The 56,028-nt window shown below is 71.2% G+C and carries 57 protein-coding genes (2 of these 57 only partly in view); 36 read left to right on the forward strand and 21 right to left on the reverse strand.

Annotation, left to right across the window (positions count from 1 at the left end; genetic code table 11):
• The 3 genes in view from ABZT47_RS10530 to ABZT47_RS10540 are tightly spaced (at most 6 nt apart) and all read right to left on the reverse strand, a layout consistent with a single transcriptional unit that may run on beyond the window.
• Positions 1-626 carry the 5' portion of an SDR family oxidoreductase gene (locus tag ABZT47_RS10530; protein WP_354838531.1) on the reverse strand. Its footprint begins 94 nt before the window's first position, so only the first 626 of its 720 coding nucleotides appear in the window; the start codon lies at positions 624-626; its stop codon lies beyond the left edge, outside the window.
• 6 nt (positions 627-632) lie between these two features.
• Positions 633-2,087, reverse strand: a complete 1,455-nt coding sequence (locus tag ABZT47_RS10535; RefSeq protein WP_354838534.1) for a GMC oxidoreductase — start codon at positions 2,085-2,087, stop codon at positions 633-635.
• Entirely contained in the window at positions 2,074-3,114 is a 1,041-nt protein-coding gene (locus tag ABZT47_RS10540; RefSeq protein ID WP_354838537.1) for an ankyrin repeat domain-containing protein, read from the reverse strand. Before ABZT47_RS10540 ends, ABZT47_RS10535 begins: the two co-directional genes overlap by 14 nt.
• A 274-nt stretch (positions 3,115-3,388) precedes the next feature.
• On the opposite strand from ABZT47_RS10540, the gene ABZT47_RS10545 reads away from it, so the two are divergent.
• The 13 genes from ABZT47_RS10545 to ABZT47_RS10605 all read left to right on the forward strand — a co-directional run bounded on the left by ABZT47_RS10545 (position 3,389) and on the right by ABZT47_RS10605 (position 17,521).
• The gene (locus ABZT47_RS10545) at positions 3,389-4,099 is read left to right on the forward strand and encodes an EthD domain-containing protein (RefSeq protein ID WP_354838540.1); all 711 of its coding nucleotides are present in this window, start codon (positions 3,389-3,391) and stop codon (positions 4,097-4,099) included.
• Positions 4,096-4,920, forward strand: a complete 825-nt coding sequence (locus ABZT47_RS10550; protein WP_354838543.1) for a type 1 glutamine amidotransferase domain-containing protein — start codon at positions 4,096-4,098, stop codon at positions 4,918-4,920. Before ABZT47_RS10545 ends, ABZT47_RS10550 begins: the two co-directional genes overlap by 4 nt.
• 5 nt (positions 4,921-4,925) lie before the next feature.
• Positions 4,926-6,563, forward strand: coding sequence for a thiamine pyrophosphate-binding protein (locus ABZT47_RS10555; RefSeq protein ID WP_354838545.1), 1,638 nt, complete (start codon positions 4,926-4,928; stop codon positions 6,561-6,563).
• A 2-nt stretch (positions 6,564-6,565) separates the two neighbouring features.
• Entirely contained in the window at positions 6,566-7,132 is a 567-nt protein-coding gene (locus tag ABZT47_RS10560; RefSeq protein WP_354838547.1) for a DJ-1/PfpI family protein, read from the forward strand.
• Entirely contained in the window at positions 7,129-8,937 is a 1,809-nt protein-coding gene (locus ABZT47_RS10565) for an AGE family epimerase/isomerase (protein WP_354838550.1), read from the forward strand. Before ABZT47_RS10560 ends, ABZT47_RS10565 begins: the two co-directional genes overlap by 4 nt.
• Positions 8,934-9,296, forward strand: a complete 363-nt coding sequence (locus ABZT47_RS10570) for an STAS domain-containing protein (RefSeq protein ID WP_354838553.1) — start codon at positions 8,934-8,936, stop codon at positions 9,294-9,296. The genes ABZT47_RS10565 and ABZT47_RS10570 overlap by 4 nt, the downstream gene beginning before the upstream one ends.
• Positions 9,293-11,419: a glycogen debranching protein GlgX gene (gene glgX, locus ABZT47_RS10575; RefSeq protein ID WP_354838556.1), complete on the forward strand. Its 2,127-nt coding sequence runs from the start codon at positions 9,293-9,295 to the stop codon at positions 11,417-11,419. The genes ABZT47_RS10570 and glgX overlap by 4 nt, the downstream gene beginning before the upstream one ends.
• 10 nt (positions 11,420-11,429) lie before the next feature.
• On the forward strand, positions 11,430-11,741 hold the full coding sequence (locus tag ABZT47_RS10580) for an STAS domain-containing protein (RefSeq protein ID WP_354838559.1): 312 nt from the start codon (positions 11,430-11,432) through the stop codon (positions 11,739-11,741).
• Positions 11,742-11,748: 7 nt separating this feature from the next.
• The gene (locus ABZT47_RS10585; RefSeq protein ID WP_354838563.1) at positions 11,749-12,186 is read left to right on the forward strand and encodes an ATP-binding protein; all 438 of its coding nucleotides are present in this window, start codon (positions 11,749-11,751) and stop codon (positions 12,184-12,186) included.
• On the forward strand, positions 12,161-13,360 hold the full coding sequence (locus tag ABZT47_RS10590) for a PP2C family protein-serine/threonine phosphatase (RefSeq protein WP_354838566.1): 1,200 nt from the start codon (positions 12,161-12,163) through the stop codon (positions 13,358-13,360). The genes ABZT47_RS10585 and ABZT47_RS10590 overlap by 26 nt, the downstream gene beginning before the upstream one ends.
• Positions 13,360-14,118 carry a MinD/ParA family protein gene (locus ABZT47_RS10595; protein ID WP_354838569.1) on the forward strand — a complete coding sequence of 253 codons (759 nt, stop codon included), beginning with the start codon at positions 13,360-13,362 and terminating at the stop codon, positions 14,116-14,118. Before ABZT47_RS10590 ends, ABZT47_RS10595 begins: the two co-directional genes overlap by 1 nt.
• Positions 14,119-14,315: 197 nt before the next feature.
• A complete protein-coding gene (gene glgB / locus ABZT47_RS10600; RefSeq protein WP_354838572.1) occupies positions 14,316-16,184 on the forward strand; it encodes a 1,4-alpha-glucan branching enzyme in 1,869 nt (622 codons plus the stop codon).
• 101 nt (positions 16,185-16,285) lie between these two features.
• Complete coding sequence (locus ABZT47_RS10605; RefSeq protein WP_354838575.1) at positions 16,286-17,521, forward strand: transposase; 1,236 nt, start codon at positions 16,286-16,288, stop codon at positions 17,519-17,521.
• 16 nt (positions 17,522-17,537) lie between these two features.
• On the opposite strand, the gene ABZT47_RS10610 is transcribed toward ABZT47_RS10605, so the two are convergent.
• Positions 17,538-18,128: a TetR family transcriptional regulator C-terminal domain-containing protein gene (locus ABZT47_RS10610; RefSeq protein ID WP_354838578.1), complete on the reverse strand. Its 591-nt coding sequence runs from the start codon at positions 18,126-18,128 to the stop codon at positions 17,538-17,540.
• Positions 18,129-18,265: 137 nt separating this feature from the next.
• Here ABZT47_RS10610 and ABZT47_RS10615 point away from each other — a divergent pair, with 137 nt between their 5' ends.
• From ABZT47_RS10615 to ABZT47_RS10625, 3 genes are all read left to right on the forward strand, one after another.
• Positions 18,266-19,291, forward strand: coding sequence for an alcohol dehydrogenase catalytic domain-containing protein (locus ABZT47_RS10615; protein WP_354838581.1), 1,026 nt, complete (start codon positions 18,266-18,268; stop codon positions 19,289-19,291).
• 140 nt (positions 19,292-19,431) lie between these two features.
• Positions 19,432-19,944, forward strand: a complete 513-nt coding sequence (locus ABZT47_RS10620; RefSeq protein WP_354838585.1) for a DinB family protein — start codon at positions 19,432-19,434, stop codon at positions 19,942-19,944.
• A gap of 71 nt (positions 19,945-20,015) precedes the next feature.
• The gene (locus ABZT47_RS10625) at positions 20,016-20,834 is read left to right on the forward strand and encodes a MerR family transcriptional regulator (protein ID WP_354838588.1); all 819 of its coding nucleotides are present in this window, start codon (positions 20,016-20,018) and stop codon (positions 20,832-20,834) included.
• Between the two features lie 103 nt (positions 20,835-20,937).
• Here ABZT47_RS10625 and ABZT47_RS10630 read toward each other — a convergent pair whose 3' ends face one another.
• Positions 20,938-21,207: a type B 50S ribosomal protein L31 gene (locus ABZT47_RS10630; protein ID WP_354838590.1), complete on the reverse strand. Its 270-nt coding sequence runs from the start codon at positions 21,205-21,207 to the stop codon at positions 20,938-20,940.
• A 203-nt stretch (positions 21,208-21,410) separates the two neighbouring features.
• Between ABZT47_RS10630 and ABZT47_RS10635 the strand changes: the two genes are divergently transcribed.
• From ABZT47_RS10635 to ABZT47_RS10650, 4 genes are all read left to right on the forward strand, one after another.
• The gene (locus ABZT47_RS10635; RefSeq protein ID WP_354838593.1) at positions 21,411-21,593 is read left to right on the forward strand and encodes a hypothetical protein; all 183 of its coding nucleotides are present in this window, start codon (positions 21,411-21,413) and stop codon (positions 21,591-21,593) included.
• Positions 21,594-21,669: 76 nt separating this feature from the next.
• Complete coding sequence (locus ABZT47_RS10640) at positions 21,670-22,068, forward strand: metalloregulator ArsR/SmtB family transcription factor (protein ID WP_354838756.1); 399 nt, start codon at positions 21,670-21,672, stop codon at positions 22,066-22,068.
• Complete coding sequence (locus ABZT47_RS10645) at positions 22,065-22,523, forward strand: SRPBCC domain-containing protein (RefSeq protein WP_354838596.1); 459 nt, start codon at positions 22,065-22,067, stop codon at positions 22,521-22,523. Before ABZT47_RS10640 ends, ABZT47_RS10645 begins: the two co-directional genes overlap by 4 nt.
• The gene (locus ABZT47_RS10650) at positions 22,514-23,296 is read left to right on the forward strand and encodes an alpha/beta hydrolase (protein WP_354838599.1); all 783 of its coding nucleotides are present in this window, start codon (positions 22,514-22,516) and stop codon (positions 23,294-23,296) included. Before ABZT47_RS10645 ends, ABZT47_RS10650 begins: the two co-directional genes overlap by 10 nt.
• Before the next feature lie 45 nt (positions 23,297-23,341).
• On the opposite strand, the gene ABZT47_RS10655 is transcribed toward ABZT47_RS10650, so the two are convergent.
• Positions 23,342-24,019 carry an NAD(P)-binding domain-containing protein gene (locus ABZT47_RS10655; RefSeq protein ID WP_354838602.1) on the reverse strand — a complete coding sequence of 226 codons (678 nt, stop codon included), beginning with the start codon at positions 24,017-24,019 and terminating at the stop codon, positions 23,342-23,344.
• Between the two features lie 197 nt (positions 24,020-24,216).
• Between ABZT47_RS10655 and ABZT47_RS10660 the strand changes: the two genes are divergently transcribed.
• Complete coding sequence (locus ABZT47_RS10660; RefSeq protein WP_354838605.1) at positions 24,217-24,501, forward strand: hypothetical protein; 285 nt, start codon at positions 24,217-24,219, stop codon at positions 24,499-24,501.
• A gap of 183 nt (positions 24,502-24,684) precedes the next feature.
• Here ABZT47_RS10660 and ABZT47_RS10665 read toward each other — a convergent pair whose 3' ends face one another.
• On the reverse strand, positions 24,685-25,911 hold the full coding sequence (locus ABZT47_RS10665; protein WP_354838608.1) for a family 16 glycosylhydrolase: 1,227 nt from the start codon (positions 25,909-25,911) through the stop codon (positions 24,685-24,687).
• Positions 25,912-26,413: 502 nt separating this feature from the next.
• On the opposite strand from ABZT47_RS10665, the gene ABZT47_RS10670 reads away from it, so the two are divergent.
• Together ABZT47_RS10670 and ABZT47_RS10675 are read left to right on the forward strand one after the other, a co-directional pair.
• Positions 26,414-27,010, forward strand: a complete 597-nt coding sequence (locus tag ABZT47_RS10670) for a dihydrofolate reductase family protein (protein ID WP_354838611.1) — start codon at positions 26,414-26,416, stop codon at positions 27,008-27,010.
• 140 nt (positions 27,011-27,150) lie between these two features.
• Positions 27,151-27,903, forward strand: coding sequence for an NAD(P)H-binding protein (locus ABZT47_RS10675; RefSeq protein WP_354838614.1), 753 nt, complete (start codon positions 27,151-27,153; stop codon positions 27,901-27,903).
• A 298-nt stretch (positions 27,904-28,201) separates the two neighbouring features.
• On the opposite strand, the gene ABZT47_RS10680 is transcribed toward ABZT47_RS10675, so the two are convergent.
• Positions 28,202-28,429 (reverse strand): hypothetical protein, encoded by a 228-nt coding sequence (locus ABZT47_RS10680; RefSeq protein ID WP_354838617.1) that lies wholly within the window; start codon positions 28,427-28,429, stop codon positions 28,202-28,204.
• A 293-nt stretch (positions 28,430-28,722) separates the two neighbouring features.
• Between ABZT47_RS10680 and ABZT47_RS10685 the strand changes: the two genes are divergently transcribed.
• The 3 genes from ABZT47_RS10685 to ABZT47_RS10695 are packed head-to-tail and all read left to right on the forward strand — an operon-like array spanning position 28,723 to position 30,507.
• Positions 28,723-29,628: an N-acyl homoserine lactonase family protein gene (locus tag ABZT47_RS10685; protein WP_354838620.1), complete on the forward strand. Its 906-nt coding sequence runs from the start codon at positions 28,723-28,725 to the stop codon at positions 29,626-29,628.
• A complete protein-coding gene (locus ABZT47_RS10690; protein ID WP_354838623.1) occupies positions 29,625-30,083 on the forward strand; it encodes a MarR family transcriptional regulator in 459 nt (152 codons plus the stop codon). Before ABZT47_RS10685 ends, ABZT47_RS10690 begins: the two co-directional genes overlap by 4 nt.
• A 13-nt stretch (positions 30,084-30,096) precedes the next feature.
• Positions 30,097-30,507 carry an SRPBCC family protein gene (locus ABZT47_RS10695; protein ID WP_354838626.1) on the forward strand — a complete coding sequence of 137 codons (411 nt, stop codon included), beginning with the start codon at positions 30,097-30,099 and terminating at the stop codon, positions 30,505-30,507.
• A 157-nt stretch (positions 30,508-30,664) separates the two neighbouring features.
• On the opposite strand, the gene ABZT47_RS10700 is transcribed toward ABZT47_RS10695, so the two are convergent.
• Positions 30,665-33,955, reverse strand: coding sequence for a S8 family serine peptidase (locus ABZT47_RS10700; protein ID WP_354838629.1), 3,291 nt, complete (start codon positions 33,953-33,955; stop codon positions 30,665-30,667).
• Positions 33,956-34,054: 99 nt separating this feature from the next.
• Between ABZT47_RS10700 and ABZT47_RS10705 the strand changes: the two genes are divergently transcribed.
• A complete protein-coding gene (locus ABZT47_RS10705; RefSeq protein ID WP_354838632.1) occupies positions 34,055-35,167 on the forward strand; it encodes a helix-turn-helix domain-containing protein in 1,113 nt (370 codons plus the stop codon).
• A gap of 75 nt (positions 35,168-35,242) precedes the next feature.
• Here ABZT47_RS10705 and ABZT47_RS10710 read toward each other — a convergent pair whose 3' ends face one another.
• Positions 35,243-35,812 (reverse strand): TetR-like C-terminal domain-containing protein, encoded by a 570-nt coding sequence (locus ABZT47_RS10710; protein ID WP_354838635.1) that lies wholly within the window; start codon positions 35,810-35,812, stop codon positions 35,243-35,245.
• A 74-nt stretch (positions 35,813-35,886) separates the two neighbouring features.
• Between ABZT47_RS10710 and ABZT47_RS10715 the strand changes: the two genes are divergently transcribed.
• The gene (locus ABZT47_RS10715) at positions 35,887-36,384 is read left to right on the forward strand and encodes an FBP domain-containing protein (protein WP_354838638.1); all 498 of its coding nucleotides are present in this window, start codon (positions 35,887-35,889) and stop codon (positions 36,382-36,384) included.
• Between the two features lie 37 nt (positions 36,385-36,421).
• Here the strand turns inward: ABZT47_RS10715 and ABZT47_RS10720 are convergent, their stop codons facing one another.
• A complete protein-coding gene (locus ABZT47_RS10720) occupies positions 36,422-36,730 on the reverse strand; it encodes a muconolactone Delta-isomerase family protein (protein WP_354838641.1) in 309 nt (102 codons plus the stop codon).
• Positions 36,731-37,259: 529 nt separating this feature from the next.
• Positions 37,260-37,544: a hypothetical protein gene (locus ABZT47_RS10725; protein ID WP_354838644.1), complete on the reverse strand. Its 285-nt coding sequence runs from the start codon at positions 37,542-37,544 to the stop codon at positions 37,260-37,262.
• Between the two features lie 252 nt (positions 37,545-37,796).
• Between ABZT47_RS10725 and ABZT47_RS10730 the strand changes: the two genes are divergently transcribed.
• Positions 37,797-39,032, forward strand: a complete 1,236-nt coding sequence (locus tag ABZT47_RS10730) for a hypothetical protein (RefSeq protein WP_354838647.1) — start codon at positions 37,797-37,799, stop codon at positions 39,030-39,032.
• A gap of 79 nt (positions 39,033-39,111) precedes the next feature.
• On the opposite strand, the gene ABZT47_RS10735 is transcribed toward ABZT47_RS10730, so the two are convergent.
• Positions 39,112-40,437, reverse strand: coding sequence for an aminotransferase class V-fold PLP-dependent enzyme (locus ABZT47_RS10735; RefSeq protein WP_354838650.1), 1,326 nt, complete (start codon positions 40,435-40,437; stop codon positions 39,112-39,114).
• 328 nt (positions 40,438-40,765) lie between these two features.
• On the opposite strand from ABZT47_RS10735, the gene ABZT47_RS10740 reads away from it, so the two are divergent.
• From ABZT47_RS10740 to ABZT47_RS10750, 3 genes are all read left to right on the forward strand, one after another.
• Entirely contained in the window at positions 40,766-41,122 is a 357-nt protein-coding gene (locus ABZT47_RS10740) for a hypothetical protein (RefSeq protein ID WP_354838653.1), read from the forward strand.
• A 93-nt stretch (positions 41,123-41,215) separates the two neighbouring features.
• Positions 41,216-42,313: a PLP-dependent cysteine synthase family protein gene (locus tag ABZT47_RS10745; RefSeq protein WP_354838656.1), complete on the forward strand. Its 1,098-nt coding sequence runs from the start codon at positions 41,216-41,218 to the stop codon at positions 42,311-42,313.
• The gene (locus ABZT47_RS10750; RefSeq protein ID WP_354838659.1) at positions 42,310-43,566 is read left to right on the forward strand and encodes an MFS transporter; all 1,257 of its coding nucleotides are present in this window, start codon (positions 42,310-42,312) and stop codon (positions 43,564-43,566) included. The genes ABZT47_RS10745 and ABZT47_RS10750 overlap by 4 nt, the downstream gene beginning before the upstream one ends.
• A 17-nt stretch (positions 43,567-43,583) precedes the next feature.
• Here the strand turns inward: ABZT47_RS10750 and ABZT47_RS10755 are convergent, their stop codons facing one another.
• The 4 genes from ABZT47_RS10755 to ABZT47_RS10770 all read right to left on the reverse strand — a co-directional run bounded on the left by ABZT47_RS10755 (position 43,584) and on the right by ABZT47_RS10770 (position 48,692).
• Positions 43,584-45,200, reverse strand: coding sequence for a glycosyltransferase family 39 protein (locus ABZT47_RS10755; protein ID WP_354838662.1), 1,617 nt, complete (start codon positions 45,198-45,200; stop codon positions 43,584-43,586).
• A 333-nt stretch (positions 45,201-45,533) separates the two neighbouring features.
• Positions 45,534-46,913: a nitrilase-related carbon-nitrogen hydrolase gene (locus ABZT47_RS10760; RefSeq protein WP_354838665.1), complete on the reverse strand. Its 1,380-nt coding sequence runs from the start codon at positions 46,911-46,913 to the stop codon at positions 45,534-45,536.
• Positions 46,885-47,571, reverse strand: coding sequence for a response regulator transcription factor (locus ABZT47_RS10765; protein ID WP_354838668.1), 687 nt, complete (start codon positions 47,569-47,571; stop codon positions 46,885-46,887). The genes ABZT47_RS10760 and ABZT47_RS10765 overlap by 29 nt, the downstream gene beginning before the upstream one ends.
• Before the next feature lie 5 nt (positions 47,572-47,576).
• Complete coding sequence (locus tag ABZT47_RS10770) at positions 47,577-48,692, reverse strand: sensor histidine kinase (protein ID WP_354838671.1); 1,116 nt, start codon at positions 48,690-48,692, stop codon at positions 47,577-47,579.
• Positions 48,693-48,812: 120 nt separating this feature from the next.
• On the opposite strand from ABZT47_RS10770, the gene ABZT47_RS10775 reads away from it, so the two are divergent.
• Positions 48,813-49,892: a hypothetical protein gene (locus tag ABZT47_RS10775; RefSeq protein ID WP_354838674.1), complete on the forward strand. Its 1,080-nt coding sequence runs from the start codon at positions 48,813-48,815 to the stop codon at positions 49,890-49,892.
• Between the two features lie 6 nt (positions 49,893-49,898).
• Here ABZT47_RS10775 and ABZT47_RS10780 read toward each other — a convergent pair whose 3' ends face one another.
• A complete protein-coding gene (locus ABZT47_RS10780; protein ID WP_354838677.1) occupies positions 49,899-50,306 on the reverse strand; it encodes a DUF6010 family protein in 408 nt (135 codons plus the stop codon).
• A 293-nt stretch (positions 50,307-50,599) separates the two neighbouring features.
• On the opposite strand from ABZT47_RS10780, the gene ABZT47_RS10785 reads away from it, so the two are divergent.
• The 3 genes from ABZT47_RS10785 to ABZT47_RS10795 all read left to right on the forward strand — a co-directional run bounded on the left by ABZT47_RS10785 (position 50,600) and on the right by ABZT47_RS10795 (position 53,553).
• Entirely contained in the window at positions 50,600-51,538 is a 939-nt protein-coding gene (locus tag ABZT47_RS10785; protein ID WP_354838680.1) for a helix-turn-helix domain-containing protein, read from the forward strand.
• 113 nt (positions 51,539-51,651) lie between these two features.
• Positions 51,652-52,314, forward strand: a complete 663-nt coding sequence (locus tag ABZT47_RS10790) for a hypothetical protein (protein ID WP_354838683.1) — start codon at positions 51,652-51,654, stop codon at positions 52,312-52,314.
• Between the two features lie 438 nt (positions 52,315-52,752).
• Positions 52,753-53,553, forward strand: a complete 801-nt coding sequence (locus ABZT47_RS10795; RefSeq protein WP_354838686.1) for a phosphotransferase — start codon at positions 52,753-52,755, stop codon at positions 53,551-53,553.
• A gap of 298 nt (positions 53,554-53,851) precedes the next feature.
• Here ABZT47_RS10795 and ABZT47_RS10800 read toward each other — a convergent pair whose 3' ends face one another.
• The 3 genes from ABZT47_RS10800 to ABZT47_RS10810 form a co-directional block, all read right to left on the reverse strand.
• Entirely contained in the window at positions 53,852-54,325 is a 474-nt protein-coding gene (locus ABZT47_RS10800; protein WP_354838689.1) for a DUF5990 family protein, read from the reverse strand.
• A gap of 183 nt (positions 54,326-54,508) precedes the next feature.
• Positions 54,509-55,621 (reverse strand): hypothetical protein, encoded by a 1,113-nt coding sequence (locus ABZT47_RS10805; RefSeq protein WP_354838692.1) that lies wholly within the window; start codon positions 55,619-55,621, stop codon positions 54,509-54,511.
• Positions 55,618-56,028, reverse strand: the 3' portion of a protein-coding gene (locus tag ABZT47_RS10810) for a sigma-70 family RNA polymerase sigma factor (RefSeq protein WP_354838695.1). The gene runs 159 nt beyond the window's last position; the window shows 411 of its 570 coding nt (coding positions 160-570); the start codon falls outside the window, past its right edge; the stop codon is at positions 55,618-55,620. The genes ABZT47_RS10805 and ABZT47_RS10810 overlap by 4 nt, the downstream gene beginning before the upstream one ends.

Here is a 56,028-nt window from a genome sequence, read left to right on the forward strand (position 1 = left end):
GCGCGCGACGCCCACGAGCGCGCCCAGTCGGCCATCGGCGTGTCGACCAGCCCCGGGCAGATCGCGCACGCGCCGACGCCCTCGCCGGCCAGCTCCTGGTGCAGGGCGGCGGTGAAGCCGACCACGCCGAACTTGGCCGCGCAGTACAGCGAGAAGCCGGGGTCGGCGCGCTTGCCGGAGATGGAGGCGATGTTCACGATGAGCGGGCGCCCCTCGCGCGCGACCTTGCGCAGGTAGGGCAGCGCCGCCTGGCAGAACAGGATGGTGGCCCGCAGGTCCACCTCCAGCACCTCGGTGATGGTGGTCGTGCTGTAGGACTCGAAGGGCCCGGCGGCGAGCAGGCCCGCGCTGTTCACCAGCACGTCGAGCCGCCCCCAGCGCCCGATGTGCGCGGCGACCGCGGCGTGCGCGGCGGCCGGCTGGGCGACGTCGGCGACCACGGTGTGCACGGCCCCGTCCCCGAGGCCGGCCTCGGCGCCGAGCCGGTCGGCGGCGTGGCGCAGCCTGCCCTCGTCCCTGCCGAGAATGGTCACCGCGTGCCCGCGGGCGACCAGCGCGCCGGCCACGGCCAGGCCGATGCCGCTCGAACCGCCGGTCACCAGCGCCGCGTGCTTGGGGCTGCTCATCGGTGTCTATTCCTCCACGATGTCGGGGATGATGGCGGCGAGCGCCCGTTCGGCGAGCGCTCCGATGGTCAGGGCGGGGTTGGTGCACGCGGCGCTGCCGCCCGGCAGGAGCGCCCCGTCCACGACGTACAGGCCCGGGTAGCCGTTCACCCGGCCGTACTCGTCGGTGGCCAGGCCCAGGGGGACCCCGCCGCAGGGGTGGCCGGTGAGGCCGGCGTCGATGGCCTCGATCTTGCCGGTGCCGAGCCGCTCGAACGCCGCGCGCGCGCCGTCGGCGATGACGGTCGCCTCGGGGTCGTCCTTGGGCCAGGTCAGGCCGACGGTGTCGGTGTGCCCGTCGTAGGAGAAGGTGCCCTTCGCCGGGCCGAGGCCCATGCCGATGAGGCCCATGAAGCCCTCGGGCATCTTGGCCTGGGGGATGGGCATGGCCGCCATGGCGATGGGCGCGACCGGGTTGTCCAGGTCTTCGAGCACCGCGCCCGCCGGGCCGCCCTCGCTCGGCCCGGTGGGCGGCAGGCCGCTCCTGATGATGACCAGGTCGCCGTTGGCGCCCCAGCGCGTCCCGACGGAGTCGGCCAGCTTGGGCAGCGCGCCGGTGTCGCGGGCGCGGACGAGCAGCTTGGTCGTCGCGACCGACCCGGCGGCCAGGAACAGGTGCTTGGTGTGGATGTCCCTGCGGGCGACGACGCGGCCGTTGTCGTCGAGCTCGTCCACCGTGACCAGGTAACCGGAGCCGTTCTCGCGCACGTCGGTGACCTGGTGCAACGGCAGCACCTCGACCTTGCCGGTGGCCTCGGCCCTGGGCAGGTGGGTGCGGTCCAGGCTGCGCTTGGCGCCGCTGTTGGCGCCGTACCAGACCTGGCCGGCGATCTGCGAAGGGGGAATGGCGCCGGCCAGCTCGGCGCGGATGACATCCCAGTCGAGGCCCAGCTCGAACAGGCGCGCGGTCATCCCTGCGGCGGCGGCCTCCTCCAGCAGCACCCGCTGGCCGCGGTAGCGCTCGTGGGCGAGCACGTCGGCGGGCATGGTGGACACCCCGACGGCCTCGCGGACCTTGGGGTACCACACCTCGTCCATCTCGTCGTAGCTCAGCCAGGAGGGGAACACCCGGCCGAACAGGTCGCGCCGGGGCTGGTAGAGGACGGTGTTGTAGACCAGCGAGCCGCCGCCGACGCCCGCGCCCACCAGGACGTCGATGCCCTCGCCCCTGACCCGTTCGAGCACGCCGGTGTAGACGTCGATGGGCAGGCCCTCCTGGGCCGGGGCGACGGTCACCGGGCTGAGCCAGGCGGCCCGGCCGTCGGGGCTGTCGTAGGTGGCGAAGGTGTCGTGCGCGTCGGTGATGGGCCAGCGGCGCCCGCGTTCGAGCACGAGCGTCTGGACGCCCGCCTCCGCCAGGCGCAGCGCGGCGATGGCGCCGCCGAACCCGCTGCCGACGACCAGGGCCTCAGTGTCGCGCATTGCCGCCTCCCGCTATGAGAACGGTGACCTCGTGATCGTCCCCGAGGACCTCGCGCGCGAGGTCGAGCGGGGTCTTGCCGTCGTGGCCGGTCAGGCCGAGCGGCGCGCCGGCCTGGACCAGGATGCGGGCGCAGTCGGCGTAGCCGTGCCACAGCGCGTCGTGCAGGGGGCTGTAGCCGTTGGTCGCGCCCTGGAAGGCCAGGTCGGCCTCCGGGTGGGCGACCAGCAGGCTGGTGATGTCGGCGTGCCCGTTGTAGACGGCCTTGTGCAGCGGGACGGCGCCGAACGTCGGCTCGACGGCGTTGACGTCGGCCCCGGCGGCCAGCAGCTCGGCGACGATCTCGGTGTGCCCGTCGCGGCAGGCCACCAGCAGCGCGGTGTGGTCGTCGTTGAAGCCGTTGACCATCGGCCAGCGGGTGTCGACGGGGAACCCCTTGGCGAGCAGTTCGCGGACCTTGGCCAGGTCGCCGCCGGTGACGGCGTTCATCAGGGCGTGCCCGGCCGCCGCCGCGTCGTCGGCCTCCTGCCGGGCGCGCAGCAGCTTGTCGGACTCGATGAGGCGTTCCTTGCCGAAGGTGTTGACGTTCAGCTCGTACGCGAAGTGCTCCTTCATCGAGAAGCCGTAGTGGGTGGACAGGTTGAGCCCGGCGCCGTGGTCCAGGAGCACCTCGACGATGTCCGGCCACTTGAACCACAGGGCGTCCATGAGGGGGGTGTGGCCGGTGGTCGCGGCGACGGCGTCGACGAAGGCGCCGGCGCCGAGCAGGTCGCGCACGACCTGCGCGCTGCCGCCCTGGCAGGCCTTGTGCAGGGCGGTCGCCCCGGCCTTGGCGTCGGTGGTGAAGACGTCGGCCCCCGCGTCGAGCAGCGCCCGCACGGCGGGGGCGTCCGCGCGGCCGGAAGCGATCATGAGCACGTTGAGCCCGGTGTCGGTGTCGCGCTCGTCGGGATCGGCGCCGGCGCTCAGCAGGTCGCGGATCTCTCCGACGGCGCCGCGGCGCACCGCCGCGGTCAGCTCGCCTTTCATGTGCCACCTTTCGGTAAGGCATCCGTTGAGCTGGACAGTAGGCCCGGCCGCCCGCGGTGGCCATAATCGCCGCGCTTTCGCCGGGCACTTTGTCAGTTGGCCGTCCTGCGGCGAAGACCGACCGAGGATAAGCCGATATTTCCCGATTGCCAGGTGACTTGACTTTAACGGCGGATTCAATGCGCTATGTCGAGAAGTAATGGTTTCTGCTTTGACGGTGGCCGAACGGCGCTGCGATCGTCCCAGTGAAGATCCCTGGCGAAAAGGAGATCGCATGATCCACCAGTTCATCCTGGCCGCCCCGAAGCCAGGCATGACCGCACAGGAGTTCCAGGACTACTGGGTCAACGTCCACGCGGTGAAGTTCGCGGCCAAGATCCCGCAGATCCGGCGCTACCTGATCGACTCGCGCGTCCCGTCCACGGCGGACCGTGGGCGCCCGGCGCTGCCCCACCAGGGCATGGCGGAGATCTGGCTGGCCAACGAGCAGGAGCAGCTCGCCTCGCTGCAGACCGAGGAGTTCCTGCACGGGGCGCGGCTCGACGAGCCGAACTGGGCGGCGTTCTGGCTCACCATCGTGCTGGACACCGACGCCCACGAGATCGTCCCCGGCCCGCCGCTCACCGAGGCCGCCCCGTCCTGGGTCAAGGTCACCACGCTGATCAAGCGCAGGCCCGGCCAGGACCTCGCCGACCACCGCGAGCGGACGCTCTCGGAGTACGCCCCGGTCGTCAGCGGGCTGCCCGGGGTGCGCCGCCACCTGCACGCCCACACCAGGGACGGCTTCTACACCTTCGGAGAGGCGTCCTTCGACAGCGTCGAGCAGATCTGGTTCGACGACGTCGCGGCGGCCGAGGCCGCGCTGGCCTCCCCGTACTTCACCGAGAAGGTCGCCCCGGCGCTCGACGCCGTCGCCGACCCCGCGCACGTGTTCTCCCTCACCACCCGGGAGAACTGGATCATCGGCCCGCAGGAGGAGCGATGAGCAGGAAGGTCCTGGTGCTGCTGTCCGAGCACGGCTACTGGGGGGAGGAGCTGCTCGGCCCGCTCACCCACTTCGACCAGCGCGGATACGAGGTCGTCTTCGCCACGCCCACCGGCGGGCGCCCGCACGCGCTGCCGCCGAGCATGGACCCCGACTACCTCGACCCGCCGCTCGGCCGCTCGGTCACCACGCCCGAGGTCGCCAAGCTGGTGCGCGAGCTGGACGACTCCGACCGGCTGGACCACCCCCTCGACATCTCCGCCGTGGTGCCCGAGCGCCCCTACGTCAGCGACGACGACTACCTGCACGCCCTTGAGGCCTACAACAGGACGCTGGACAGGCTGGCGGAGCACATCGACGGCTTCGACACCATGCTGATCGTCGGCGGCAGCGGCCCCATCGTCGACCTGGCCAACAACGGCCGCGTCCACGCGCTGATCCTCGGCTTCCTCAAGGCCGGCAAGCCGGTGGCCGCCGAGTGCTACGGCGTCGCGTGCCTGGCCTTCGCCCGCGACTGGGAGGACCGCAAGAGCATCATCTGGGGCAAGCACGTCACCGGCCACTGCAAGGAGTACGACTACAAGGACGGCACCGGCTTCCTCGGCACCGACTTCAACATGGGTCCGCCGCCGTACCCGCTGGAGTACATCCTGCGCGACGCCACCGGCCCCGAGGGCCGCTACCACGGCAACTTCGGCAAGGAGACCTCGGTCATCGTCGACTACCCGTTCATCACCGGCCGCTCGACGCCCGACTCCTTCCTCACCGGGCAGAAGATCGTCGAGACGCTGGAAGACGGTCTGCGCCGGTTCGGCTGGTGAGCCCGATGAGCCCCACGGACGCCAGGACCGGCAACGAGGCGATCATCGAGCAGTTCCTCGCCGACGGCATGCGGTACATGTTCGGCAACCCCGGCACGGTCGAGCAGGGCTTCCTCGACGCGCTGGAGAAGTACGACGACTTCCACTACGTCCTGACGCTGCAGGAGACCGTGGCGGTGGGCATCGCCGACGGCTACGCCCGCGCCACCGGCGGCCCCGCCCTGGTGCAGCTGCACAGCGGCGTCGGCCTCGGCAACGGCATCGGCATGATGTACCAGGCCAAGCGCGGCCACACCCCGCTCGTCGTGGTCGCCGGTGAGTCCGGCGTCCAATACGAGGCGATGGACGCGCAGATGGCCGCCGACCTGGTCGCCATGGCCAGGCCCGTCACCAAGTACGCGACCCGGGTGACCGACTCCTCCTCGGTGCTGCGGACGCTCCGGCGCGCCGTCAAGATCGCCATGACCCCGCCGCGGGGCCCGGTGTTCGTCTCGCTGCCCCTGGACGTGCTCGACCGGCCCAACGACGAGCCGGTCGTGCCCTCGGTGGTCCCCTACACCGCGACGGCCCCCGACGCCGCGACGATCCGCAGGGCGGCGGCGCTGCTGTCGGACGCCACGGCGCCGCTGGTGCTGTTCGGCGACGGCGTGGCCGCCTCCGGCGCGCAGGCGGAGCTGACCCGCGTGGCCGAGCTGCTCGGCGCGGACGCGTGGGGGGTGGAGATGTCGGAGGTCTCCATCGACGGCCGCCACCCGCTGTACCGCGGCCAGACCGGGCACATGTTCGGCGAGGTCAGCCGGGGCATAGTCGCCGGCGCCGACGCCGTGCTCGTCGTGGGCACCTACCTGTTCCCCGAGGTCTTCCCCGACCTGGCCTCGCCGTTCCGGCCCGACGCGCGCATCGTGCACGTCGACCTGAACTCCTACGAGATCGCCAAGAACCACCCGGTGACGCTCGGCCTGGTCGCCGACCCCAGGGCCACCCTGGCCGCGCTCGCCGCGGAGCTTTCGTCGTCGATGTCGCCGGCCGCCCGCGAGGCCGCCGCCGGGCGGCTGCGCCGCGCCGCCGAGCGGCCCGCGGCCCCGGCCGACGAGGACTCGCTGCTCGGCGCGTTCGCCCGGCGGCTGGCCGAACGCGCGCCCGAGGACCTCATGGTCTTCGACGAGGCCCTGACCGCCTCCGGCGTGCTCGGCGCCCACCTGCCGCCGCGGCTGCCGGGCCACTGGTTCCAGACCCGCGGCGGCTCGCTCGGCGTGGGCATCCCCGGCGCGATCGGGATGAAGATCGCCAACCCCGGCAAGACCGTCGTCGGCTTCACCGGCGACGGCGGGAGCATGTACACCATCCAGGCGCTGGCCACCGCGGTCCGCGAGGGCGCCGGCGCCAAGTTCGTCGTCTGCAACAACCGCGGGTACCGGCTGCTCGACCTCAACATCGAGCAGTACTGGCGCGAGCGGGACATCGCCGCGCACGCCTTCCCGCGCTCCTTCGACCTGGCCCACCCCGAGCTCGGCTTCACCGACATCGCCCGCGGCATGGGCGTGGAGGCGATGCGGGTGGAGAAGCGCTCCCAGGTGGAGGAGGCCGTCGAGCGGATGCTGCTCGACGACCGGCCGTTCCTCATCGACCTCATCACGGAGTGACCGTGGCCGACACCCGCGTCGCCGTCCTGATGGAAAGCGACTACTACGAACCCGAGATCTTCTACTACCAGCGCAGGTTCGCCGAGGAGGGCATCCCGGTCGACTTCATCACCCGCCTGTGGGGCCAGGAGTCGATGACCTTCACCGGGCACGAGTACCGCGCGCCCTTCACGGTCTCCAAGAGCCTGGAGGAGGTCGACCCCTCGGACTACGCGGCGCTGGTCGTGCCCTCGGGCATGGTGTCCGACCGGCTGCGCTACACCGACGACGTGGACCGGCTCGCGCCGGCCACCGAGCTGCTGCGCCGCGCCTTCGAGGACTCCCGCGTCATCAAGGGGATCATCTGCCACGGCATGTGGCTGGCCGCCTCCATCCCCTACGTCGTGCGCGGACGCAAGATCGTCTGCCACAACAACCTGGTCGGCGACGTGCGCAACATGGGCGCGGAGTACGTCGACAAGGACGTGGTGATCGACGGCGACCTCGTCACCGGACGCTCGGGACAGCAGTGCCACCTGTTCGCGAGGACCCTCGTCGACCTGCTCACCCAGAAGGACGAAATCCTATGAACTTCACCTTCTCCGACACGATCGCCGGCCAGGTCAGCGCCTACGACGCGGCCTCCCGCACCGCCACGGTGGTCACCGCCGACGGCCGCGACTTCGCGGTCTCGATGGACGGCGGCCCGAGCGCCGAGCTGCTGCACAACCTCGGCGAGCCCTACACCGACGCCTCCGGCCAGCTCGACGCGATGCTCGTGCCCGGGCGCTACCTGTTCGCCTACGGCGTGTTCTACCCGCACGCCGAGGGTGAGATCTTCGACGCCAAGCGCGTCATCTTCCTCGGCCGCCGCCCCGGCGAGTTCCGCTTCGAGGAGCAGAACTGGTGGGTCCACCAGATCCAGGAGATCGCCGCCTTCTACCGCAAGGCGCAGTTCGGCGACGGGCCGGTGGACTTCTCCGACTACCGCACGATGATCAGGCTCGGCGGCGAGAAGACCGACAGCCACGTGCAGGAGACCGACACGATCTCGCGCCTGGTCTACGGCATGGCCTCGGCCTACATGCTCACCGGCGACGACGCCTACCTGGAGGTCGCCGAGCGCGGCACCGAGTACCTGCGGGCGAACCTGCGCTTCGTCGACGCCGACGAGGACATCGTCTACTGGTACCACGGGCTGAAGATCGAGGGCGACGTGCAGCGCAAGCTGTTCACCTCGGAGTTCTCCGACGACTACGACGCCATCCCGATGTACGAGCAGATCTACGCGCTCGCCGGCCCCGTCCAGACCTACCGGATCACCGGCGACCCGCGCATCAAGAGCGACGCCGAGGCGACGCTGCGGCTGTTCGACCGGTTCTACCTGGACCGGGAGAAGGGCGGCTACTTCTCCCACATCGACCCCATCCTGCTGAGCCCCGACCACGAGTCGCTCGGCGAGAACCGCGCCAGGAAGAACTGGAACTCGGTCGGCGACCACGCCCCCGCCTACCTCATCAACCTGTACCTGGCCACCGGCGACCCCAAGTACGCCGCGTTCCTGGAGTACACCTTCGACACCATCGTCGAGCACTTCCCCGACGACAAGAACAGCCCGTTCGTCCAGGAGCGCTTCCACCGCGACTGGTCGCACGACACCGCGCACGGCTGGCAGCTCAACCGCGCCGTCGTCGGCCACAACCTGAAGATCGCCTGGAACCTCATGCGAATGAACTCGCTGAAGCCCAAGGCGGAGTACGCCGAGCTCGCCACGCACATCGGCGACATCATGCCGCCCATCGGCGCCGACCGGCAGCGCGGTGGCTGGTACGACGTCGTGGAGCGCCTGCGCCGCGAGGGCGAGGACCGCTTCCGGTTCGTCTGGCACGACCGCAAGGCGTGGTGGCAGCAGGAGCAGGCCGTGCTGGCCTACCTCATCCTGTTCGGCGTCACCGGCCAGGACCGCTTCCGCGACGAGGCCCGCGGCGCCGAGTCGTTCTACAACGCCTTCTTCCTCGACCACGACGAGGGCGCGGTCTACTTCAACGTGCTCGCCAGCGGCCTGCCGTACCTGCTCGGCACCGAGCGGCTCAAGGGCAGCCACTCGATGAGCATGTACCACTCCTCCGAGCTGTGCTACCTGGCCGCCGTCTACAACAACCTGCTCATCAGCGGCAAGCCGATGGACCTGTACTTCAAGCCCGACCCCGACGGCTTCGACGACCGCATCCTGCGCGTCTCGCCCGACCTGCTGCCGCCCGGCTCCATCAGGATCGGCGCGGTCGAGATCGACGGCGAGCCCTACGACGACTACGACGCCGGCGCGCTCACCGTGAACCTCCCCGAGGCCACCGGGCGCGTCAAGGTGAAGGTCACCGTGGAGGCCGTCCGATGACGGCCGGCGTCACCCTCAGCACGGCGGGCGGCCTCACCGTCGCCCGCGTCGAGGGCGAGATCACCAGCGCCACGGCCCCGGCCGTCCAGGAGCGCCTGCTGCCCCTGGTTGCCCCCTCCGGCACGCTGCTCGTCGACTTCTCCGCCGTGACCTACGTCTCCAGCGCCGGACTGCGCATGCTGCTGATCCTGTACCGGCGGGCCCAGCAGGCCGAGGCGCGCGTCGTCATCGGCGGGCTGTCGCCGGAGGTGCGGTTCGTCATGTCGGCCACCGGGTTCCTCGGCTTCTTCGAGGTCGCCGACGACGTCGAGGGCGAGATGGGCCGCCTCGCGGCCGAGATGGGACGCGTGGGACCGTGACCGCCGAGCGCATCGACCTCCCGCGGATCGACGACTTCCCGACCCGGCGGATCGGCGCGTACCGCGTGCGGCAGGGCCGGCCCTTCCCGCACGGCGCCACCCTGGTGCCGGGCGGGGTGAACTTCTCGGTCTTCTCCGACGGCGCCACCGCCATGACGCTGGTGCTGTACCGGCGCGGCGACGCCGAGCCGCTGGAGGAGCTGCCGTTCCCGCCCGAGTACCGCATCGGGAGCGTGTTCACCATGACCGTCTTCGGCCTGGACCTGGAGAGCCTCGAATACGGCTACCGCGCGGAGGGCCCGTTCGACCCGGCGCGCGGCGACCGGTTCGACCCGGGCGCCATCCTGGCCGACCCGCACGCGCTGCTGCTGTCCGGGCGGGACGTGTGGGGCGTCCCGCCCGACTGGAGCAAGCCCTACCAGTACCGGTCCATGATCGCCCAGGAGGACTTCGACTGGGAGGACGACGTGCCGCTGCGCACGCCCAGCGAGGACCTGGTCATCTACGAGACCCACGTCCGCGGCTTCACCCGCCACCCCTCCTCGGGGGTGGCGGCCCCGGGCACCTACGCCGGGCTGCGGGAGAAGATCCCCTACCTGCGCGACCTCGGCGTCAACTGCGTCGAGCTGATGCCGATCTTCGAGTTCGACGAGTTCGACAACGGGCGCGTCAACCCCGCGACCGGCGAGCGGCTGCACAACTACTGGGGCTACAACACCATCGGCTTCTTCGCCCCCAAGGCCGGGTACGCCGCGACCGGCGCGTTCGGCATGCAGGCCGACGAGTTCAAGGCGCTGGTGAAGGACCTGCACAGGGCCGGCATCGAGGTGATGCTCGACGTGGTGTTCAACCACACCGCCGAGGGCAACGAGCAGGGCCCGACGATCTCGTTCAAGGGCTTGGACAACGCCACCTACTACATGCTCACCCCCGAGGGGTACTACTACAACTTCAGCGGCACAGGGAACACCGTCAACTGCAACCACCCCGTGGTGCGCGACTTCGTGCTCACCTGCCTTCGCCACTGGGTGTCGGAGTACCACGTCGACGGGTTCCGCTTCGACCTGGCCGCGATCCTGGACCGCGGCCCGGACGGCGCCCCGCTGCCCAACCCGCCGCTGCTGGAGCAGCTCGCCTACGACCCGATCCTGCGCCACACCAAGCTCATCGCCGAGGCGTGGGACGCCGGAGGGCTCTACCAGGTCGGGCACTTCCCCAACTACGGCCGCTGGTCGGAGTGGAACGGCAAGTACCGCGACGTCCTGCGCAGGTTCCTCAAGGGCGACGAGGGCACCACCGGAGAGCTGGCGGCGCGCGTCGCCGGCTCGCCCGACCTGTACGGCGGGCGCGGACCGGCCGCCTCGGTCAACTTCGTCACCGCGCACGACGGCTTCACCCTCAACGACCTGGTCTCCTACAACGACAAGCACAACGAGGCCAACGGCGAGGGCAACGCCGACGGCGCCAACGACAACAACAGCTGGAACCACGGCGCCGAGGGCCCGACGGAGGACCCGGAAATCAACGCGCTGCGCACCCGCCAGATGAAGAACGCGCTGGCGATATTGCTGGTCAGCCAGGGCATCCCCATGCTGCTGGCCGGCGACGAGGTGGGCCGCACCCAGCTCGGCAACAACAACACCTACTGCCAGGACAACGAGCTTTCGTGGTTCGACTGGACGCTGGCCGACGCCAACGCCGAGCTGCTCAGGTTCGCCCGGCGGATGATCGCCTTCCGGCACGCCCACCCCGTCCTGCGCGAGGGCAGGCACCCGCTCGGCGTCGACACCACCGGGGTCGGCCTGCCGGACGTGAGCTGGCATGGGGTGGACGCCTGGCGGCCCGACTGGTCGCCCGGCAGCAGGCTGCTGGCCGTGATGCGCGCCGGGCGCGACGCGGACGGGGCGATGGACCAGCTCTACGTGGTGATGAACTCCCACTGGGAGGGCCACGACGTCGAGCTGCCCGACCCCGCGGGCGGCGTCTGGCGCCTGTTCGCCGACACCGGCGCCTCCGCGCCGAACGACGTCCACGACCCCGGCGCCGAGCCGGCGACCGCCTACCCCGGGCGCCTGTACGTCGCACCCCGCTCAGTGGTGATCCTGACCCGCTCCGACGACTAGGAGAACTGACGTGGCATTCATCGCAACCCTCAGCACCGGCGCGGGCACCGCGACCATCCGCCTGGCCGGCGAGCTCGACGCCGCCACCGCGCCGGAGTTCCACGACGCCATCGACGACGCCGTGGCCACCGGGGCCGCCCGGCTGGTGATCGACGCCTCCGAGCTGACCTACATCGCCAGCGCCGGCCTGCGCGCCCTGGTGTTCGCCCGGCAGAAGGTCGCCGAGGACGTCACGATCTCCCTGGTCGGCGTCACCGAGCCCGTCCTGAAGGTCATCAAGATGGCCGGGCTCGACCACGGCTTCGACATCACCGGCTCGTGAGCCCGTCGTGCCGCGCATCCCGGCGTCCCTGTCGTCCCTCGACCAGGTGGCGGCCTACGTGCTCTCTCTAGCCGAGCGCGCGGGCCTGCCTCCCGGCCTCTCCGACCGGCTGCGCCTGGCGGCCGACGAGCTGGCGACCAACATCGTGGTCCACGGCTACGGGGAGACCGGAGGCGAGTTCGCCGTCGAGGGCGGGATGGACGGAGAGTCGGTCTGGCTCAGGTTCGAGGACGACGCCCGGCCGTTCGACCCCAGGTCCGGATACCGGCGGCCGGACTACGGGCTGCCGTTCGCGCAACGCCGCATCGGCGGTCTCGGGGTGTACCTCGCCCTGACCGCCGTTGACGGCTTCACCTACCGGCGAGTCGCGGGGCGCAACATCAGCACGCTGCGGATCCTCAGGGATGGAGCACATCAAAATGACCAGCGTTCTCGTGCTGGATGACGATTCGCCGCCCCCCGCCCTGCGGCGGGCCCTCGCCGAGGCGGGGGTCCGCGTGCGGGTGCACACACCGGCCGACGTGCTCGCGGCCGAACGCATGCCCGAAGTGGACGTCCTGCTGGCCTCCGCCGCCGTGCCGCCCAACATCGTGCGGGCCGTCGCCCGGCGGATGGACGAGGAGGGATGGCGGCCCACGCTGCTCGCCTACACCGAGCACGACTTCGGCGCGCTGGAAGGGCACGTCCATGGCGGGGCCGACTACCTGATGCCGCCGTTCCTGACCTCGCTCGTCCGCGCGCGGCTCGGCACCTGTCACGAGCAGGCCGAGCTGAGCCGCGCGCTGCTGCTGGCGGGAGGCGAGGCCGATCTGCACCGGTACGAGCGCGAGCTGGAGATCGGCAGGGAGATCCAGCTCGGCTTCCTGCCCGACTCGCTGCCCACGCCCGCCGGGTGGGACATCGACGTGCGCTACCGCCCGGCGAGGACCGTCGCCGGTGACTTCTACGACGTGTTCGAGCTGGTCAACCGCCGCAGGCTCGGGCTGGTCGTCGCCGATGTGTGCGACAAGGGGGTGGGGGCCGCGCTGTTCATGGCGCTCATCCGCAGCCTGCTGCGCCACACCGCCGAGCACGGCGGCGTCCATGGCCTCAAGAGCGTCGACCTGCCGGGCGACGCGCGATCCATGCCCGTGGCCGGCGCCGCCACCCTGCTCAACGCCGTCGAGGCGACCAACGAGTACCTCACCCGCAACCACGTCCACCAGGGCTACTTCGCGACCATGTTCTTCGCGGTGCTCGACCCGGTCACCGGAGGGCTGGTCTACATCAACGGGGGCCACAACCCGCCCGTGCTGATCCGCGGCGACGGCGGGGCCCCGCTCGTGCTGGATCCGACCGGGCCGGCCGTGGGCGTGCTGCGCGACTCGACCTTCACGCTCGGCCACGCCCACCTGGACCCCGGCGACCTGCTGTTCATCTACACCGACGGGGTGACCGAGGCGCGCGACCCCCACCGGGCGTTCTTCGGGGAGGACAGGATGCTGGACGTGCTGCGCGAGGGCGCCGGCTCCGGAGACGACCTGCTGCGGCGCGTCGACGGCGCGCTCACCGGGTTCGTCGGCACGGCCGAGCAGTCCGACGACATCACCATGCTGGCCCTGCACAGGACCGGCCTCTGATGGCCCGCGTCGTCACCATGCACTCCTACCGGGGAGGCACCGGCAAGTCGAGCACGGCGGCCAACATGGCGCTGCTGTTCGCCGCGGGCGGCCTGCGGGTGGGCGTCCTGGACACCGACATCCAGTCACCGGCCGTGGACGCCATCTTCGGCCTCGAACCCGACCCCTCGATGTGCACCTTCGCCGACTACCTGGTCGGCCGCTGCGAGATCGAGGACGCCGCCCGGCCCGTGGACGGCATGGACCTGTTCGTGGTCCCGAGCCGGGCCGGGCTCACCGCCATCAACGAGATCATGACCAGCGGCTACGACCTCGGGCTGCTGAACGAGGCCGTCCTGCGGCTCACCGCCTCGCTGGCGTTGGACGTGCTGATCATGGACACGCACACGGGCATCAACACCGAGACCGTCACCGCCGTGGCCGGCTCGGACGCGATGGTCATCGTCACCCGCGCCCACCGGCTGGACCTGGCGGGCGCGGCCGAGAGCGTCGCCCTGGCCGACCGGCTCGGCTGCCGGCAGCGCATCGTCGTGGTCAACATGGTTCCCGAGGGGATCGAGGACGGCGACCTGGTGCCGCGGGTCGAGCAGGCCTACGGCCTGCCGGTCGCCGCGGTGCTGCCGTACGTCCCTGCGATGGCCGGACCGGACGGCGCCCACGTCTTCGTCACCGCCGACCCCTGGCACGCCTCCGCCGCCGGATATCACGACATCAACGCCTTGGTGATGTCCGACACCGTCTGCCGGCTGCCCTCCTGACGGGCACGGCGCGACGGCGCCCCTCGCGCGGCGCGGCCGGCGCGGGGGGCGGCCGGTCAGGGGTGTGCCCGGCCTTCGCTTGACAAGCGGACTTGACACAGTAGCCGCGCATACATGTCGGTTCTCGGCGTCGGCGGGTACCGTTACGTGCAGTGAACGCGCAATCGCTCCCTTGGCTGAAGGCGGGAGGCGACACCGTGAGCTTCATTGTCAGGCGTGACGGTTCCCCGCTCGGCGGCATTCACGTTCCATCCCGGCTGCTGGGCGAGTTCGACCTGCGACGCATCCGCCAGGGCCGTCACCAGCGCCTCTGGCAGGTGTTCGGCGCGCACACCACCGGTTCGGGCACGACCTTCTCGGTGTGGGCGCCGAGCGCCCACGAGGTCCGGGTGGCCGGCGACCTCGACGGCAGGGAGGGCGGGTCCTCGCACCGCATGCTCCCGATCGGCTCCTCGGGCATCTGGGAGCTCTACCTGCCCGGCGTCGGCGACGGCTACCGGTACATGTACGACGTCCTGGGCGCCGACGGGCAGTGGCGGCGCAAGGCCGACCCGTTCGCCTCGGCCGCCGACCGCCCTCCGGGCATCGCGTCGGTCGTGTTCACCTCCGGGCACCGCTGGCGCGACGCCGCCTGGCTGGAGCGCCGGGCTCGGGCGGTGGCGCAGGAGGAGCCGATGAGCGTCTACGAGGTGCATCTCGGCTCCTGGCGGCCCGGCCTGACCTACCGCGAGCTGGCCGAGGCGCTGCCGCCGTACGTCGCGGGGCTCGGTTTCACGCACGTGGAGCTCATGCCGGTGGCCGAGCACACCTCCGACGAGCGGCTGCCCACCGCCCTGTACGCGCCGACCGCGAGATACGGCGACCCCGACGACTTCCGGCGCCTGGTGGACCGGCTCCACCAGGCGGGCGTCGGCGTCATCCTCGACTGGACGCCGCTGTGCTTCGCCGCCGACGAGGAGGGGCTCGCCCGCTTCGACGGCACGCCCCTGTATGAGGCGGTGGACGCCGGCGACGGCAAGCCGAGCGTCTTCGGCGGCGCCCGCGAGGCTCCCGCCGCGCACGCCTTCGACCACCGGAGCCCGTGGGTGCGCAACTTCCTGACGGCCAACGCGCTGCACTGGTGCTCGCAGTTCCACATCGACGGCCTACGCACCTCCGGGTACCCGGGCGACCGCGACCCCGAGGCCGTCGCGCCGTTCTTCCGCGAGGTCAACTCCACGCTGCACTGGCTCAGCCCGGGGACGGTGGCGGTCGCCGAGGCGGCGGGCGCGGCCGAGGAGACCGCGCCGCTCACCGGGGTCGCCGGGCCGGGCTTCGACCTGCGGTGGAACACCGGCTGGACGCAGGACTGCCTCGGCTACCTGGCGAGAGACCCCGGTGACCGCAGGTACCACCACGGGGAGATCACCTTTCCCATGGTGTACGCCTACTCCGAGCGCCACATCCTGCCGGTCTCGCACGCGGCGGGGTCGCTGTCGTCCGCGCTGCCCGGCGACGCGCGGCGGCGGCGGGCGGGCCTGCGGGGCTTCCTGGCCTTCATGTGGGCCCATCCGGGCAAGAAGCTGCTGTTCATGGGCCAGGAGTTCGCGCACGAGGGGGAGTGGGACGAGCCTCTCGGCCTGGGCTGGGAGGAGGCCGACGAGGGCGTGCGCACCCTGGTGCGCGACCTGAACGCCGCCTACCGCCGGCTGCCGGCGCTGTGGCGGCTGGACGCCTCTCCCGACGGGTTCGGCTGGATCGTCCCGGACGCGGCGAGCGACAACGTGCTGGCCTTCCTGCGCTATGACGACGACGGCACGCCGCTGGCGTGCGTGTGCAACTTCTCCGCGGTCGCCCGCGAGGACTACCGGGTCGGGCTGCCGTTCACGGGCCGGTGGGCCGAGGTGATCAACACCGACGCCGCGCCGTACGGGGGGAGCGGGCTGGGCAACCTCGGGGCCGTGGAGGCGACGGCCTCCCCGTGGCACCGCTGCGAGGCGAGCGCCTCCATGGTCCTCCCGCCGCTGTCCACCGTGTGGCTGCGTCCGGACCCTCGTCCGGTTTCTGACAAAGTCAGCGCCCCCTAGCGCAAAAAAACCGCACGGCCGGTATTGTTTTCTTCGGCACCTCTTACGGGTGTTCGCCTTTGAACTCTGTGGGCGCGGGCCGCGGACATAGGGGGTCGCCCGTGAGCGTCAGTTCCTTCACCTCTGAACAGGAGAACGCGGCGTCGGAGTTCTTCGCACGGTTCTGCGGCATCGTGTTCTCCTCCCTCAAGCGTCGCGACCAGCGCAGATGGGCACGGCTGTACATCCGGGGGCTGCTGTCCATCGAGGGACGCAAGACCATGCGCGGCATCGCCTCCCTGGAGGCCGAGCCCGCCGTCGAGCAGAGCCTGCAGCAGTTCATCAGCCAGTCCCCGTGGGGCTGGATCTCCGTGCGGCGCGCCCTGGCCGGCTACCTCGAACAGGCCATCCGCCCGATCGCGCTGGTCGCCGAGCCGCTGGTGATCCCCAAGTCGGGGGACCACTCGGTCGGCGTCGAGCGCCGGTTCGTCCAGAAGCTCGGCCGCCTGGCGAACTGCCAGCAGGTCGTCGGGGTGTGGCTGGCCTCCGACCAGGCGGCCTTCCCCATCGACTGGCGTCTCATCCTGCCCGAGAGCTGGACCGACGACCCGGGCCGCCGGCGACGGGCGGGCATCCCCGACGAGGAGGTCAGCCTCACCGTCGAGGAGTGCGCCGCCGAGGTGGTCACGAGCATCGTCCACGGGTGGGGCCTCAAGCCGCGCCCGGTCGTGATGGACGCCAGGGAGATCGACCTCGGACGGCTGATCTACGAGCTGTCCGCGCGGCACGTCCCGTTCGTGCTGCGGGTGAACGACTCGGTGCCGGTCAGCCCCTCGGACCCGCGCATCCCGATGGGCATGGGCCGCCGCATCGAGGCCGGCCGGCTGGTCGACGCGCTGCGCGACGTCAACCGCATCGTGGAGTCCCGCAGGCCCCCGTCCACGGGCGCCACCCCGGCGCCGCAGTCGGTGGTCGTGGCCGCGCGGGTGCACACCCCGTTCCACTCGGCGACGGCCCAGGACGAGCCGCCGGCCCTCACCCTGCTCGGCGCCTGCCTCGGCCCCGAGCGGCGCTCGGTCGCGGTGTGGTTGTCCAACATCACCACGCTGCCGCCCACGACGCTGCTGCGCCTGGCCGAGACGGCCGAGCGGGTGGCCTGGGACCGGGCGGGGGTGACCCACCGCCTCGGCCTGCGCGACTTCGAGGGCAGGTCGTTCCGCGGCTGGCACCACCACGTGACGCTGGTGTCGGCCGCGCACGCCTTCTGGATGCTCCTGTCGGGCTCCCGCGACCACCGCCTGTTCCCCCCCGGCCCAACCCCCGCCGTCCCCACCGCCCAAACCCCCCGCACCGCCTGACCCCAGGCGGCGCGCACTAGTAGCTGGGCGGTGTGAGCAGGGTGTCGAAGACGACGGTGAAGAACGAGGCGAAGGCGTCGGGCGAGCGGGTGGCGCGGGCGTCGATGAGGGTGCCTTCCCAGGCGTTGACGATGAGCCGGGCCGTCGCCGCGGGGTCGAGGCCGGTGCGGAGCGCGCCGGCGTGCGCGGCCTCGGCGAGGACGCCCGCGACCAGGTCCGTCCAGACGCGCAGGCTCTCGCCGACGCTCGCGCGGATGGTCTCGCTGTGGTCGGTGATCTCGGTGCCGAAGTTGCCGAACATGCAGCCGCGCTTGTAGCCCCAGCCGACGACGTCGTCGCGCAGGAACTCGAAGTGCTTCCTGAGCCGGGTCAGCGGCTCGACGGAGGTGTCGGCGAGGTCGCGCATGCGCCGGCTCTCGCCGTAGCGCTCCAGGGCGATGACGGCCAGCGCCTCCTTGCTGGCGAAGTGGTTGTAGAAGGATCCCTTGGGCACGCCGGCGCCATCGGTGATGTCCTTCACTCCCGCCGCGTTGTACCCGCGGGCGTGGAACCGGTCGAGCGCGGCCTCGACGATCTCTTCGCGCATGCTCTGCCGTGCCACGGCCATCCCCGCCTTCGTCCACCAATATGGTCGGTCGTCTTATAGTAGTCGGACGGGACCGGTCGTTCGCCTCGGATGCGAGCGACCGATCTAAGACGACCGGTCATATTGTGATCGGCACCCTCGTCGGAAGGAATCACGACATGTCCACCTACCGTGCGGTCCAAGTGTCCGGAGCAGGGACGGGCGACTGGGCCCTGGTCGAGCGCGAGCTGACCGATCCACTGCCGGGGCAGGTGCGCCTGCGGGTCGAGGCCTGCGGCATCTGCCACACCGACGCCCTCGCCGTCGGCGGCGTCATGCGGCCCGACCCCTCCGTCCCGATCGTGCCGGGCCACGAGGTCGTCGGCGTCATCGACGCCGTCGGCGCCGGGGTGACCAGGTGGCACGTCGGCGACCGGGTCGGCGTGGGCTTCCTGAACGGCCACTGTGGCGAGTGCGACTTCTGCCGCCGCGGCGACTTCGTCAACTGCGCCGACCAGCCCGTGACCGGGACCTCCGTGGACGGCGGGTACGCCGAGGTCGCCTACGCCAGGGCGAGCGGGCTCGTGCGCATCCCCGACGGGATGGCCCCCGCCGACGCCGCGCCGCTCCTGTGCGCCGGCCTCACCGTCTACCAGGGCCTGCGACAGGCCGGCGCCGGCCCCGGCGCGCTGGTGGCGGTCTTCGGCATCGGTGGCCTCGGGCACCTGGGCCTCCAGTACGCCGACAAGCTCGGTTACCGCACCGTCGCCATCGCCCGAGGCACCGACAGGGCCGAACTGGCGGCGCGGCTGGGCGCCCGGCACTACATCGACGCCACCGCCGAGGACCCCGCCGAGGCGCTGCGCGGGCTGGGCGGCGCGGCGGCCATCATCGCGACCGTGCCCGACGGCCGTGCGATGTCGCCGCTGGTCACCGGGCTGGCGCCGCACGGGCGGCTGGTCGTCCTCGGCGCCGGGATGGAGGCGATGTCCGTGCTGCCCGGCGACCTGCTCTTCGGCCAGCGGTCGATCGTCGGAAGCCTCGTCGGCACCCCGATCGAGAACGAGGACAACCTGGCCTTCGTCCGGGAGCACGGCATCGCTTCCATGAACGAGGTCATGCCGCTGTCGGAGGCGCCCAAGGCCTTCGAGCGCATGATGTCGGGAAAGGCGCGCTTCCGCGTCGTGCTGGACGCGCGGGCGTAGGCACGCCCTGGACGCGCGGGCGTAGGCACGCCGGCTCAGGCACGCCGGTGCGCGGCCTGCGCATCGCCGGCGGGGTCGCCCGCGAGCCCCTCCGAATATGCGATGCGGCCGTGGTGAGGCGTCGGGTAGCGTCGGCGGGCGTGACTCCTCCCCGCGTTCGCCCTCCGTTCGTCGCCGACGAGCGCACGCAGCTCGTCGGCTGGCTCGACCTGCAGCGTGCCATCGTCCACTACAAGTGCGAAGGGCTGTCCGAGGCCGACGCCCACCGCCCGGTCCTGCCGTCCTCGCCGCTGATGACGGTGGCGGGCCTGGTGTCCCACCTGCGGTGGACCGAGCACGGCTGGTTCGAGGTGCTGTTCCTCGGCGGTCCCGCCGAGGGGCCGCAGATGGCCGGCGAGCAGGAGGACGCCGACATGATGGTCGAGGGGGTGCCCCTCGCGCGGCTGCTGGACGACTACGCCCGCCAGTGCGCGCGGTCGAACGAGATCATCGCCGCGCACTCCCTGGACGAGCCCGGCCGGCACCCCGACTTCACCTCGGCCGCCGCGAGCCTGCGCTGGATGGTCATCCACATGGTCGAGGAGACCGCCCGGCACGCCGGCCATCTGGACACCATCCGGGAGATCCTCGACGGCGAGACCGGCTACTACTGACCTTCGTCCGCTCGTCCCGCCAGGCGTCCCGTTGACCCTGACACGGTGTGAGGCCATAGACCGGAGGGGTCATGTACACCATCGGAGACTTCGCCCGTCTCGGCCGGGTGTCGGTACGGATGCTTCGGCACTATGACGTGCTCGGACTGCTCCGGCCGGCGCGGGTCGACCAGGTCACCGGCTACCGCTACTACGAGGCGGGGCAGCTGTCGCGGCTCAACCGGCTGATCGCGCTCAAGGATCTCGGCCTCACCCTGCACGAGGTGGGGCGGATCCTGGCGGAGAAGGTCGGCACCGACGAACTGCACGGCATGCTGCGGCTGCGCCGCGCGCAGTTGGAGGCCCAGGTGGCCGACGACATGGCGCGGCTGGTCAGGGTCGAGGCGAGGCTCCGGATGATCGAAACGGAGGGCATCATGCCCGCAGACATCGTGATCAAGAGCGTGCCCGCGGTCCGCGTCGCCGAGCTGAGCGCCACGGCCGACGGCTTCGAGTCCGACAAGATCGGCTCGGTGGTCCAGCCGCTGTACCGCGACCTGTGCGACCGGGTGGAGGCGGCCGGGCTGGTCTTCACCGGTCCGGCGATCGCCTACTACGAGCCGGTGCCCGAGGGGGTGCGCGTGCACGCCGGAGTCCAGGTGAACCTCCAGCCGGGCGGGACCTACGACTTCGACGTCGTCGACCTGCCGGCGCTCGAGCGGGCGGCCACCCTGATCCACGAGGGCGGCATGGAGAGCGTCGACGTCTCCTACCAGCAGCTCGCCCGGTGGATCGTGGACAGCGGCCACAGCGGCTCCGGCGTCGCCCGTGAGGTGTACCTCAACTACGGCGAGGGCGACCCGGCCGGCTGGGTGACCGAGCTCCAGGAGGCCGTGACCCGCGCCGAGTAGCCACCGCCCCCTCGCGGCGTCCCCTTCGGACGCCGCGAGGAGATACGGCGGCGGGCGGTGGCCTCGGCATGGCGACCCGTGAGGCCGGGGCCGTCGCAGGTCCTCACGCGGCGGGCTGCCCGACCTTGGAGGACCTGCCGTAGCGCTGGTTGAAGCGCTCGACGCGGCCGGCGGTGTCCAGGATGCGGCCGCGGCCGGTGTAGAAGGGGTGGCTGGCGGAGGAGACGTCGACGTCGACCACCGGGTAGGTGGCGCCGTCCTCCCACGTGACGGTCTTGTCGCTCGCCGCGGTGGACCGGGTGAGGAACGAGTAGTTCGCGCTCGCGTCGCGGAACACGACGGGGCGGTAAACGGGGTGGATGCCCTTCTTCACGGGGTCATCGCTCCTCTCGGCGCAGGTCGTGCTCGCGCACGACCGGCTCGTACTTGGTCGGGGTGAGGGGTCTTCGCCCTCACGGATATGAAAACCATTGCCAATACCCCGATATTCCCGCCCCTCCGACCAGACCGATCACCCGCGCGCGGTTCGAGTCCGAGGCCGACGAGGGCTCGCTGTACGTCGGATCGCCCGACACGGTGGCGGCGAAGATCGCCGGCACCGTGCGCACGCTGGGCGTCGACCGCTTCGAGCTCAAGTACAGCTCCGGGACGCTCCCGCACGAGAAGCTGATGACCACGATTCGCCTCTACGGCGAGGAGGTCGTGCCCCGGGTGCGCGCGCTCCTGTCCGACACCCCCGCCGCCACGCCCGCCGGGTGAGGTCGGCTCCGCCGCGAACTTTGACAACCAGAAGGTTGTGAAACTTTCTGGTTGTGAGTAGGGTCGGGGCATGACAGTGGTCGAAGACGAGATGAGCCTGGTGTTCGCGGCCCTGGCCGATCCCACCAGGCGTGCCATCCTGGAGCGCCTGGCCCATGGTGAGGCGGCCGTGAACCAGCTGGCCGAGCCGTTCGCGATGTCGCAGCAGGCGATCTCCAAGCATCTGAAGGTGCTCGAACGCGCGCGCCTGATCTCGCGCACCCGCAGCGCGCAGTCGCGGCCGTGCGTCCTTCGGACCGAGCACCTGGACGCGGCGGCCGGCTGGATCGCGCGTCACCGGCAGATCTGGGCCGACCGCCACGACCGCCTCGGCGACCATCTCGCCGCCCTGCGGGACGCACGCCGCGATGGCGAGGAGACCGCGCGGGCCGTCCCGCCGGCCGCGCGGAGCGACGGCGAGGGGACGGCGCGGTGAGCGAGACCGGTGAGCTGACCTACCGGCGCGTGCACCACGCGACGCCGGAGCTGCTGTTCGACTGCATGACCACGCCCGAGCACCTCACCCACTTCTGGGGTCCGGCCGGGACGACGACCCCCATCGACGGCATCGTCGCCGACCCGCGCCCCGGTGGGATCTTCCAGACCACCATGGTCAACGACGCCGACGGCGGCACGTACACGATGCGCGCCGTCTACGTCGAAGTCCGCCGCCCCGACCTGCTGGAGTGGGTGGAACCCGGAGTCGAGGGCGGCATGCGCACCACCATCACCTTCGTCGACCTGCACGACGGGCGCACCGAGGTGATCACCCACCAGACCAACGTGCCGGCCGCCTACCTCGACGCCGCGGCGCGGGCCGGGTTCGCCACCAGCCTCGACCGGTTCGACGCCTACCTGTCCGGGCTCGGAAGGAGCACGGAATGCCGGTAGTCACCTCCGCCGACGGGACCGAGATCGTCTACGAGCGCGCCGGCGAGGGGCCGGCGCTGGTCCTGGTCGACGGCGCCATGTGCCACCGCGCCGCCGGGCCGATGCGGCCGCTCGCCGCGCTGCTGCGCGACCGCTTCACCGTCCACGCCTACGACCGCCGTGGCCGTGGCGAGAGCTCCGACACCCCGCCCTACGCCGTCGCCCGCGAGGTCGAGGACCTCCAGGCCGTCATCGCGCGGGCCGGCGGCCGGGCGTTCGTCTACGGCATCTCCTCCGGCGCGGCCCTCGCCCTGGCCGCCGCCGCGGCCGGCTCCGGCATCGCCAGGCTGGCGCTGTACGAGCCGCCGTTCATGGCCGAGGTCGAGACGGGCCCCCACTCCAAGGAGTACACCGAACGGCTGCGCGAACTGCTCGTCGCGGGCCGCCGGGGCGACGCCGTCGCGCTGTTCATGACGCGGGTCGGCGTGCCCGCCGCCGTCGTCGCGGGCATGCGGGAGCAGTCGTCCTGGGCCGCGTTCGAGGCGATCGCCCCGACGCTGGCCTACGACGACGCGGTGCTCACCGGCGGCGTCGTTCCCCGCGACCTGGCCCGGGCGATCGCCGTTCCGTCCCTGGTGCTCGCCGGGGACGCCGGCCCCGCGCCGCTGCGGCAGGCGGCGCGGGCCACGGCGGAGGCGCTGCCGAACGCGGAGTACCGCACCCTCCCCGGTCAGACCCACGATGTCGCGCCAGAGGCGCTCACGCCGGTGCTGACGGCGTTCTTCGGCGAGTGATCCCACGCGGTCGGCACTTGGCGGCACCGGGCGGCGCGGCGCTGTTCAGCGCCGGGCGGCGGCCACGGCCTCGCGCAGGGTGGCCGCGGTGACCCTCACGCCCGGACCGCTGAAGTCGTGGCTCTCCCCGGCGTAGGGCACGCCGTAGGCGGGGGTGCCGGGCTGCAGGCGCCAGCTCTCGGCCAGCGTCCCCGCGTCCAGGGTGTCGTACCCGATGCGGTCGAGGAACGCGGCGACCTCGTCCTTGGCCGCCTGGTCGTCGCCCGCGATCGCCAGGGCGCTGCGGTCGGCCGCGCCGGCGGGCCGGGCGAGCTCGCCCAGGTGCCGGAAGCTGATGTTGTTGAACGTCTTGACCACCCGTGACGCGGGCAGATGCCGCTGCAGCAGCTCGCTGGAGGTGGCCGACGCGTCGTCCAGCTCGGGGATGTTCCCGTCCCGCTGGGGATAGTAGTTGTCGGTGTCCATGACGGTCTTGCCGGCGAGCGGCTCGACCGGGACGTCCAGATAGGCCCGCAGCGGGACGCTGACGACCACCAGGTCGCCGGCCGCCGCCGCCTCGGCGGGGGTCGCCGCCCTGGCCTTCGGGCCCAGTTCGGCGACCAGGTCCTTCAACGTCTCCGGCCCCCGCGAGTTGCTCAGCACCACGTCGTAGCCGGCCGCCACCGAGAGCCGGGCGACCGTGCCGCCGATGTATCCGCTGCCGATGAATCCGATAGTCGTCATGTGCGACTGCAACCCCCGCTCCCCACCGGGCATTCCTCGTCGCCACGGCGCCGCTTCGCCGCCATGCCGTGACTCGGAGGAGTCCTGGGGCCGCTCGCGTCAGTGGCGTGAGCCGAGCTCATATCGGGTGCTGCGCGGAGTCCGGTGTATGGGACAGTTGGCCGCAATGATCCTCACGCGGATTCTGGAGCGTAGCCATGGCGGCGGAGTTCGAGCTCGGCGATCACATCCTGGTGCTGGACGGCCGCGTCCTGGAGATCTTCCGCAGGGACGCGTCCGAGAGCATGCGCTACCACGTGGCGTTCGTCGGCGTGGACGCCCAGCCGAAGGGCGAGGGGTTCAAGGTCCGGCTCGGCGCCCGGCGGCATGACGACACGATTCTCGGCGGACTGAGCCTGAAGATGGACCGGGAGCAGTTCCAGCGTTTCAGCGCCTTCATGGCCTTGGCCATCGCGGCCCGCGACCAGGTGGACGCCCCCTGAGCGATCCGGCGCGGCCGCGTCGCGGCACGCCGGGTGTCCCCGGACGCGACAGGGAGTGCTGACCGGACCGAGGCGGACGGCGCCCCTGACGTCGGGCGCATGAACAGCACGGGAAAGGCCGGCAGCGGGTGCTGCCGGCCTTTCCGGGCTCGTTCCGCGCTGATCGCGCGTCACCCGGGAGGGTCAGGCGCGGGTCCACTTCTGGTTGGAGGCGCCGGTGCAGTCCCACAGCTGGAGCAGTGCGCCGTTGGCGGTGTTGCGGTCGACGACGTCCACGCATCTGCCGGAGGCCGGGTTGACCAGGTCGCCGGCCGAGTTGAGCGTGAAGCGCTGGGCGGCGGTGCCGTTGCAGGTGTAGAGCTGAATGCGGGTGCCGTTGGCGGTCCCGGCCGCCGCCGCGTCCATGCACTTGCCCATCGCGCGCATCGTGCCGTCGCCGTTGGCCGACCACTGCTGGGCGGCGGTGCCGTTGCAGTCGTAGGTCTGCAGCGCGGCGGCGTCGACCGGGTTGGCGCCGGGGATGTCGATGCATCGGCCGCTCAGGGCGGACTTCAGCGCGGTGCCGGTCCCGGGGTTGTCGTTGGTCCACGCGGAGACGCGGACGTAGTCGACCAGCATCGTCTGCGGGAAGCTGCTGCTGCCGTCGGGGTTGCCCGGCCAGTAGCCGCCCACCGCCACGTTGAGGATCATGAAGAAGGGGTGGTCGTAGACCCACCGGTTGCCGTTGAGATTGGCCGGGGTGACGCGGAAGTACTCCGAGCCGTCCAGGTACCAGACGATCAGGTTGGGCGACCAGTCGACGCGGTAGTTGTGGAAGGCGTCGCCGAGCGGGGCGCCGATCGTGCGGCCGCCTCCGATGCCGCCGCTGCCGGAGTAGCCGGGGCCGTGCACGGTGCCGTGGACGGTGTTCGGCTCCTTGCCGATGTTCTCCATGATGTCGATCTCGCCGGTGTTCGGCCAGTCGCCGCCGCCGAGCATCCAGAACGCCGGCCAGATGCCCTGGCCCTTGGGAATCTTGATGCTGGCCTCGAAGCGGCCGTACGCCTGACTGAACTTGTCGGCGGTCAGGATGCGGCCCGAGGTGTACTGGCAGGTGCCGTAATGGCACTGCAGGTTGGACGGGTTCTCCTTGCGGGCGGTGATGGCGAGGTGGCCCTGCCCGTCCTGGTACACGTTGCGGGTGGAGTTGGTGTAGTACTCCAGCTCGTTGTTGCCCCAGCCGCCGCCGCCGGTGTCGAACTTCCACTTGGAGCCGTCGATGGACGACCCCGAGGCGCCGTTGAACTCGTCGGACCAGGTGACAGGGCCGATGGCGGCTTCTGCCCTCCCGCTGCCCGTGACGGTGACCAGGCCGCTGGTCAGGGTGACCAGCACGGCTGCGGCCATGAGGAGAAGCCGGGGTTTGCGCATGGAGACCTCCGGTCGTGTGGTCCTTGCCAGGCACGGACTTCCGGTCGCGCGGGGACACGGCGCGGGGGAGCGCGATGGGGCTCCCCGGTCTTGCCGGAAGTTCTTTTAGACCTTGAATCAAGAGGATGTAACACCGCTGTCACAACCCTTGTCAATAGGAAAGTTTATTTCTGGTTTATGATCGCGCCGCCGCCCGACCCGCCGCCGGACGGCTCCCCGCGCACTGCCTGAACCGCCGCGTACCGCCTCAGCCGTGCGCCACACCGACAAATTAGACTTCCTTGACAAGAATATTTGTCGCGCGTAGCGTGCGGGCCATGTGGGACAGCACCGTGAACGGGAGATCGGCCGCAGCCGAGGTCGGCCGCGATCCCGTCATGGTCCGGCCGGCGGCCGGGGGAGAAGAGCCCGGCGCGGCGGCCATGCCGCCCGCCGCGGCCGGCCCGTCCCGGCACGAGACCGACCACCACCTCGGCACCGTACCCATGAAGGAGCGAGTCCCATGCGCATCGTGATCATCGAGTTCATGAGCCTGGACGGCGTTGTACAGGCGCCGGGCGGCCCCGAGGAGGACACCGACGGCGGTTTCGCCCACGGTGGCTGGTCGCACCCGTTCTTCGACAACGACGTCGCGGGCGGCGCCTTCGACGAATCCCTGGGCAAGGCCGAGGCGCTGCTGTACGGGCGGCGGACGTGGCAGTCGATGGCCGCCGCCTGGCCCGAGCGGGCCGGTGACCCCTTCGCCGACCGGATGAACGCCATCCCCAAGTACGTTGTGTCGGAGACGCTGGGCGACGACAAGCTGACCTGGGACAACACCACGCGCATCCCCGGCGGCGAGGCCGTCGCCCGCATCCGCGAGCTGCGCGGCACCGACGGCGGCGACCTGCTGGTCATGGGGAGCCCCACGCTCGCGCGCACTCTCATGCACGAGGGCCTGGTCGACGAGCTCCGCCTGGTGATCATGCCGGTGCTCCTCGGCGGCGGCAAGACGATCTTCCCGGACGACGGTGGCAAGCGCACGCTGGAGCTGGTCACGACGACCACCAGCCGCACCGGCGTCCAGGTGTGCACCTACCGCGCGCTCGCCGAGGCCTAGCCCCGCGCCCGCCCCCCGGCCGACGACACGAAGGGCCCATCCCGCGGCCGGTGTGCCGCGGGCAGGCGGGGCGGAAAAGCAGTGGCATCGTGACACGGGCGGGGAGTTCACTTGGGGCCACTGTTCCCAGAAGGAGTCCCATGATCGCCGTTTCGGCCGCCTCCGGTGCGCTCGGCCGCCTCGTCATCGACCATCTGCGGCCTCGGTCGGAGGTGACGGCGGTGGTGCGCGACCCTGGCAGGGCTCCCGAAGGCGTCCCGGTGCGGCGCGGCGACTACGACGACCCGGCGAGCCTGCGCGAGGCGTTCAAGGGAGTCACGCGCCTGCTCCTGATCTCCTCCCCGGAACTGGACCCCGTCCGCAGGATCAGGCAGCACCTGGCCGCCGTGGCCGCCGCCGAGGAGGCGGGCGTCGACGCCGTCGCCTTCACCAGCTTCCTCGGGGCGGGCACCGTCGCCACCGGCATGACCGAGGCCTACCATGCCACCGAGCAGGCCATACGCGCGAGCGGGCTGGCGTACACGATCTTGCGACACCCCTTCTACAGCGACGCCTTCGTCCCGCGCGTCACCAACGGGGAGATCACCGGCAGCACCGGTGGGCGCGGCCTGAACACGGCCTTCCGGTCCGACCTCGCGGAGGCGGCGGCGAACGTCCTGACCGGCGAGGGACATCTGGGCCGGGCCTACGACTTCACCGGTCCTTTGTGGAGTCATCCCGAGGTGGCCGAGGCGGCCGGAGTGCCCTACCGCGAGGTGCCCGACGCCGGCCCGGGCCCGATGAGCTGGATCAACGCCCAGGTGCGGGCGGGCGCGCTGGAACTGCAGACCGCCGACCTCGAACGGGTGCTCGGGCGGCCCGCCGAGACGGTGCTGTCCCGCGTCCTGTCCTGACGGTGACCGCGCGGTTCGGCCTGCCGCGGCCCGCCGTCTCCAGGAGACCGGCCGCAGGACCGCGAGCAGGACGATGGCGCTATGAGCGCATCGGCAGATGAGCACATGAGCGCATGAGTAGATGCGCAGCACTGTGGGCATGACGGCGGGCATCGTGCCGACGGCATGCTGACGCCTGCTCGCGGCCCCGTGCCGCTACGACCGGGGCCGAGGAAGGCAGGACCGGGCCGGGACCGCCGGCGTGGACGCATCCGAATCGTGATGCTTCCCCGCCTGTGGCGGCCTCAGGACTCAGGGCTCAGAGTTTGTACAGCTTGTTGAAGGGTGTGGTGATTCGTTCCTGCCGCGATCCGAAATCGACGATCACGGCGACCTCGTCTTCCACACCGATGACGACGCCAAGACCATAGCGATCATGGGTCACCCGGTCGTTCACGCTGAACCGCTCGACCGGTGGCGTGGGAGGCGGGGGCTTGAAGGGACTGGTGGGCAGGTGGCGACGGGGCACGCCGCTAGCTTGGTTCATCTCCTCCAGTATGTGCCGCCTGGGGGAACGCTCGCGACCGAAGAGCCACAAGTACCTCAAACGATCAAGATGCGGACGGCGGCCAGGGGCCCGGTTCGCGGGCCGGAACGACAGCGCCACGATCGTCGCCGACCGAGGTGGCGTCCGTGATCACGATCTGACATCGGCCGGTCCGCGCCCCACCGGCGCGGCATCGCGCCGCTTCCGAAGGGCGTCCCGCGGTCCGCTCGCGTCTCCGCCCGCGGGTCGCCAAAATAGTTGACACGACATACATGTCGTGTAATGTAACTTTCGTGAGAAGCGAGACGAAGGACAGGGTCAGCCCCGTCAGGCAGGTTTCCGTGGTCTCCACCGGAACGGTGTCCATCCACCCCGAGCATGTCGGGCCCACCCGCAAGCCGCTGTACTGGTGGCTGTTCACCTCGCGCCGGTGGACCGCCCCCCGGCCGATCAACGTCTATGTGATCGAGCACGAGAACGGGCTGGTGCTGTTCGACACCGGTCAGGACCGGGCGTCGGTGACCGACCCGGGCTACTTCCCCGGCGGCGTCACCGGAGCGGTGTTCGACAAGCTGGCCCGCTTCGAGATCGGCCTCGAGGAGACCCTTACGGCGCGGCTGGCCGCCATCGGCTACGACATCGCCGACGTGCGCGTCGCCGTGCTCTCCCATCTGCATCAGGACCACATCGGAGGGTTGCCCGAACTGGCGGGCGCCGAGATCGTGATCAGCCGCGAGGAATGGCGCAGCCTCGGCCGGCCCCTGCCGGGACCGCGCGGGCTGCTCCGCTCCCACATCGATCTTCCCGGGTTGCGCTGGCGCCAGGTCGATCTCGGTCCCATCGACGATCCGGAGACCGCGCCCTTCACGACCGGCCACGACCTGTTCGGCGACGGCGGCCTGGTCGTGCTGCCCACCCCGGGTCACACCCCCGGCTCGCTGTCGCTGCTGGTCCGGGTCCCCGGGCAGCCGCCGCTGCTCATGGTCGGCGATCTCACCTACGACGATCACCTCCTGCACGAAGGGCAGGTGCCGGGCGTGGGAAGCAGGCGGCATTTGAACGAGAGCACCAGGGCGATCAACCTGCTGCGTGAACGGCACCCGGACCTGGTTGTCCTTCCCGCCCACGATCCGGGGGCGGCGGCGCGGCTGGCCCCGGTGACCAGGGCTCTGGCGGACCGGCGGGGGAGCGCCGAGTGAGACCCGCGGAAGAGCTCCGCTATCTCATCCTGGCCGCCCAGCGAGAGGGCAACCGGCTGCTCAGCCAGGCCCTGCGGCCGCTCGGCGTCACCCCCTCCCAGGCCGAGGTGATCCGCATTCTGCAGGACCGCCGGCAGCTCACCCTCAACGGCCTCGGCGAACTGCTGGTCTGCGAGAGCGGCAACAGCCCCAGCCGTCTGGTCGACCGGCTCATCTCCGCGGGCCTCGTCCACCGTCAGGTGTCGGCGCAGGACCGCCGCCACATCGAGTTGTCGCTCACCGAGGACGGGCTGCGCCTCGCCCGCCAGATCATCGAGATCGAACAGGCTCTCTACCGGTCCATCGACGCCGCGGCCGAAGGCCACGACCTCGGCCAGCTCACTCATTTCCTGCGGGCCTTCGTCGCCGGCCGGCCCTCCGGCCAGGCTCTGGCCCGTCGCATCGACACTCAATGAAGGGGGCCCGGCGATGACCGTCCAAGAGGAGACCCGGCTCGTGCGCGCGCCGCTGTCCCGTGTCCGCGAAATACTGCTCGACCCGCGAGCCCTGCCCGACTGGAATCCGGCCTTCCTCACCCTCGGCGGGCCCGGCCACGCCGCCGTCGGGGTGTCCTATCCCATAACCGTGCGCGGCGGTCTCAGCGGGAACTGGGAGTACACGGCCATCGAGGACGAGCGCATCGACACCGCCTGGCACCTGCCCGGATTCCACGAGAACGGCACGTGGCTGCTGCGGCCGCGAGCAGAGGGCGGCACCGTGGTGACCCACGGGTTCCAGCACCAGGGGCCCCTCGCGCGCGCTCTGAGCAGGGCGTATCGCGGTGTCGCCGAGCTACGGCTCGACCGCCTCTCCCAGCGGGCCGAAGACCCGGGCCGCTGACGACCTCGGTGCCGGGGCCACGCGGACCTCCGGCCGGGGGAGACGGCATGTCTCCACCCGGCCGGAGATTCTCCTGGTGATGGGCGTCCACCTCGGCGCGTGGCCGGCCTGGTGATCGGCTACCTGCCTCCAGGCGGCACGGCGAGGTGTCCGGGGGTCACTTGATCTCGTAGGCCCGCACGACGGTCTCGCTGAAGGCGTTGCCGCCGGTGTCGGCGGCCTTGACCCGCAGGGAGGCGAACCCGCCCCGCGCTCCGGAGGGAGTCCAGGTCTCGGCCGACCAGCCGTCCTTGCCCGAGGGGTGCACCAGCGTCGGCAGCCAGGTGCGGCCGTCGTCGTAGGAGACCTCCACGGTCAGGGTGCTCACCTTCAGGTCGGCCGAGCCGGCCTGGCGCTGTACTTGCAGCGGGATGCGCGTGTGCCCCACGGCCGCGCGGTTGCGCTCGTCCAGCTCGGGGTTGATCTTGACGGCCAGCAGCGGCAGCAGATCCCGTTCGCCCGCCTCGGGCGTCTTGGACCTGAACCGCCACTCGGCGCTGACCCGCGTGGACACCTTGGTCATGGCCGGGTCGCGGTCGGCGGTCATCGTGAGGCGGTAGTCGGCCTTCTTCCCGTCGGCGGGCAGCTCGACGTTCCCGGGCAGGTAGTCGGAGGCGAAGATCTCCTTGCCGTCGCGGTAGAGCTTGGCCCGCGGGGCGATGTAGCTGCCGTAGGAGTGGCGTTCGGGCACGCCGTCCTCGAACAGCGCGGCGGAGACCTGCAGCAGGTCGCCCTCGCGCCAGGAGTAGTCCCCGTCGGGGTTCAGGGAGGCCCCGAAGACGCCGGTGTTCCAGCGGTCGGTGGTCTTCTGGCCGGCGCGGTAGACGGTGGTCCGGCCGAAGAAGAACTGGTCGAGGTTGTCCCAGCCGTCGTCGGCCGGCTTGTACTGGACGAAGGAGGGGTACCAGCCGGTGTCGCCGGGCGTGTAGTACTCGGTCCGGCGGAACGGGAGCGGGAACCGGGAGACCTCGCCGTACGGCATCCAGGCCAGCGTGGTCCCGTACACCGCGGGCAGGGCGAAGTGCTCGCCGAACTTGCCGTCCCGCTGGGCGGCGTAGGTGGAGGTGACCTCCGCGAGGTCGCGGCGGCGCGGGCGGTAGCCGGGATCGGCGGGGATGCGCGGCTCGGCCTTCATCAGGTGGTAGAAGTACGGGCTGTCGTCGTAGCTCCCGTCGCCCTTCGGCCTGGCCCACTGGGTCCAGCGGTAGTAGGCGAACTTCTTGCTCGCCGTGCGCGTGGTGGGGATGGCCTTGACGCCTTCGACGTGGTCGGCTCCCCACAGGCCGCCGAGGTCGACGTCCACGCCGAAGGGCTGCAGGCCGTCGACGAGCTGGAGCATGCCGAGCATGCCGATCGCGAGCCGTGCCGTCGGCTCGTCGGTGCGCACGTCCACCGGCTTGGATTTGCGGGCGTCGGAGGCGAACGTGCGGTCGCCGTCGAGGGTGAACTCCGGGTCCGCGGCCATCACCACGGCGCCGTCCTGGTCGGCCATGAGGGTGACGACCGTGTACCGGTGCCCCTTCTCCAGCCGCAGGTCCAGCGCGCCGGTGGAGACGTCGTAGTTGCGCTGCTCCTTGGCGTCGATGTCGATGACGCCGGCCAGGGCGATGCCGGCGGGCTCGCCGTCGGAGCCGGTGAAGGTGAGCTTGAGCCCGCGCTTCTCCGGTTCGACCTGCATGCCGATGCCGGTGCGCACCGAGGTCCCGGCGCCGGTGGCGATGACCGTGCCGCTGAACATGCCGGTCGCGCCCGGTTCGGCGGTCACCTGGACCTGCGTGGTGCCGTGCGCGGGGACGTTCACCGTGGTGGCGCCGAGCTCGAACGGCGTGACCGCCTTGCCGTGGCCGTCCTTGGCCGTCACGGCGAGGTCGAGCCGGACGTCGGCGTCGCCGTCGTTGCGGTAGGTGAGCGTGCGCCGGACGGGGCCGGCGTGGGGCAGCTCGATCAGGCCCATGCTCAGCGAGGCGGGCTCGGTGGTGATCCGCTGGTCCACGGCGCGGGCGACGTCCACCCGGCCGGAGCCCTGGACGTAGGCGCCGAGCTCGTCGCCGGGAGCGGTGGAGGCCATCAGCGCGGCCTTGATCTGGTCGGCCTTCCAGTCCGGGTGCATGCCGGCGACGATCGCCGCCGCTCCCGTGACGTGCGGGGTGGCCATGGACGTGCCGCTCATCTCGGCGTACGACTCGTTGTCGACCGGGGCGCCGGTGTAGGTGTCCGCGGCCCGGGCGGCGACGATGCCGACGCCGGGCGCGATCAGGTCGGGCTTGACGGCGGCGTCGCCGGGCCGGGGGCCGGTGCTGCTGAACTGCGCGACGGTGTCGTCGTCGCGGAAGGAGGCGCCGACCGACAGCGCGCGGTCGGCGCTGCTGGGCGAGCCGAGCGTCTGGGGGCCGTCGTTGCCGGCCGCGATGACGAACAGCGTGCCGTACTTCTCCGACAGCGCGTTGACGGCCTGCTCCGTCGGGTCCAGCCCGGGAGCGTCGGGTTCGCCCAGGCTGAGGTTGACGACGCGGGCGCCCTTCTCGGCCGCCCAGGTCATGCCCTCGATGATGCCCGAGTCCGGGCAGTTGCCGGTCTGGTCGCAGACCTTGCCGATCAGCAGCTTCGCGTCCGGGGCGACGCCCTTGTACCTGCCGCCCGAGGCGGCGCCGGAACCGGCGATCGTGGAGGCGACGTGGGTGCCGTGGCCGTGCAGGTCGCGGACGTCGGGCTCGGCGGTGAAGTTCTCGGTCCCGGCGACCAGGCCCGAGAGGTCGGCGTGGCCGGGGTCGTAGCCGGTGTCCAGCACCGCGACGGTGACGTCCTTGCCGGTGTGGCCGGCCGCCCACGCCTGGGGTGCGCCGATGTGCGGGACGCTGACGTCCAGGGACACCTTGGCCTTGCCGTCCAGCCAGATCTTCTCCGGCGCCGCCGCCGTCCTGGCCTGGGCGGTCAGGGACTTCCACAACGCGCCGGCGGCGGCGTGCGGTTCGCTCTGCGCCATGCCGTTGATGGCCGGGAGCGGGCGCCCGCCCGCGACGCGCAGCGCGGCAGCGTCACCGGCGTAGGTCACGATGAGCGGCAGGGCCTGGCTGGCGGCGTCGTCGTAGCCGAACTCGGCGAGCCGGGTGACGTTGAACAGCCGGGGGTCCAGCCGGCCGGCGGCCAGCAGGGGCATCGCGTCCATGGGGACGACGCTGAGCCCGTCCTGGCTCCGGCGCCGGGTGAAGGTGATCTTCTCCCTGCCGGGGCCCGGCTTGACGCTGAGCTGCTCCTGCTTGTCGGGCAGGGTGCGCAGCGTGATCTTGTCGCCGGTGAGGAGGGTGATCGTCTTGGGCGGGCCGGCCTTGGCGGCGGCCCGCGTCTTGGGGGAGGCGGCGGGGGCGGGCGTCGGGGTGGGGGCGGCCTGGGCCGGCGATGCGGCCGTCACCAGGGCCGTTATCACAACGCCGAGAAAGGCGGTTCTTTGAAGCACGACCCGATTTCTAACTGTTTGAGAATTTTGGTGACAAGGTGATCCTCTGGCCTATTGCGGCAACCGCCGGAACTGGCCAAGATCGGACGCGTGCTCGATGACGGCCCGGCGCTGGAGGTTGTGGGGATCAGCGCGTTCGATGAGCGGATCTACCACGGCGTGCTCGCCTCGCCCGGCATCACGGTGCAGGAGCTGGTCATGCGCAGCGGCGAGAGCTCCAGCCGCATCCAGTCCTCGCTGCGAAGGCTGCGCGCCAAGGGCATGGTCAGCCGCCTGTGGGGGCGCTCGCCCCGCTGGACGGCGACCAATCCCGGGACGGCGATCCGCTCGCTGGTGCGCGGCCTCCAGAGCGAGCTGGACCGGCTCACCGACACGGCCGACACGCTGGAGGCCGCCTTCCGCACCGTCGGCCAGGACCCGGCCGAAGGCGGCCAGTTCGAGGTCCTCGCCGGTCCCGAGGAGACCGCCCGGTGGTACGTCCGGCTGCAGCAGGAGGCCAAGCAGGAGGTGCTGACCTTCGACCGGCCGCCCTACGTGCTGGACTACCGCAACACCCTGGAGGGCGAGCGCCTGCGCGCCGGCGTCCGCTACCGGGCCGTCTACGCGCGGGAGGCGTTCCTGCACGCCGGAGCGCTCGACGAGCTGGACGAGCAGCTCAGGGCGGGCGAGGATGCGCGCATTCTGCCCGAGCTGCCGTTCAAGATGGTGCTCGTCGACCGCCGGGCGGCGATCATGCCGTTGCACCTGGACCCGCCGCTGAGCCGCAGCGTGCTGATCAGGGGGTCCACCATGGTCGTGGCCCTGGTCGAGCTGTTCGAGCGCGTGTGGCGGGAGGCGGTCCCGGTGTACCCGCGGCCCGCGGCCCGCGACCGCGCCGCCGAGTCGCCCGGCGGCCCCGAGTCGCCCGGCGGCCCCGAATCGACCGGCGCTCGCGAGTCGGCCCGCGCCACCGGCCCGGAAGAGGAGCTGGAGGGGGAGGAGCTCGGCCTCGCGGACCGCCGGCTGCTGGCGCTGCTGTCGGCCGGGCTCAAGGACGACGCCATCGCCCGCCAGCTCGGCACCAGCCCGCGCAGCCTCCGCCGCCGTCTGCGCCACCTGTTCGACGAGCTGGACGCCGAGACCCGCTTCCAGGCCGGCGCCCAGGCCGGCCGCCGCGGCCTGGTCTGACCTCCCCGGCGACGGCGTCCCTCGGGGACGCCGGCCGCGGGGCACCGGAGCCGCGGACGATGGGCCCGGCGGTCGTCAGGCGGGGGGCCAGTTCCTGAGGACGGCGTCGAGGGCGTCGAGCGTCCTTGCCCACGAGGCGTCCGCCGCGCGCGGACTGTGGCGGAACCCGCCCGCGGTCTCCAGGCTCACGTACCCGTGGAAGGTGCTGTGCAGCATGCGCACCGCGTCCGTCTGGTCGGGTTCCGGCAGGTCGTACCCGCGCAGGATCGCCCGGGTCATGTCCGAGTGCCGGCCCGCGGCGCTGGTGACCGCGGTCTCCCAGTCGAGCTCGATCTGGGCGGCGGCGTACCGTCCGGGATGCTCTTTGGCGTAGCTCCGGTAGGCGTTGGCGAAGGCCACCAGCGCCTCCTTGCCCGCGCGGCCGGCCAGCGCGCGTGCGGCCCTTTCCGCGAGCTCGCCGAGGGCCAGCAACGCCACCCTGACCCGCAGGTCCTGGGCGTCCTTGACGTGCGCGTACAGGGCCGCGGGCTTGACGCCGAACCCGCGCGCGAGCGCCGAGACGGTCACGTTCTGGAAGCCGATCTCGTCGGCCAGGTCCGCCGCCGCGCGTGTCAGGCGTTCCGCGGTCACTCCCGCGCGTGCCATGCGCCACCCTTCTCGCTTACTTACAACCTTTAAGCATTTGCCTACCTCTACAAGGAAAGCTAGCCTCACCTCTCATGAGACCGGTAACCGAAGACGACATCCGCGCGTCGTTCGTCAACTGCTCCAAGGGAGAGGCCAAGCGCGCCAACCTTCCCAAGGATCTCGCGGACCTGCCCTGGGAAGACCTCGACTTCCTGGGATGGCGAGATCCGGGCGCGCCCGAACGCGCCTACGTGGTCGCCGAACGCAACGGCGGACTCGTGGGCATCGCGCTGCGGGTGACCTCCGGCGGGCTCCGCAACTTCACCCAGCGCAGCATGTGCTCGCTGTGCCTCACCACGCAGACCGGCGGCGGCGTCGGGCTGATGACCGCGCGCCGGACCGGCGAGGCGGGGCGCCAGGGCAACTCGGTGGGGCAGTACCTGTGCGGCGACCTGGCCTGCTCCCTCTACACGCGGGGCAAGAAGCAGACCGCGGGGAGCGGGGTCATCGAGGAGTCCCTGACCGTGGAGGAGAAGGTCGCCCGCACGCGGGCCAACCTGCACTCCTTCCTGGACAAGGTGGTCGCGTGACGGCGGCCGGAGACTCGTCCGCACGGCCCGCCGAAGCTCACACCCGGTAGCCCTTCTTCACGTCCTCGACGAAGCCGAGGTAGTCCCGCAGGGGCCAGACCTGCTCATACTCGAGGTACTCCCGCATCGGGAGCCGCCCGAGGGCGGTCCGGTCCAGCTCCTCGGCGTCGGGAGAGTCGACGATCGCGATCAGCCGTTTCTGCGCGGCGACCTTCCAAATGCCCACGCAGAACCCGGACTCGATCGACTTCAGAACGTGTTCGGCCTCGTCGACCTCGATGTCCCACAGTTCGTCGAGGTGGATCCTGCCTTCGTGGTTCCACTTCATCTGGACGTAGAAGAGCATGGAGTCTCCTGTCACTCGGGAGCACGACGGTGGCCCCGGTGCCGGGCCGGTCGGCCGCGCGGCGGGACGCTCGCGCCGGGACCTCCCGCCGCGAGCGATTCGGCGAGGTCGGTCATGCCCGAAGGCCGGTAGGGCGCCGGCGCCGGGCGAGGACTCCGGCGACGTGCTCATGGCCATGCCACAGTGCGTCGTACGGTGGGCGATCGTTGGTGAGCCCGCAGGGTGCCGAGCCGTGGAACCTTCCTGCCGCCAGTCTTGCCGCGGCCCCGGCCAGGGCACAAAGCTTCGCCCCACATCAGTCCCGATTACGTTATGTCCGGATATGTCTCACTGTGCGACGCGTCCACCGGTTACCACGCCACCAGACCTCCGGTCGGGCCCTCCACGACCGGAAGAAGCCGTTCGCCGTGCCACGACCCGCTCGAGCGATGCCCGTGGACCAGGCCGGCGGGCACCTTCCCGTCGGCCGGCCACCAAGCCCTCTGGGTGGGCGTCGTCGGACGAACCGGCGTGACCCCGGGCCCGCCGTTCAGCGGTGATCAGGTCGTTCGAACGTCTCGAACTGCAGATCCGCCCGCTGCGTGAACTCCAGGTACCGCTTGGCCTTGTCCACGCAGTCAGGGCAGATCGGTTCCGTGACCGACCTGGCCGTCGCCTCCGGCGTCGGCTCGCGAAAGCTGCCCAGAACCGTCATACCGGGAGGAAGCCCGGTATCAGGGTCGATCATCATCGTCATGACCCTCGCGGGGTGAAAACCGAAGGTGCGCTTGCACGCGTAACACCTGCCGATCGTTGAGAGCCCCTCGTCCGCCATATGCCCTCCCTTCCCAGCACCGTACATGCCTGAGATGCCGGTCTTCCTGTGGATCAGCACACCCGCTGGACGGCCCTGGACCCAGGTGAGCAAACGCATGCTTGACGATCAGCGTGATCCGCGATCTCTTAGGTGGAGCGGCCGGGGCTGACGGAGATCTTGACGCCGTCGGCACGGCATGTTGTGATGCGAATGCCCGTCATTTCATGCTGGTTTAATGGGAAATGGGGAGTTGTGAGGGTTCTCCGGCGTGTGGCAGCCATGGCCGCGCTCCTGATCGGCACGGTCGGCATCCAGGTGATCAATGGCGGAACGGCGCAGGCGGCTCTGCCCACCGCCGCCGTCGCGCTCGGCGACAGCTTCATCAGCGGGGAGGGCGCGGGGAACTACCAGCCCGTCGCGGACGCCTCCGGGACGGCGCAGGGCTTCCCCGGCTGGTCGGCCGCCAACAGCAACGCCTACTTCTGTCACCGGTCGGCGAACGCCTCGCTGTTCAAGGCGTCACTCTCCGGCATCCAGGACCGCTTCAACCTCGCGTGCTCCGGGGGACAGCCCGCCGACATCGCCAACCCCGGAAGCGCCCGCGCCAAGGGCCGTTCCGTCGCCTCGCAACTCGACCAGTTGCGCGCCGTCGCCCAGACCCACGACATCGACGTCGTCCTCATCGGCCTCGGCTCCAACAACAGCCAGTTCACCTTCGGCGACGTCGCGGAGCTGTGCGCCAACCGCTTCATCGCCGACGCCTGGACGGGCTGGTGGGAGTTCTGGGCCTACCTGAACGGCGACGTGCCGCAGGAGCCCTGCACCGTCTCGGACCTGGCCACCGACGCCGAGGTCGCGGCCGCGACCACCGAGACCACCGCCGCCCTGCGCCAGGTCCTCGACACCCTCGACCAGGTCGACGCCGACGGCGTCCACCAGGTGGTCCTGCAGACCTACACCAACCCGCTGCCGCTCGACGTGGCCTCGCAGTACTGGGACGAGGACGACCGCACCGACACCCGCGACAAGTTCCGCGCCCTCGGCGCCGAGCGGTACGCCGCCGGCTGCCCGATCCACCGCGCGAGCCTCGCCCCCGGGCACGTGTTCTCCCAGAACCTCGCCTCCCTGGTCAAGAACGCCTACACCACGCTGGCCGCCGAGCGTCCGACGGCCGACCTGCGCGTGCTGGACGTCCAGAAGGCCTTCGACGGGGCCCGGCTCTGCGAGAACCCCGGCAGCCCCACCGGCGCGCTCGCCACGCCGCTCCGCGTGCAGGACGGGCCGTCCGGCACGCCCGTCACCAGCCTGTCCGGCTGGGACAAGATCGGCATCCAGCGGCTGGCGAACACCTGCGTCACCTACTTCCAGACCTGCCAGGAGTCGTGGCATCCCAACGCCGCGGGCCACGTGGTCCTCGGCCAGTGCCTGACCGGCGCCCTCACCGCCGCCCCCCGCACGGTCGTCACCTGCGCCCGCAACTCCAACGGCACGCTCACCATCTCCTGACGTCTCCTCGGCCTCCTGACGTCCCCTCGACGGCGCGCGTCCCCTCTGCGGGGGCGCGCGCCGTCCTGCGCGCGGCCTGTCACGGAGGCCGGCGCACGGCCGGCGGAAGGCTGTGCAGGGCCGCGGCGAGGCGGTCGAGGTGGCCCGGGGTGGTGAACAGGGCGGGAGTGACGCGCACGCAGGCGCCCGCCGTCACGCCGCCGCGCTGCACGGTGAAGATCCGGTGCCTGCTCATGAGGTGGTCGGCGATGGCCGTGTTGTCGCCGGCGCGGGTACGTCCGGCGAGGCGGAAGGCGGTGATCGCGCCGTACATGCCGGGTTCGTCGGGGGTGAGGATCTGCATGTCCGGAATGTCGCGCACCTGGCGCACCCAGCGGTCGCGCAGGTACCTCAACCGGGCCTGCTTGTTGGCCCCGCCCAGGGCGTCGTGGAAGTCCAGGGCGGCGCCGACGGTGAGGATCGGCGCGACGTCCATGGTGCCGGAGTGGACGCGCGAGCGGATGTCGCCGGCGGGGTAGGTCTCGTCGGCGAAGGCGAGGTCGATGTCGGCAAGGCGGTGCTCGCGGACGTACATGAAGCCCGACCCGAGAGGGGCGCCCATCCATTTGTGCAGCGAGAACACCGCGAAGTCGGCGTCGAGGTCGTCGACGGTGAACTCGAGCTGGCCGAAGGAGTGGGCGGCGTCGACGATCACGTCGATGCCGCGCCGGCGGGCCATGCCACAGATCTCGCGCACCGGCACGACCAGGCCGGTGCGGTTGTTCATGTGGCTGAGCAGCAGCAGCCTCACCTTGGGACGCTCACTGAGCGCCCGCTCGTAGGCGTCCAGCACCGCCTGGCGGGTCGCCGGTTCGGGGATGACGATGCGCTCGACGCGCACGCCGCGCCGGTCGGCCAGCCAGTTCATGGCGTACTGGGCGCTGTGGTAGTCGAGGTCGGCGTACATGACGGCGTCTCCCGGCCGCAGCCGGTTGTACCCCGCGATGAGGTTCTGCAGGGCCTCGGTGCCCCCGCGGGTCAGGGCGATCTCTTCGGGCGCGGCGCCCACGGCCTGGGCGACGCGCTGCCGGACCTGGTCGGCCTGTGCCTTGTAGGCGGTGCGCAGCAGGTGGGAGTTGCGCTCGTTGAGCAGATCGACATTGCGGTGGTAGGCCAGCCGTACCGGCTCGGGCATGATCCCGTAGTAGCCGTTCTCCAGGTTGACGAACTCGGTGCTCACCCGGAACTGGGCCGCGACGCCTCCCCAGAACGCCTCATCGGTGGCCAACTCGTCGGGGGTCACTCCGGCGGGCACGGCCGGGAGCCCGGCAGCGGCCGGCCGGTCCATGCGAGTCGCGCGGTGGACCGGCGGGGTGGCGGCCAGGGCGCCGAGTCCCGCGACCATCTCACGCCGGGAAAGGATCATCGACTTCTCCACGCGCGTCAGCGGCCGGCGGCCGTCCGGCGAATCCCGCCGCGGGTGCGGATAGGCCTTTTCAGTCTGCGCGAGGCCGTTCACCGAGGGCGGCATTCGACACCGCGTCGGCGTGGCGAGTCCATATGAGCCGTGCCGCCACAAACAGCCGAGAGTGATGTGAGGGTAACAGGCGCTGCGGCGGAAAATCCGTTTTGCGAAAGGCGGTGAATCGTCTGGGCGCGGCCTGCCCCGCAGGCGGGCATCATCGGCGGTGATGTTCGCGATACCAGTGAGGCGTGGTGACAGACCGGCCGCGGCGGGAGCCGGCCGGCTGGTGATGAGCGCGGCGCTCATGCTCGTCATGATCACCTCCCTGGTGTTCGCCCATGGCGGGGCCTGCGCGGCCGTGATCATGTCGGAGTCCGACGGGCACGTCCTGCACGAGACCGTCACGGTGCTGGAGATGTCCCCGGACGCCGACTGCCGGCATCACGACCTGCCACCCGGACATCGCCACGGCACCGAGCAAGAATGCTCGGCCACGGATCCTCCCAGCGTGCAGGTGCCCTCCGCCGCCCAGGCGGTGCTCGCGATCGCCGCCCATCGCCGCGGCCGGCGCGTGAACCTGACGCGGTGCGCCACCGCACCGCTTCCGACCCCCGATCGGGTGAATATCCGCGTGATGCGCATATAGACGGCGCACCTGCCTCACCGCCGTCGGTTCAGCCGGGTGTGGCGGAATGCCGCCATGCCCCCGAAGTCGCATCGATTCACATCGGGGATTCACATGTCATCGCAGACGACCATCGCACGTCGAAACAGCGCGCCGTCCTCGGCGTATTCGTCACTCGGTCTGGCCGTGGGGAACACCCCGCTGACCTTCGTTCCGAACCCCTCCGACCCCGGCACGGGGTTCTGGGCCAAGCTGGAGGGCTTCAACCCTGGCGGGATCAAGGACCGGCCGGCGCTGCACATGATCCGTCGCGCGCGGGCTCGGGGCGAGCTGCGGCCGGGCGCGACGATCGTGGAGTCGACCAGCGGAACACTCGGCCTGGGCCTGGCCCTGGCCGGCATCGTCTACTCCCACCCGGTCGTCCTGGTGGGCGACCCGGGCATGGAGCCGCTCATGCGGCGCCTGCTGGCCTCCTACGGCGTCCGGCTGGAGATCGTGGCCGAGCCGCATCCCACCGGCGGCTGGCAGCAGGCGCGCCGCGACCACGTCACCCGCCTGCTGGAACGAATCCCGCACGCCTGGTGTCCCGACCAGTACGGCAACCCGGACAACGTCGACGCCTACGGGGGCCTGGCGCACGAACTGCTCGCCCAACTGCCCCACATCGACGCGCTGGTGTGCTCGGTGGGCACCGGCGGTCACAGCGCCGGGATCTCCAAGGTGCTGCGCCGGCACTTCCCCGAACTCGACCTGGTCGGCGTCGACACGGTCGGCTCGACCATCTTCGGCCAGCCCGCCCGTCCGCGCCTGATGCGGGGCCTGGGGTCGAGCATCCACCCGCGCAACGTCGCCTACGACTCCTTCAGCGAGGTGCACTGGGTGAACGCCGCCGAAGCGGTGTGGAGCTGCCGCGCGCTGGCCGCCGGCCACTACGTCTCGGGCGGGTGGAGCACCGGCGCGGTCGCGCTGGTGGCGCGCTGGCTGGCGGCCATCCGGCCCGCCGACACCGTAGTGGCGATCTTCCCGGACGGGCCGTGGCGCTACTGGGACACCGTCTTCGACGACGGCTTCTGCGCCGCCCGGGGCCTGCTGGACGCCCCGCCGGCCGACCGGCCCGACCGGATCGCGCTGCCCGCCGAGCGGGAGGTCGCGCGCTGGACCCGCTGCACCACCGTCACCGATCCGCTCGGCACGGCAGGACACGGGCGATGACCTCGACCTGGCGCCGGTTCCGTTCCTTCCCCCGTCCGATCCGGTTGCTGCAGCTCAACCAGGCCGGTATCAACCTGGGCTTCTTCATGCTCATGCCCTACCTGGCCCAGCACCTGACCGGCCGGGCACACCTGGCCGTGTGGACCGTCGGGCTGATCCTGGGGCTGCGCAACGCCAGTCAGCAGGGCCTGTTCCTGGTCGGCGGCACCCTGGCCGACCGGCTCGGGTACAAGCCCATGATCATGGCGGGCTGCGTCCTGCGCACCGTCGGATTCGCGCTGTTCGGCCTGTCCACCTCGCTGGCGGTCCTGCTCGTCGCCGCGGTGCTGAGCGGGCTGGCCGGCGCGCTGTTCAACCCGGCCGCCCGCGCCTACCTCGCCCACGAGGCCGGTGATCGCAAGGTCGAGGCCTTCGCGGTGTTCAACGTGTTCTACCAGGCCGGCATCCTCGCCGGGCCGCTGCTCGGCCTCGCGCTCCTCGGCGCGGGATTCCGCACGGTATGCCTGTCGGCGGCGGCCATCTTCGCGGTCCTGGCCGTCCTGCAGTGGAGGTGCCTTCCCGCCCGCGCGGGCGCCGAGGCGGACGCCGACCGGCCGGTCCTGCACGACTGGCGGGAGGCGTTCACCAACCGGCCCTTCCTCGCCTTCGCCACCGCCATGATCGCCTCGTACGCGCTGTCCTACCAGATGTATCTGGGGCTGCCGCTGGAAGTGCAGCGGGTCGGCGGCGGCGCGGGAGGCGTGATGGCGCTGTACGCGATCTCCGCGCTGCTGGGGATCGCCGCCCAGGTGCCGGTGACCGCGTGGTGCACGGCACGGTGGAGACCCGGGCAGACCATCACCCGAGGGCTGACGCTGATGACACTGGCCTTCGCGCCGCTGGCGGTCACGGCGCGGTTCCACCCGCCGCCGCACCTGGCCCTGGTCCCGGTCATCGCCTGCACGCTCCTGCTCACCGCGGGCACGCTGATGGCCTTCCCCTTCGAGATGGCGACGATCGCCGACATCGGTGGCGGCCGCCTGGTCGGCACGTACTACGGCCTGTACAACCTGCTGTCCGGCGCCGGCATCCTGGCCGGCAACCTGGCCGGCGGCGCCGCGATCGACCTGGCCGCGCATTGGAACCTGCCCGGCCTGCCGTGGCTGCTGCTGATCTGCGCCGGCCTCGCCTCCACCCTCGCCCTCGCCCACCTCGACCGCACCGGCCGCCTGGCGCCCCCCGGGCCGTCCCGCCCCGCCGTCCTGACCGGATGACGCGGCGTGCCGGGGCTCTAGTCCGAGGTCCTCGTCCAGACCTGGTAGGAGCCGTCGCCGAAGGTCGTGGAGAACGGCAGCTCCGCGGAGAGGCGGTACCTGCCGCTGCTCGGCAGGGCCTTCGCGATGGCCGGGTCGAACTTCGAGACTCCGGGTCTCTGCAGCACCACCAGGTCGTAGCGGCCGTCGCCGATGGCCGCCGTGTAGGCGTCCGCACCGGTGTGCTCGACGCCCTCGGCGTCGGTGTAGCCGAGGTGGTAGGTGCCCGTCCACTGGCTCCAGTCGGTGACGTCCTGGAAGTAGTAGGTGGGCACCTGCGCGATGTCCGCCAGGTACCGGCCCTCGCCGTTCACCTGCGAACGGAGCAGGTCGACGAGCCGCGTCGAGTCCGGCCAGGTCGCATAGCGCCACTGGGACTGCGCCACGCCTGAGGAGAAGGCGAACCCGATGATGCCCAGGCCGATCGCGGCGCGGACGACGAGGAGGCCGATCGGTGTGCGGCGGAACGGCGGGCCGACGATCGTGGACAGACCCAGTCCGGCCAGCGGCGCGAAGAAGAACAGGCCGAACCCGACGTGCTTGTGCAGGGACACGGAGGTCGACAGGTGGATCTGGTAGGCCGGGGCCAGCAGCCCCGTCCCGCAGAGCAGCAGGCCCAGCGTCGCGCGCCACACCCTGCCCGGCACCTCGCCAGCGGCCTTGCGGCCCGCGGAGGCGACCTCGCCGATCCGGCCGCGCCACACGTACGCCAGCGCCCCCAGGCACGCCAGGACGAAGGCCAACCCCATCCACTCGACGGACACATCGACCAGCGAGCTCGCGGAGTTGGTGCCGTGAGGCCGGGAGGTGGTGGTGAACCGGATGCCCGCCAGGATGGAGCTGCCGTACAGCACGGCACCACCGACGGCTCCCACGGCGCCCGACAGCAGCACCCCGCGCCAGAGCGCGCGGACGCCCTGATGGGGCCAGGCGACGATGACGGCCAGTCCGACCACCGTGGGGATGAACAGTCCGGCGGCGTACTTGGTGCAGAAGGCGAGGACCAGGACCGGCGCGGCGAACAGGACCGCGAACGGGCCGGCCCGGGCGGTGCGCACCACGAGCCACGCGGCGAAAGCCAGCAGGAACAGGGCCGCGGAGTCGAAGGTCGCGAACCAGCCCAGCACGATCGTCGACTGGGAGGCCGCGAAGACGACGGCCGCGAACAGGCCCACGCGCTCGCTGAACAGACGACGGGTCAGCGAATAGAGCAGGCCCGTGCAGCCGAGCATGAACACAAGGCTCAGGGCGCGTGCCCCGGTCAGCCCGCCCACGACGTCCATGGCCCCCGCGAGCAGGGGATACAGCATGGGGGAACCAGAGAATGTGCTGCTGTACGAGGGGTTCACCGCGGCCCCGTGGAGGAGGTAAGCGAACTCCATGCGGCCGGCGTGGATGTACAGCGCCTCGTCCATGAAGGCGGAGTTGTGCAGCCGCGTCGACAGCAGTGCCTGCACGACCATGACCAGGGCGAGGACGGCCCGGTGCGGCCACGCGCGCCCGCGACCACCCCGAGCGGACGCCTCTGCCGGGGCGGCCTCGGGCACACCGCCGGCGGGCGTGCCGCCGAGCGGCGCCCTCACGCCTTCCGGCACGCGCGAGGCCTCTCGGACCGGCGAACGGGTCACAGGAAGTTCCTCCCTGGACCGCCGCGGGGGAGTCCCTCCGGCGCCGAAGGCCGGGCCGGTGATCTCAGGCTCCATCAGGGTGCCCTGTCTTCATCAACGGGTGCTCCATGGTGAGTCCGGCGAGCGTGCGTGACCGCGGAACGGAAGCCCGACCGCCTGCCGAGGGCGATCTCCCGGTCAGGTCCGGTCCTTCATTCCTGCCCTCGAAAGGTAGCCGAACCGGACGAAGCCGACGACATCGCGCCGCGCCACGCCGGTCAGGATGCGGCCGGTACATGGAGGGCTTGCCGGCCCGCACACCTAGCTCGGCGTCGACAGGCTCATCACGGTGTCGCCGGCCGGGCTTTCACTCACCGAGCCGGAGGGTTTCGTACGGGTCAGCGCACCGAGCGCGAGCAACAGCAACCCTGCCGAGGCCCACGCGGCCCAGTCCCCCAGGGCGGTGTAGAGGGTGGCCGAGCCCTGCCGGGGCAGGGCGGCCGTGACCGTGGTCATGCCCGTCATGCCCGTCTTGGCGCTGTGGCCTTCGGCCAGAATCCGGCCGCGGTCGTCGCTGACCGTCAGCAGTCCCTCGCGCGCGGCGCGGGCCACCGCCAGGCCGTTCTCCACGCCGCGCACCACCGCCATGCGGCTGTGCAGCCACGCGTCCTGGTCGAAGTCCCAGGCCGGCGCGAGCAGGGCGGCGGCGCCGGCCTGGCCGTACTGCCTGACCAGGCCGGGGAAGTCCAGGTCCTTGCAGATGATGAGGCCGAGCCGATGACCGCCGAGGAAGGCCAGGCCGGTGCCGGGCCGGAACCTGCCCTCCACTCCCGGGATCATGTGGTGCTTGTCGTAGCGCACGCCGGAGGGGTAGCTCACCGCGCTGTTGGTCTCCATGGCGATCCCCGCGACCACCTCCACGCCCGGGCGGGCGAACGGCAGGTCGGTGGTCCTGAAGACCTTCTCGGGCAGCACCACGACCTCCGCGCCGTGGGCCGCCGCGTCGTCCACCGCCTCGCCGTACCGGTGGAGGACATCCTTGGAATCGTCCGTCGCGACCAGTGCGACCTTCCGTCCTGCGGTGTCGGCGGGCGTCGCGAGTCGTAGGAGACCGTGGCCGAGCGTGAGCGTGACCAGCACACCCGAGACCACCGCCGCGCGTGGCCGCAGGACCGCGATGGAGGCGGGCACGAACAGCAGGAGGAAGGTGATGCCCCAGACCCCGGTGACCGAGGCGGTCTGCAGCACGGGCAGGAGGTCGGCCTGCGTGTACGCCAGGCTCCACCAGGCCCCGTGCGGTCCGGCGAGGTTCATGACGTACTCGGTGGTGACCCAGACGGCCGGTAGGGCCGACGCCGCCAGCAGCCCCCGGCCGCGCACGAGCAGGGTGCGGAAGAGCAGCACGCCCGCGCCGTAGCAGAGCGCGGGGCCGGCGATGAGGGCGGCGGCCAGCGCGGGCGGCATTTCCAGGGATCCGGTGAAGTACGGCCACATCTGCACCTGACCGGCGAGCCAGACGAGCGTCCCGGCGGCGAAAGCCGTGCCCCTCCCCGCATGGCGAGCCAGGAACAGGACAGGGAGCGGCGCCGAAGTGCGTGAGGACCGCGGAGGCGAGGGTGAGGAGGATGCGTCGCATGCCGACGATCGTGCTTTCCCCCACCCCGCGGGCGCGTCACTCGCGGGTGTGATCTCCGTCGTCACTCCTGCCGGGGACCACCAGCCCGGACTCGTAGGCGAGCACCACGGCCTGGACCCGGTCCCGCAGGTCGAGCTTGGTGAGCATGCGGCTGACGTGCGTCTTGACCGTGTGCTCGGTGACCACGAGCGCGGCGGCGATCTCCGCGTTCGACAGGCCCTGCGCGACCAGCTTCAGCGTCTCGCGCTCGCGCTCGGTCAGTGCGCCGAGCCTGGCCGTCAGCCGGGGGGCGACGCCGTGGGCGGGCCGGCGCACCAGGTCCTCCAGCAGCCTCCTGGTCGCCGCCGGGGCCAGCAGGGCCTCACCCGAGGCGACGGTGCGCACGGCGTGAGCCAGTTCGTCGCGCCGGATGTCCTTCAGCAGGAAGCCGCTCGCTCCCGCCCGGACCGCGTCGTAGACGTACTCGTCGAGGTCGAACATGGTCAACACCAGCACCTTGGCGACGGTGGTGGCGCAGATCCGCCGGGTCGCCTCGATGCCGTTCATTCCCGGCATGCGCACGTCCATCAGGACCACGTCCGGCCGGAGCCGCCTGGCCGCGGCGACCGCCTCCGCACCGTCGGCGGCCTCACCGACCACCTCCATGTCCGGCTGCGCCCCGAGGATCAGCCCGAACCCCGCGCGGAAGAGATCCTGATCGTCGGCGATGAGCACCCGTAACATGCCGGCTATCCAAGCGGAAATTCGGCCGTCACCACGAATCCCCCGTTACGCCCCGCCTCGGCCCTGAGCGTCCCGCCGCATGCCGCCGCCCGTTCTCGCATCCCGGCCAGCCCGTACCCGCCGCGCTCACCCGGCCCTCGCCCGTCGTCGGCGATCTCCACCGTCAGGCGCTCTCCCCAGGTCAGAGCCAGGCGGACGGCACGCGTACCGGCGTGTTTACGCACGTTGGTGAGCGCCTCCTGAACGATGCGGTACACGGCGGCCTCAACGCTCTCCGCCACGGGGCGCGGGGTGCCGGCGGACGTGCTCACCACGTCCAGGCCGCTGCGGTCGAGCAGCGCGGGAAGGTTGGCCAGACGTGGCTGGAACAGGGACTCGCCCGGCCGCTCGTCGGCGTGGCCGCACACCGGTCCGCCGCCCTCGCCCGGGGTCCGCAGCGCGGTGAGCACCCCCCGGAGCTCGGCCAGCGCACCCCTTCCCATGTCGGCGATCGCATCGAACACCGCCTCGGCCTTGTCCGGAGCGCTGCGCATCACCACCGGACCGGTTTCGGCCTGGACCACCATCAGCCCCACGGAATGGGTGATGATGTCATGCATGTCGCGCGCGATCCGGGTGCGTTCCTCGGCCGCCGCCGCGATGTGCTCCTGCTCCTGCCGCCGGGCCCGTTCGGTCAGCTCGGCGGCCCGCGAGCGGCTCGCCCTGACGCTGGTGCCCAGCGCGTAGGCGGCCACGAAGGCGGTCCCCACCAGCCGGTAGGTCTCGTCGTTCTCCCCGGGCAGCACCAACGAGGCGCCCACCGCCACCACGATCAGCGGAATCGCCGCCAGCCTCTTCCACCTGGGGCTCAGGTCGGCGATCGTGTAGACGGCCAGCAGCGGCCCGAAGGGCAGCAACGGCTTCTCCCATGTCACCAGCACCGACATCGCCGCGCCGACCACCACCGCGACCGCCATCGGCGCCCGCCTGCGCCACCCCACCGGCGCCGACGCCAGCAGCCCCAGCCCGATGATCCACCAGGGATTGGGAGCGGGCAGCAGAAGCGGGATCACCGTGGCCAGGACCACGCCCACCGCGAGCGCCCCGTCAACGGCCCCCTCGGCCCGGCCCGCTGCGAACATCCGCCCATTATCTGGATTCCTCCGCCCGCTGCCCTCACTCTCAGGAGTGATATGCGGCAGCGAAGCCGTCACCGATCGCCGAAGTTGCCGACCTCGGGGCCGGCGGCTTCGATGGACCCCGTGTCCCGTCCGTTCTCCATGCCCGCGCGCCGATATCGACCGGTCGTCCGCACGACTCTCACGGCACTGCTGATCATGATCGCTCCGCTCGCGCTGTCCGGCTGCACCGCGCCGGACGAGCCGCCGTCGCTGCCGCCCGCCGGCGTCTACGAGCACGACGCGGCGGGTGAGGACTCGCGGGCCGAGCCGATTTCGGCCGACGGCACGGCAGGGGCTCTCACTCGGCCGTTGAGGCAGGCCGGCTGGTTCTGTGCGCAGGTCCGAGCCAATGCCGACGGCCGTGCCCTGTGGTGCCGCATCGGGCTCCGCGACGAGGCGGACACGGTCTATCCGCAGGTGGCGCAGTTCCTGCTCGACCGCGACGACCGGCTCGCCTGGGCGTGGTTCCCCTCCCCGCAGGGGAACCACGAGGACGACCAGGTCGCCGAGGCCGCGGCACCGGCGCTGACCGCGATCTGGCCCGAAGCCGGTGACCGCGTGCGGCAGGAGATCGACGACTTCGATCGCGATCTCCATACCCACGGGACGCGGCCGAGCGAGGGCGTCCCCCGGACGGGGTGGTCGGACACGCACGCGGACTACGGCTACGACCGGCACAACGGACTGGTCGTCACCGCCCGGGACGCCTCCGTGCGACGCTGGCCGTTCGGCTCAGCGCACTACGCGACCTCGATGAGCTCCGCTGTCGATGATCTCCTGGCCGGTGGTTACGACTGCTTCTACCCACCCCAGCAGAGCTGCGACCGCACCCGGTCGAACGGCTACTTCCGTGTCGCCCTCCGCGATGACCAGATCGTCTCGGCCTGGTTCGGCATCGGCAGCGTGATCGAGTTGGGGCGGCAACGGCACCTGCTCGGCGAGGAGTTCCCGCATGGCCTCACGTTCCTCGCCGAGGAGGTCCGCCCCCAGGTCACCGAGCGGATCGAACGGTCCCGCCGATCCGGCACCGGCTTCGCCGGCATCGTGGCCGGAACGGTCGTGATCATCGATGCGCGCCGGGGCGCCGTCGACGGAGACGATCTGGTGGCGTACCTCGACATCCAGATCGGCGCACCGCTGGCCGCGACCCTGCCCACCTGATCAGCCTCAACCGACGCGGGACCGAACCAGGCGCACCCGGAGCAGGCCGGTGACCGAGGGGCCGCCCGAGAAGCACCACACGGCGATCACCGGATCGCAGATCGCGCATCCCAGGGAAGAGTGGTCCGCGAACGGGATGATCGGGTTGCCGTGCAGGTGGTGCAGCAGATCCCAGCCGGTGTGCAGCAGCCACCCGATGCCGACGAACGTCCACGACTCCAGGCCGCGGTAGGCGCAGTAGGTCATGACGGCCGTGAAGGCGAACTCCCACGGGCCGAAACCGCCGCCGCTGAGGTAGGCGGCCCCGGCTCCGGCCACCATGATCGCGTTGAACCGGCGCCGGTGCGGTTCGCGGATCAGGGACATCAGGCACACGTACCCCACGCCGATCATGATCGGGACGACGACGCTCATCGTCGGGGGGTTTCCCGCCGGCGGCCGCCCGGCGCGGCGGAGGCACCCGCGCCGCCGTCCGCACGGCGGGACTCAGAAGCCGTGCCGGCATCGAATCGGACGATCATGAAGGTGTCCGTTCCGTTGAGAGGTGTGGTGGACGTGGTCGAGGCTAACCGGCGACGTCCCGGGCTCCTAGTGGCAGGAATGACAATGTCCAACGGAATATCGCCAACGGCTGGCCGCGCGTGGGGAGCTGATGAAGGCAGTAAGAAGCCATTGGCGAGAACCCGGTGCAGGCATATGTTGTCGCCATGCACACCGTCGTCGTCCTCGCGCTGGATCAGGTGATCCCCTTCGACCTGTCCACACCCATCGAGGTGTTCACCCGCACCCGACTGCCCGACGGCCGCCCCGCCTACCGGGTGCGGGTCTGCGCCGAGCGGCCCGACGTGGACGCCGGCCTGTTCACCCTGCGCGCCCGGTGGGGACTGGACGCACTCGCGGACGCGGACACGGTCATCGTTCCCGGCACCGCCGACCCCGCCGGACCTCTGCCGCCGGCCGTCCATGACGCGCTCTCCAGGGCCGCCGCCGACGGCACCCGGATCGCCTCCATCTGCTCGGGCACCTTCATCCTCGCCGCCGCCGGACTGCTCGGCGGGCTGCGCGTCACCACCCACTGGCTGGCCGCCGCCCAACTCGCCGCCGCCTACCCGGACATCGACGTCGACCCTGACGTGCTCTACGTCGACAACGGGCGGATCCTCACCTCGGCCGGTGCCGCGGCGGGACTGGACCTGTGCCTGCACATGATCCGCCGGGACTATGGCTCCGCCGTCGCCGCTGACGCCGCACGACTGTCGGTCATGCCGCTGGAACGCGAGGGCGGCCAGGCCCAGTTCATCGTGCGGCAGTACCCGCCCACCCCTCGCGGCTCGGCCATCGAACCCCTCCTGCGCTGGATCGAGGACAATCTCGCCCGAGATCTCACCCTCGCCGGCATCGCCGTTCACGCAGGCATGAGCACCCGCACCCTGATACGGCGCTTCCGCGAGCAAACCGGCACCACACCATTGCAGTGGCTCCACCGGGCCCGTGTCCGTCAAGCCCAGCACCTGCTGGAGACCACCCGGCACTCGATGGAACGCATCGCGGCCCAGGCGGGCTTCGGCTCGCCCACCGCCTTCCGCGACCGCTTCAAACGCGTCGTCGGCGTCACCCCCCACGCCTACCGGAGCAGCTTCAGCTGAAGCCCCGCCACCACACCAACGAGAGCTCCGACTAGTCATCGACAATGACACAAGGGTTACGCCGGCCCGTCCGGAGCCCGAACCGTGTCCTCACCTCCACAGACAGGTTGGCAATGCATCTTCATGCAGGCGAGACCGAGGCCGTTGGCTGGCGAGTGGTGACCCTGCTCGACGCCGTCCGGCAGCTGCGCGACGCGTCACCCGACGTCACCGGACGTCCGCGGGTGATCGCGATCGACGGCCGGGGCGGCGCGGGCAAGACGACCCTGGCCGAGCGGCTCCGCAGGACGGTGCCCAACTCCGCCATCGTGCACACCGACGACATCGCCTGGAACCACGCCTACTTCGACTGGGGCGCCGTGCTCGCCGAGAACATATTGCGGCCCCTGCACCGGGGTGAGGCGGTGGACTTCCGCCCTGATGCCTGGACCCTCCACGACCGGCCCGGATCGATCACCGTCCCCGCCGGTGCCGACTTCGTCTGGGTCGAGGGCACCGGCATCATCCGCGAGGAGCTCGCCCTGTGGCTGGACGCCTCGGTGTGGATGCAGGGTGACCTCGATGAGCAAGAGCGCCTGTTGGTCGCTCGCGACGGTGACTCTCCCGAGCAACGGGAGCACGTGGCGAACTGGCTGCTGGAGGAACTGCCGTTCTTGGTGCGAGAGCGGCCATGGGCCCGAGCCACCATGATCGTCGCGGGCCCTCCGCAGATCCAGCATGACCCGGACACCGAACTGGTCGTCGCCCCGCCGGCCAACCCTCAGATCAGCGGGTGACCGGTTCGAGATCAGGAAGGCCAGGGCGGCGCGTCGGGGGCAACGCCCCATGCTGACAGGGACCCTATAGAGGACTACCAACGGGGGCGTTGGGCCTGCCAGTCGAAGCTCTCGAGCCGGTGGCGATGCACGGCGCCCACCTCGGGCCGGCGGAAAACTCGGTGGTGCGGCCGGCCACTGGGAGATAGCCTCGATTGTGTCCGGCTGATCAAGGAGGTCGACATGACGTGCATGGTCCTCAGCGAGGTAGCCGCCGCCGCTGCGACGCGTGAGTTCGCCGCGATCTGACCTTCGCCCCTTTTAAGGGCTGTAGCTCGGTCAGACCACGAATTCTTCGCTGCGTGGCGGCCACCGTCGGCTGCGGATTCCGTCCGCGCCGCCGGCTGTAGCGCCCTCATCGGCGCTGTCACCGCTTACCGCGCTACACGAGGAGAATTCGTGGATTCCGCATCATCCTTCGAGCCGCTGACGGCGGCCGAAGGCGGACCCAGTCACGTCATCCGTTCAGGCCACACCGTCAAGCGTGCTGCCCGCCCCTGGACCGGAACCGTCCATGCGCTGCTGCGCCACCTGGCCGACGCCGGGTTCACCGGCTGTCCGCAGGTGGTCGGCGATGGCTTCGACGCCGACGGCAACGAGGTTCTGACCTACATCGAAGGCACCATCGTCCACCCACAGGGCTGGTCGGATGAGGCCATCTGGCAGGTCGGCAGGCTGCTGCGCGACCTGCACAACGCCACCGCCGGCTTCCGGCCGCCACCGGACGCCGCCTGGCAGCCATGGTGGATGCACCGCACCGGCCCTGACTCGGTGATCGGACACTGCGACGCCGGACCGTGGCACACCGTGGTGCGCGACGGTCAACCCGTGGCGTTCATCGACTGGACGCTGGCCGGGCCGGTCGACCGTCTCGACGAGGTCGTCGCCGCCGCCTGGTGGCACGCCCGGCTGCACGACGACGACGTCGCCGAACTCAACAACCTGCCGGATGCGGCCACCCGCGCCCGGCAGCTCCGGCTGTTCCTCGACGGTTACGAACTACCCGCCGCCGAGCGAAACGGCCTGGTCGTCCGGATGATCGAGTTCGCGATCCGGGATTGCGCCGCCGAAGCGGCCCAAGCCCAGATCACTCCGGACTCGACGAACCCGGCACCGCTGTGGGCCCTGGCCTGGCGGGCTCGCGCCGCCGGCTGGATGATCCACCACCGGACCCTGCTGGAAGGCGCCGTACAGGCGTAGGGGCAGGACTCCGGCGGCCGGGGGCGCCGACCATCACATCGATGCCCCCGGCCAACCGGTAGCAATGAAGGCCCGGGCCGGAAATCGCCTTCTGACCTGGGCCTTCGTGTGTGGAGCGGTGTGGCGGCAATCGAACCCGCGCTGCCGGCTCGGGAAGCGCATCCAGTACAGCCGGTACGGGCGTTGACCTCGATGTAGGCCGTCCGCCGTTCGTGCTCTTGGCCGCGGCTGTGGCTGTACAGCCGAGCTTTCCGGACCGCGTCGACAGACCCACCTTGGCATGCACGGTCGGCCGGCGTCAGCCCGCGGGGGTTGACCACTCCACCAGCGGCGGGCGCACCGACGCGCACAACGGCTGACGCTTGGCGTCCGTCAACCCCAGCCGTGCCACCAGGGCGCCACCGGCCACGGCCCTCTCCAGCACGTCCGCGGGAATGGCCTCCAGCCACAGCTTCGCCCGCCGGAACATCGAGAACGCTCCGGCCTCATCGACCGTCCCCCACGACAGGTAGACGAACCGGCCGCCCGGCCGTCCTTGCACGAACGGGCCGCGCAGATCCCAGCCGGACTCCGTGCGGGTCGCGGTCACCTCCAGCTCCCACACCGCCGAGGAGACGTCCGCAGCGGTCACGCCGAGCAGTTCACCGGTACGCTCCCGCCGCTGCACGCCCACATGAATGTTGGAGTAGCCAGGAAACCCCGGTGCAGGTCCACACTTCCGGCCCGGCAGCTCGGATGCTTCGATACAGATCAGCACCCCATCATCATGCACGCCCTCGCGATGGCCCGACCAGATCGAAACGGCCCGCGGTATGCGGAGTGAAAGATCCGGTTCGAGTCGTTCCAGATCGTTCCGGACGGTGCTGAGTGGCCCTGGTATCGCGGTGGCCGTGCGGGCAGTCCTGCCCCGGCAAGGACGGCCCGCACGTCAAGCCCGGCTGAGTGCCGAGTGTGGTCAGAACCTGCCGGCCGCGATATCGGCCAGCGTCACCCGGGAGACCTCGAAGACGCTCACGGACGATGGCTTGCGTCCCGGCGCGCCGACCTCGGAGCGGATCGGCATCCCGGTCTTGGCGTCGATCGTCAGCACCTGTACGTCGCTGCCTCCGAACAGTGCCGGTCCCGCCGTGAGGGTCAGCGTAGGCCGGCCGCCGGTCGTCGAATCCTTGACGGTGACCTCAGGAATGGTGGAAATCAGCTTGAGCACGCCCGCCCGGATCTCCGGGTTGGCCGCCCCCCGGGCCAGCGCGTCGACGCTGCTGGTCCACAGGTGGTTGTCGATGAGGTTCTGCAGAGCCTTGCCGGTGGGCCGCTTCGGCGGAGCGATCCCCTTCTGCTGGTAGATGCTTCGATCCTTGGCCATGGCCCTCTCCCATGCCTTCTCCTGCTCGGCAGGGCTGAGGCCCAGCCCGAACGCGTTGGGCGTGGCGTTGACCATCTGCTTGCGGGCGGTGTCGAGGTCGCCGGTCGCCGCGTAGCGCGCCGCCTGCACCTCGCGGGCGTTCACGTCCTCGGCGAGGTTGTCATGACCGGAGATCGCCGCTGGGAGGGCGCTCTCGGTGTCTGTCACGTAGTAATCGCCGTTGTCGGTGTACAGGTTGTACGTGACGTCCGGCGGTCGGCTGTCAATGGTCTGGGTTCGGACGACCAGCGACGCGTCTCCCTGCAGGGAGTCGTCGCTCGCCTTGATCTCGGTCACCAGGGACACCAGCTTGATATCGGCCGCGGGTGCCTGGGCCGCGGGTGCCTGAGAGGTCGCCCAAGCCGGCGCCGCGGGCCGGGGCGCCGACGGGGCGACGACCACGATCGCCGCCGTCGCCGCGACCGCGCCGATGCCGGCGCCGATGGCGACTTTGCCCAGAATGCCCAAGCGGCGGTCGCGCGCCCATGAAGACCTCTCTGTCCGCATCGGAGCCGCCTCAGGCACCGGAGCGATCTCTGACGCTCGGGCGGCCTCGGACTCGGCCATCGCCCCCCGCAGCGTCCTCCGCGCTCGCTCGTACGCCTCGGATCGCAGGGGTGCGGCGTTCTTCAGCTGACCGACAAGGTCCATCTCGTCCATGATCACTGGCTTTCCTTCACGCTGTTGAGATCGGTCAATAGCACGACCACTTCAGGGGCGTTCCGCAGCGCCGTCCGGGCCTGGTGCAGCAGGCGGCGTGCCGTCCCGGCGGGCATGCGCAGCGCCCGCGCGGCATCGGCGACGGTCAGGTCCTCCCAGGCGACCAGGGTCAGCACTTCTCGTTCCTCCGGCCTGAGTTTGTCCAGGGCCAGCCGGAGCGCCGCCTGGGTATCGACGCGCGCGTCCACCGCCGGCCAGGGATCCCACCCGTTCGCCATGCCCGTCAGATCGGGTACGAGATCCTCGGCGGGCCGGGACCGCCAGTAGTGCCGCAGCTTGTTCAGGGCCACCCCGTACAGCCACGGCAGCGCTTCGGGGAACGACCGGTCATAGTTCCTACGGGACTCGAAGGC

The sequence above is a fragment of the Sphaerisporangium sp. NPDC005289 genome, from assembly GCF_040607455.1.
In the GTDB taxonomy this organism is placed as follows: Bacteria; Actinomycetota; Actinomycetes; order Streptosporangiales; family Streptosporangiaceae; genus Sphaerisporangium; species Sphaerisporangium rhizosphaerae.

Coding starts and splice junctions, on each gene's coding strand:
- ABZT47_RS10535 (WP_354838534.1), bottom strand. CDS start 2,087: ATGCGCGACACTGAGGCCCTGGTCGTCGGCAGCGGGTTCGGCGGCGCC.
- ABZT47_RS10540 (WP_354838537.1), bottom strand. CDS start 3,114: ATGAAAGGCGAGCTGACCGCGGCGGTGCGCCGCGGCGCCGTCGGAGAG.
- ABZT47_RS10545 (WP_354838540.1), top strand. CDS start 3,389: ATGATCCACCAGTTCATCCTGGCCGCCCCGAAGCCAGGCATGACCGCA.
- ABZT47_RS10550 (WP_354838543.1), top strand. CDS start 4,096: ATGAGCAGGAAGGTCCTGGTGCTGCTGTCCGAGCACGGCTACTGGGGG.
- ABZT47_RS10555 (WP_354838545.1), top strand. CDS start 4,926: ATGAGCCCCACGGACGCCAGGACCGGCAACGAGGCGATCATCGAGCAG.
- ABZT47_RS10565 (WP_354838550.1), top strand. CDS start 7,129: ATGAACTTCACCTTCTCCGACACGATCGCCGGCCAGGTCAGCGCCTAC.
- ABZT47_RS10570 (WP_354838553.1), top strand. CDS start 8,934: ATGACGGCCGGCGTCACCCTCAGCACGGCGGGCGGCCTCACCGTCGCC.
- ABZT47_RS10590 (WP_354838566.1), top strand. CDS start 12,161: ATGACCAGCGTTCTCGTGCTGGATGACGATTCGCCGCCCCCCGCCCTG.
- ABZT47_RS10595 (WP_354838569.1), top strand. CDS start 13,360: ATGGCCCGCGTCGTCACCATGCACTCCTACCGGGGAGGCACCGGCAAG.
- ABZT47_RS10610 (WP_354838578.1), bottom strand. CDS start 18,128: ATGGCCGTGGCACGGCAGAGCATGCGCGAAGAGATCGTCGAGGCCGCG.
- ABZT47_RS10615 (WP_354838581.1), top strand. CDS start 18,266: ATGTCCACCTACCGTGCGGTCCAAGTGTCCGGAGCAGGGACGGGCGAC.
- ABZT47_RS10625 (WP_354838588.1), top strand. CDS start 20,016: ATGTACACCATCGGAGACTTCGCCCGTCTCGGCCGGGTGTCGGTACGG.
- ABZT47_RS10650 (WP_354838599.1), top strand. CDS start 22,514: ATGCCGGTAGTCACCTCCGCCGACGGGACCGAGATCGTCTACGAGCGC.
- ABZT47_RS10655 (WP_354838602.1), bottom strand. CDS start 24,019: ATGACGACTATCGGATTCATCGGCAGCGGATACATCGGCGGCACGGTC.
- ABZT47_RS10660 (WP_354838605.1), top strand. CDS start 24,217: ATGGCGGCGGAGTTCGAGCTCGGCGATCACATCCTGGTGCTGGACGGC.
- ABZT47_RS10665 (WP_354838608.1), bottom strand. CDS start 25,911: ATGCGCAAACCCCGGCTTCTCCTCATGGCCGCAGCCGTGCTGGTCACC.
- ABZT47_RS10670 (WP_354838611.1), top strand. CDS start 26,414: ATGCGCATCGTGATCATCGAGTTCATGAGCCTGGACGGCGTTGTACAG.
- ABZT47_RS10675 (WP_354838614.1), top strand. CDS start 27,151: ATGATCGCCGTTTCGGCCGCCTCCGGTGCGCTCGGCCGCCTCGTCATC.
- ABZT47_RS10680 (WP_354838617.1), bottom strand. CDS start 28,429: ATGAACCAAGCTAGCGGCGTGCCCCGTCGCCACCTGCCCACCAGTCCC.
- ABZT47_RS10695 (WP_354838626.1), top strand. CDS start 30,097: ATGACCGTCCAAGAGGAGACCCGGCTCGTGCGCGCGCCGCTGTCCCGT.
- ABZT47_RS10710 (WP_354838635.1), bottom strand. CDS start 35,812: ATGGCACGCGCGGGAGTGACCGCGGAACGCCTGACACGCGCGGCGGCG.
- ABZT47_RS10715 (WP_354838638.1), top strand. CDS start 35,887: ATGAGACCGGTAACCGAAGACGACATCCGCGCGTCGTTCGTCAACTGC.
- ABZT47_RS10720 (WP_354838641.1), bottom strand. CDS start 36,730: ATGCTCTTCTACGTCCAGATGAAGTGGAACCACGAAGGCAGGATCCAC.
- ABZT47_RS10725 (WP_354838644.1), bottom strand. CDS start 37,544: ATGGCGGACGAGGGGCTCTCAACGATCGGCAGGTGTTACGCGTGCAAG.
- ABZT47_RS10735 (WP_354838650.1), bottom strand. CDS start 40,437: ATGATCCTTTCCCGGCGTGAGATGGTCGCGGGACTCGGCGCCCTGGCC.
- ABZT47_RS10740 (WP_354838653.1), top strand. CDS start 40,766: ATGAGCGCGGCGCTCATGCTCGTCATGATCACCTCCCTGGTGTTCGCC.
- ABZT47_RS10745 (WP_354838656.1), top strand. CDS start 41,216: ATGTCATCGCAGACGACCATCGCACGTCGAAACAGCGCGCCGTCCTCG.
- ABZT47_RS10750 (WP_354838659.1), top strand. CDS start 42,310: ATGACCTCGACCTGGCGCCGGTTCCGTTCCTTCCCCCGTCCGATCCGG.
- ABZT47_RS10765 (WP_354838668.1), bottom strand. CDS start 47,571: ATGTTACGGGTGCTCATCGCCGACGATCAGGATCTCTTCCGCGCGGGG.
- ABZT47_RS10770 (WP_354838671.1), bottom strand. CDS start 48,692: ATGTTCGCAGCGGGCCGGGCCGAGGGGGCCGTTGACGGGGCGCTCGCG.
- ABZT47_RS10780 (WP_354838677.1), bottom strand. CDS start 50,306: ATGAGCGTCGTCGTCCCGATCATGATCGGCGTGGGGTACGTGTGCCTG.
- ABZT47_RS10785 (WP_354838680.1), top strand. CDS start 50,600: ATGCACACCGTCGTCGTCCTCGCGCTGGATCAGGTGATCCCCTTCGAC.
- ABZT47_RS10790 (WP_354838683.1), top strand. CDS start 51,652: ATGCATCTTCATGCAGGCGAGACCGAGGCCGTTGGCTGGCGAGTGGTG.